General features: G+C 72.4%; 44 protein-coding genes and 1 pseudogene (1 of these 45 running past the window's edge). 27 read left to right on the top strand and 18 right to left on the bottom strand.

What is annotated here, in order from left to right:
• The 5 genes from CLV28_RS15990 to CLV28_RS06075 form a co-directional block, all read right to left on the bottom strand.
• Positions 1-119: FAD-binding protein (locus tag CLV28_RS15990; RefSeq protein WP_157802531.1), on the bottom strand; the 119-nt coding region annotated here is incomplete at its 3' end.
• Positions 120-192: 73 nt separating this feature from the next.
• Positions 193-2,142 (bottom strand): protein kinase family protein, encoded by a 1,950-nt coding sequence (locus CLV28_RS06090; protein WP_100422273.1) that lies wholly within the window; start codon positions 2,140-2,142, stop codon positions 193-195.
• A gap of 98 nt (positions 2,143-2,240) precedes the next feature.
• Entirely contained in the window at positions 2,241-4,070 is a 1,830-nt protein-coding gene (gene murJ / locus CLV28_RS06085) for a murein biosynthesis integral membrane protein MurJ (RefSeq protein WP_157802530.1), read from the bottom strand.
• Positions 4,067-6,292: a DUF6049 family protein gene (locus CLV28_RS15460; RefSeq protein ID WP_157802529.1), complete on the bottom strand. Its 2,226-nt coding sequence runs from the start codon at positions 6,290-6,292 to the stop codon at positions 4,067-4,069. Before CLV28_RS15460 ends, murJ begins: the two co-directional genes overlap by 4 nt.
• Entirely contained in the window at positions 6,289-6,939 is a 651-nt protein-coding gene (locus CLV28_RS06075; RefSeq protein ID WP_100422272.1) for an NUDIX hydrolase, read from the bottom strand. Before CLV28_RS06075 ends, CLV28_RS15460 begins: the two co-directional genes overlap by 4 nt.
• 138 nt (positions 6,940-7,077) lie before the next feature.
• Here CLV28_RS06075 and CLV28_RS06070 point away from each other — a divergent pair, with 138 nt between their 5' ends.
• The gene (locus CLV28_RS06070) at positions 7,078-8,580 is read left to right on the top strand and encodes a CCA tRNA nucleotidyltransferase (RefSeq protein ID WP_100422271.1); all 1,503 of its coding nucleotides are present in this window, start codon (positions 7,078-7,080) and stop codon (positions 8,578-8,580) included.
• A gap of 287 nt (positions 8,581-8,867) precedes the next feature.
• Here CLV28_RS06070 and CLV28_RS06065 read toward each other — a convergent pair whose 3' ends face one another.
• Positions 8,868-10,433, bottom strand: coding sequence for an MDR family MFS transporter (locus CLV28_RS06065; protein WP_100422270.1), 1,566 nt, complete (start codon positions 10,431-10,433; stop codon positions 8,868-8,870).
• A gap of 469 nt (positions 10,434-10,902) precedes the next feature.
• Between CLV28_RS06065 and CLV28_RS06055 the strand changes: the two genes are divergently transcribed.
• Both CLV28_RS06055 and CLV28_RS15985 read left to right on the top strand, forming a co-directional pair.
• Positions 10,903-12,651, top strand: a complete 1,749-nt coding sequence (locus CLV28_RS06055) for an FAD-dependent oxidoreductase (protein ID WP_100422268.1) — start codon at positions 10,903-10,905, stop codon at positions 12,649-12,651.
• Positions 12,652-12,746: 95 nt separating this feature from the next.
• Positions 12,747-13,031 (top strand): metal-sensitive transcriptional regulator, encoded by a 285-nt coding sequence (locus CLV28_RS15985; protein ID WP_275405099.1) that lies wholly within the window; start codon positions 12,747-12,749, stop codon positions 13,029-13,031.
• A 7-nt stretch (positions 13,032-13,038) separates the two neighbouring features.
• On the opposite strand, the gene CLV28_RS06045 is transcribed toward CLV28_RS15985, so the two are convergent.
• The 3 genes from CLV28_RS06045 to CLV28_RS06035 all read right to left on the bottom strand — a co-directional run bounded on the left by CLV28_RS06045 (position 13,039) and on the right by CLV28_RS06035 (position 16,403).
• On the bottom strand, positions 13,039-14,331 hold the full coding sequence (locus tag CLV28_RS06045) for an MFS transporter (protein ID WP_100422267.1): 1,293 nt from the start codon (positions 14,329-14,331) through the stop codon (positions 13,039-13,041).
• Positions 14,332-14,661: 330 nt separating this feature from the next.
• Positions 14,662-15,753 (bottom strand): inositol-3-phosphate synthase, encoded by a 1,092-nt coding sequence (locus CLV28_RS06040; RefSeq protein WP_100422266.1) that lies wholly within the window; start codon positions 15,751-15,753, stop codon positions 14,662-14,664.
• Positions 15,750-16,403, bottom strand: a complete 654-nt coding sequence (locus tag CLV28_RS06035) for a PadR family transcriptional regulator (RefSeq protein WP_100422265.1) — start codon at positions 16,401-16,403, stop codon at positions 15,750-15,752. The genes CLV28_RS06040 and CLV28_RS06035 overlap by 4 nt, the downstream gene beginning before the upstream one ends.
• A gap of 331 nt (positions 16,404-16,734) precedes the next feature.
• Between CLV28_RS06035 and CLV28_RS06030 the strand changes: the two genes are divergently transcribed.
• From CLV28_RS06030 to rplI, 5 genes are all read left to right on the top strand, one after another.
• The gene (locus CLV28_RS06030) at positions 16,735-19,218 is read left to right on the top strand and encodes a transglycosylase domain-containing protein (protein ID WP_157802528.1); all 2,484 of its coding nucleotides are present in this window, start codon (positions 16,735-16,737) and stop codon (positions 19,216-19,218) included.
• Positions 19,219-19,438: 220 nt separating this feature from the next.
• Positions 19,439-19,729: a 30S ribosomal protein S6 gene (gene rpsF / locus CLV28_RS06025; RefSeq protein ID WP_100422263.1), complete on the top strand. Its 291-nt coding sequence runs from the start codon at positions 19,439-19,441 to the stop codon at positions 19,727-19,729.
• Between the two features lie 111 nt (positions 19,730-19,840).
• A complete protein-coding gene (locus CLV28_RS06020; RefSeq protein WP_100422262.1) occupies positions 19,841-20,386 on the top strand; it encodes a single-stranded DNA-binding protein in 546 nt (181 codons plus the stop codon).
• Positions 20,387-20,466: 80 nt separating this feature from the next.
• A complete protein-coding gene (gene rpsR, locus CLV28_RS06015; RefSeq protein ID WP_100422261.1) occupies positions 20,467-20,703 on the top strand; it encodes a 30S ribosomal protein S18 in 237 nt (78 codons plus the stop codon).
• Positions 20,704-20,725: 22 nt separating this feature from the next.
• Positions 20,726-21,175, top strand: a complete 450-nt coding sequence (gene rplI, locus CLV28_RS06010; protein ID WP_100422260.1) for a 50S ribosomal protein L9 — start codon at positions 20,726-20,728, stop codon at positions 21,173-21,175.
• 135 nt (positions 21,176-21,310) lie between these two features.
• Here the strand turns inward: rplI and CLV28_RS06005 are convergent, their stop codons facing one another.
• Positions 21,311-22,636 carry an MATE family efflux transporter gene (locus CLV28_RS06005; protein WP_100422259.1) on the bottom strand — a complete coding sequence of 442 codons (1,326 nt, stop codon included), beginning with the start codon at positions 22,634-22,636 and terminating at the stop codon, positions 21,311-21,313.
• 356 nt (positions 22,637-22,992) lie between these two features.
• Between CLV28_RS06005 and CLV28_RS06000 the strand changes: the two genes are divergently transcribed.
• Positions 22,993-25,647 (top strand): replicative DNA helicase, encoded by a 2,655-nt coding sequence (locus CLV28_RS06000; RefSeq protein WP_100422258.1) that lies wholly within the window; start codon positions 22,993-22,995, stop codon positions 25,645-25,647.
• 126 nt (positions 25,648-25,773) lie between these two features.
• On the opposite strand, the gene CLV28_RS16360 is transcribed toward CLV28_RS06000, so the two are convergent.
• From CLV28_RS16360 to CLV28_RS05985, 3 genes are all read right to left on the bottom strand, one after another.
• The gene (locus tag CLV28_RS16360) at positions 25,774-26,382 is read right to left on the bottom strand and encodes an IS3 family transposase (protein WP_100422257.1); all 609 of its coding nucleotides are present in this window, start codon (positions 26,380-26,382) and stop codon (positions 25,774-25,776) included.
• 301 nt (positions 26,383-26,683) lie between these two features.
• Positions 26,684-26,995, bottom strand: coding sequence for a transposase (locus tag CLV28_RS16355; protein WP_100422256.1), 312 nt, complete (start codon positions 26,993-26,995; stop codon positions 26,684-26,686).
• Between the two features lie 261 nt (positions 26,996-27,256).
• Positions 27,257-28,378 (bottom strand): DNA sulfur modification protein DndB, encoded by a 1,122-nt coding sequence (locus CLV28_RS05985; protein WP_157802527.1) that lies wholly within the window; start codon positions 28,376-28,378, stop codon positions 27,257-27,259.
• 706 nt (positions 28,379-29,084) lie between these two features.
• Between CLV28_RS05985 and CLV28_RS05980 the strand changes: the two are divergent.
• Positions 29,085-29,481, top strand: a pseudogene (locus CLV28_RS05980) (integrase core domain-containing protein); the annotation flags it as partial.
• Positions 29,482-29,582: 101 nt separating this feature from the next.
• Here CLV28_RS05980 and CLV28_RS05975 read toward each other — a convergent pair.
• Positions 29,583-29,990 (bottom strand): hypothetical protein, encoded by a 408-nt coding sequence (locus tag CLV28_RS05975; RefSeq protein WP_157802526.1) that lies wholly within the window; start codon positions 29,988-29,990, stop codon positions 29,583-29,585.
• 117 nt (positions 29,991-30,107) lie between these two features.
• On the opposite strand from CLV28_RS05975, the gene CLV28_RS05970 reads away from it, so the two are divergent.
• Both CLV28_RS05970 and CLV28_RS05965 read left to right on the top strand, forming a co-directional pair.
• Entirely contained in the window at positions 30,108-31,160 is a 1,053-nt protein-coding gene (locus tag CLV28_RS05970; protein WP_100422253.1) for a S66 family peptidase, read from the top strand.
• Between the two features lie 33 nt (positions 31,161-31,193).
• Positions 31,194-32,795: an MFS transporter gene (locus CLV28_RS05965; protein ID WP_203968317.1), complete on the top strand. Its 1,602-nt coding sequence runs from the start codon at positions 31,194-31,196 to the stop codon at positions 32,793-32,795.
• Here the strand turns inward: CLV28_RS05965 and CLV28_RS05960 are convergent, their stop codons facing one another.
• The 3 genes from CLV28_RS05960 to CLV28_RS05950 are packed head-to-tail and all read right to left on the bottom strand — an operon-like array spanning position 32,796 to position 35,763.
• Complete coding sequence (locus CLV28_RS05960; protein WP_100422251.1) at positions 32,796-33,782, bottom strand: sugar kinase; 987 nt, start codon at positions 33,780-33,782, stop codon at positions 32,796-32,798.
• Entirely contained in the window at positions 33,779-34,636 is an 858-nt protein-coding gene (locus tag CLV28_RS05955; protein WP_100422250.1) for a fumarylacetoacetate hydrolase family protein, read from the bottom strand. Before CLV28_RS05955 ends, CLV28_RS05960 begins: the two co-directional genes overlap by 4 nt.
• Positions 34,633-35,763, bottom strand: a complete 1,131-nt coding sequence (locus CLV28_RS05950) for a LacI family DNA-binding transcriptional regulator (protein WP_100422249.1) — start codon at positions 35,761-35,763, stop codon at positions 34,633-34,635. The genes CLV28_RS05955 and CLV28_RS05950 overlap by 4 nt, the downstream gene beginning before the upstream one ends.
• Positions 35,764-35,999: 236 nt before the next feature.
• Between CLV28_RS05950 and CLV28_RS05945 the strand changes: the two genes are divergently transcribed.
• The 15 genes from CLV28_RS05945 (at position 36,000) to CLV28_RS05870 (ending at position 53,448) form a co-directional block, all read left to right on the top strand.
• Positions 36,000-37,307, top strand: coding sequence for an extracellular solute-binding protein (locus CLV28_RS05945; RefSeq protein WP_100422248.1), 1,308 nt, complete (start codon positions 36,000-36,002; stop codon positions 37,305-37,307).
• Between the two features lie 71 nt (positions 37,308-37,378).
• Positions 37,379-38,320: a carbohydrate ABC transporter permease gene (locus tag CLV28_RS05940; RefSeq protein WP_100422247.1), complete on the top strand. Its 942-nt coding sequence runs from the start codon at positions 37,379-37,381 to the stop codon at positions 38,318-38,320.
• Positions 38,320-39,258: a carbohydrate ABC transporter permease gene (locus CLV28_RS05935; protein ID WP_100422246.1), complete on the top strand. Its 939-nt coding sequence runs from the start codon at positions 38,320-38,322 to the stop codon at positions 39,256-39,258. The genes CLV28_RS05940 and CLV28_RS05935 overlap by 1 nt, the downstream gene beginning before the upstream one ends.
• Before the next feature lie 31 nt (positions 39,259-39,289).
• Complete coding sequence (locus CLV28_RS05930; protein WP_100422245.1) at positions 39,290-40,054, top strand: SDR family NAD(P)-dependent oxidoreductase; 765 nt, start codon at positions 39,290-39,292, stop codon at positions 40,052-40,054.
• Positions 40,051-41,814 carry a heparinase II/III domain-containing protein gene (locus CLV28_RS16195; RefSeq protein ID WP_100422244.1) on the top strand — a complete coding sequence of 588 codons (1,764 nt, stop codon included), beginning with the start codon at positions 40,051-40,053 and terminating at the stop codon, positions 41,812-41,814. Before CLV28_RS05930 ends, CLV28_RS16195 begins: the two co-directional genes overlap by 4 nt.
• A complete protein-coding gene (locus tag CLV28_RS05920) occupies positions 41,811-43,793 on the top strand; it encodes a DUF4962 domain-containing protein (protein WP_100422243.1) in 1,983 nt (660 codons plus the stop codon). Before CLV28_RS16195 ends, CLV28_RS05920 begins: the two co-directional genes overlap by 4 nt.
• Before the next feature lie 8 nt (positions 43,794-43,801).
• The gene (locus CLV28_RS05915) at positions 43,802-44,431 is read left to right on the top strand and encodes a DUF624 domain-containing protein (protein WP_100422242.1); all 630 of its coding nucleotides are present in this window, start codon (positions 43,802-43,804) and stop codon (positions 44,429-44,431) included.
• A complete protein-coding gene (locus CLV28_RS05910) occupies positions 44,404-45,612 on the top strand; it encodes an MFS transporter (protein ID WP_100422241.1) in 1,209 nt (402 codons plus the stop codon). The genes CLV28_RS05915 and CLV28_RS05910 overlap by 28 nt, the downstream gene beginning before the upstream one ends.
• Positions 45,613-45,715: 103 nt before the next feature.
• Positions 45,716-46,399, top strand: coding sequence for a GNAT family protein (locus CLV28_RS05905; protein WP_100422240.1), 684 nt, complete (start codon positions 45,716-45,718; stop codon positions 46,397-46,399).
• 216 nt (positions 46,400-46,615) lie between these two features.
• The gene (locus CLV28_RS05900) at positions 46,616-47,236 is read left to right on the top strand and encodes a TetR/AcrR family transcriptional regulator (protein WP_170062622.1); all 621 of its coding nucleotides are present in this window, start codon (positions 46,616-46,618) and stop codon (positions 47,234-47,236) included.
• Between the two features lie 9 nt (positions 47,237-47,245).
• Entirely contained in the window at positions 47,246-47,719 is a 474-nt protein-coding gene (locus tag CLV28_RS05895; RefSeq protein ID WP_239073286.1) for a GyrI-like domain-containing protein, read from the top strand.
• 165 nt (positions 47,720-47,884) lie between these two features.
• Positions 47,885-48,586, top strand: a complete 702-nt coding sequence (locus CLV28_RS05890; protein ID WP_157802525.1) for a YbhB/YbcL family Raf kinase inhibitor-like protein — start codon at positions 47,885-47,887, stop codon at positions 48,584-48,586.
• Between the two features lie 224 nt (positions 48,587-48,810).
• A complete protein-coding gene (locus CLV28_RS05880; protein ID WP_203968206.1) occupies positions 48,811-51,234 on the top strand; it encodes a purple acid phosphatase family protein in 2,424 nt (807 codons plus the stop codon).
• A gap of 163 nt (positions 51,235-51,397) precedes the next feature.
• Entirely contained in the window at positions 51,398-52,759 is a 1,362-nt protein-coding gene (locus CLV28_RS05875) for a DUF916 domain-containing protein (protein ID WP_203968207.1), read from the top strand.
• The gene (locus tag CLV28_RS05870; protein ID WP_100422236.1) at positions 52,756-53,448 is read left to right on the top strand and encodes a hypothetical protein; all 693 of its coding nucleotides are present in this window, start codon (positions 52,756-52,758) and stop codon (positions 53,446-53,448) included. Before CLV28_RS05875 ends, CLV28_RS05870 begins: the two co-directional genes overlap by 4 nt.
• Positions 53,449-53,571: 123 nt before the next feature.
• Here CLV28_RS05870 and CLV28_RS05865 read toward each other — a convergent pair whose 3' ends face one another.
• Positions 53,572-53,847, bottom strand: the 3' portion of a protein-coding gene (locus CLV28_RS05865) for a hypothetical protein (RefSeq protein ID WP_100422235.1). Its footprint extends 207 nt past the window's final position; only the last 276 of its 483 coding nucleotides appear in the window; its start codon lies off the right edge, out of view — the gene reads right to left on this strand; the stop codon is at positions 53,572-53,574.

The following is a 53,847-nucleotide window of genomic DNA, read 5'->3' as shown; positions in this document are numbered from 1 at the left end:
GACCCGGCCAGGACCACGGGCTCGAGGCCTGCGCGCGCGGCGTAGACCGCGGCGGTGTACCCGGACGGGCCGGACCCGATGATGACCAGATCGTGGATCTTGTCGGACTGCTGGCTCACGCGTGCTCCTCGGTCGTCAGTGTGTGCAGTGGAGGAACACGCTCGCGGGACGAGGTGTTCCCGGGTGCCGTGCTCAGGAGATCAGGATCTCGTTGAGCTCGACGCGATTGCTGCCGTCCGCCGTCACCGGCAGCTCGGAGAACCACAGGACGAAGCTCGTGCCCTCGGTCGCCTCGAACGTCAGCTCGGTCTCGTCCGCGAGCGGGGCCGAGGCGAGCACCGTGCCGTCGGTCGGCTTGTCCGCCGACGTGGCCCGCACCTCGACCGTGCCGCCCGTGTTGTTGGTGTCGAGGATGATCGTCGTGACGGGGGCCTTCTGCTCGAGCTCGATCGCGTAGCCGACGCCGTCCTTGAGGCCGCCGAACTCGGGCGTCGCGTAGGTGCGCGTGTACCAGAAGGTCTCGGGCTGGCCGTCGATCGCCAGGTCGACGGCCTCGGGGTGTTCGCCCTCGGTGTCACCGTTGGACTGACCGATCGGGTCGAGCTGCTCGCCGGACGCGATCTCGGGGCGCACCTCGGGCGTGGGCGTGGGTGTGGGGGCGGCTGAGGCCGTCGTCTCGGGTGCGGGAGCCGCGTCGTCCGCGGGTTGCTCGGCCTGGGCCTGGCCCGCGTCCGACTTGAGCGCGGGCTCGAACCCCGAGAACGCGTTGGCGAGAGCCCAGACGAGGCCGACCAGGACGATCAGCCCGACGATCGCGAGGGTGATCCAGGTGGGGTCGATCGTGTTCTTCCGGGCGCCCGAGGAGGACCCGCCGCCGGCGGCCGCGGCGGCGGCCACGGGAGCGCCTCCCGATCCGCTCACGGCGGCGGGACGCGGCGCGGTCGCCGACGTCCGCACCGGGGCGCCGGGGACCGGCGTGCCCGCGCTCCAGGCGGGGGCGGGTGACGCGGCGGGCGGCACGGCGCTCGTGCGGACGGGCGCCGTCGCTCCCGTGGCTGCGGGCGTGCCACCCGGGGCGAACGTCGGCGGCAGCGACGCGGGGGCGGGGGGCACGGGCGGCTGGGGTGCGGTCGGCCAGCCGTCGGCCGGCGCGGCCCCAGCGTCATGTCCGGGGGCGCCGTGCCCGGGGGCGCCGTGTCCGGGGGTGCCCGGTGCGGCAGCGCCGGCCCCCGCTGCCGCAGCGGCACCGCCGAGCGCGACGGACCCGGCGCGGTGGATGCGCCCCGTCGTCGGTCGTGCGCCCGCGCCGCCGCGGATCGACTGACGCACGGGGGCCTTGACGGGCTCCTCGACGGTGGGCGGCACGGCAGCCTCGACGGTCGACCACGGCTCGAGCGACGCGACGACGTCGCCCGGGGTGCGGGGACCGTCGGACGAGTCGGTCGCGAGCGTCGTCCGGCACAGGGAGGCGAGGTCGGCCGGGGTGTCGGACGGCGGGTCGGCCGGGATGCCGTCGGTACGCACCGCGGGCAGGGGGCGGGGTGCCGACGGGTCGATCCACGGCACGTCGAGGCTCGACCCGCCCCAGCGCGTCGTCAGCAGGTAGTACAGGAGCGCGACGAGTGCGACGGCGTCGCGGCGCGAGGTCGCGTCGGCGCTGCCGCCGTCGGTGCCTGCGACGCCCGCGTCGAGGCCGAGGCCGGTGACGAGCACCTGGGTGCCGTCGATGCGGACCGCCTCAGGTCGCAGCGCGAGGTGGTGGACGCCGCGACGTCGCGCGACGTCGAGCGCGGTGGCGACCTCGCCCACGATCGAGCGGGCCTGGTCGGGCGTGACGTGGGAGGCGTCGACGAGCTGGGTGAGCGACAGACCGCGGGAGCGCTCGCTCACGACGTACGACACACCGTCCTGCGCGCCGACGTCCAGGACCCGGGTGAGCCGGTGGTCGGAGACCAGGGCGGCGCGCCGCGCGGCGTCGAGCGCGGCGGGTGCCGCGTGCCCGCGCACGACGTTGACCTGCACGGGACGGTCGAGGACGACGTCGTGCGCGGCCCACGACTCGACCCCGACGAGGTCGGTGGGGACGGGTTCGGCGAGCCGGTAGCGTGCGACGAGCGTCGTTCCGGGACCGAGCGTGCTCACTGAACCTCCGGTGCTCACTGTGCCGCCCGGGGTCGATGGCCGCCGGCGGCGACGTCATGGGCGGTATTCACCCCGCACATCCTACGCGGAACGGCTGATCAGCCCCGACGCAGCCGGGCCGTGAGCGGGCCGACCAGATCGGCGAGCTCCTGGACCCGCATGAGCCGCAGCAGACCCACGTACACGGCGAGCATCAGCAGGCCCGTGCAGGCGGTCACGAGCAGCGCGAGACCCCACGACAGGCCGTGCAGGTCGCCGAACAGCTGCCGTACGCCCCAGCCCGCGACCGCGGCCACGCCGGCCGCCACGACGAGCCGGACGTGCAGACGCACGATGCGCGCGGTGTCGAGGCCGTCGAGGCGCCGGCGCAGCCCGAAGGCGCGCAGCACCACGACCAGGGCGTTCGAGAGCGACATGGCGGCGGCGAGCCCCACGACCCACCAGCGCGGGTCGAGCACGAGCGTCGCCGCCCAGGCCGCCCCGATGAGCAGGACGGTGCCGAGCGCCTGGATCCAGAACACGCTCCGCCCGTCCTCGAACGCGTAGAAGACCCACTTCATGAGGACCATCCCGCCGAGCGGCACCAGGCCGAGGGACATGGCCACGAGGACCTGGCTGACGGCGACCGCGGCGTCCGCCCCCACGGTCGGGACGAGGAGCTTGGTCAGGGGGAGCGCGAGGACGACCATGACCGCGGTCGCGAACACCGTGAACACGCCCACGGTGCGCACGCCGCGCGACAGGAGCGTGCGCACGCGCGCGACGTCACCCGCCCCGGCGGCCGCGCTCATGCCCGTGAACAGCGCCGTCGCGACCGAGACGGTGACGAGCGAGTGCGGGAGCAGGTAGATCATCAGGGCCTGGGTGTACGCGGCGGGCCCGGCGACGTCGGACTCGCCGAGCGCCCGGGCGGCGTCCGGCGCCGACGCGGCGAACCGGGAGACCACGAGCGTCCCGAGCTGCTCGAGCAGGACCGCGCCGAACGTCCACATCGCGACCGCGCCCGCGGTGCGCAGCCCGATCCCGTGCAGGCCGAGCCGGACCCGCCAGCGGAACCCGCCGCGGTACAGCGGCCAGAACAGGATGACGGCCTGCCCGACGATCCCCAGCGTCGCTGTGCCCGCGAGCAGGGCGATCTTGGGGCCGTCCCACGACGACATGTCGTCGACGTGACCGGTCGCCGCCGGGCCGTACACCGCGATGAAGATCGAGAACCCGACGATCGAGACGATGTTGTTGACGATCGGCGACCACATGTACGGGCCGAACTGCCCGCGCGCGTTGAGCACCTGCCCGAGCAGCGCGTAGAGCCCGTAGAAGAAGAGCTGGGGGATGCACCAGAACGCGAACGCGACCGCGAGCGACTGCTGCGCGGGCGTGAACTTGCCGCCCGAGTAGATCGTGACGACGAAGCTCGCCGCCGCGGTGAGCACGAGCGTCATCACGAGCATGATGAGCGCCGCGAGGGTGAGCAGCTTGCCGATGCGCTCCTCGGGGTTGCGCTCGCGGTACGAGCGCACGATCTGCGGCACGAGGACGGCGTTGAGCATGCCGCCCGCGAGGATCGCGAACATGAAGTTCGGGATGCGGTTGGCGATGTCGAACGCGTCGGCCGCGAGACCGGTCGTGCCGATCGCGCCGACGAGCAGCACGTTGCGCACGAGGCCCAGGCCGCGCGAGACCGCGGTGCCCGCGGCCATGATCATCGAGCTGCGGCCGAGGCTCTGCGCCTTGCGGGCCGGGGGAGCGCCGTCGCCCACAGGGCCGTCGCCGTCCGGCACCTCGTCGACGGCCGGTGGCACCGTGCCGTCGCCCGCGAGGTTCGCGGCGTCGCGCTGGTCGGGCCCGCTGGTGTCGGACGGCGCGGGGCGGGCCTGGCGCGCGGCGCGGGCCCGGCGGTCGCGGCCGGTGGGACGGGCGTGCCTCATCGGGTGCTCCCGTGGTCGTCCGGCATGCTGGTGGGGCGGGTTGCCCCGGCCGTGCTCTGCTGGCCCGTCGTCTGCCCGGCCGTGCTCTGCTGGCCCGTCGTCTGCCCGGCCGTGCTCTGCTGGCCCGTCGTTTGCCCGGCCGTGGACTGCTCCGCCGTCGGCTGCCCGGCCGTGGGGTCCGGGATCTCGACCTCGTCGGCGGCGGCACGCCGGGCCGAGCGTCCTCGACGCACGGTGCGCCAGATGCCGCCGACGAGCAGGAGGCCGAGCAGCACGGCCCCGACCGCGGTCCCGACGCCCTCCCACTCGGCGCGCACGCGCACCTCGAACGAGCTCGGTGCGGTGACCTCGGTGCCGTCCTGACCGAGCACCTGGACGTCGACGACCACGTTGCCGCTGCCGACCGCGTCGACCGTCACGGGGACCGCGAGGTCGGAGTTCGCGGGCACGACGACCGAGGGGTTCTCCTCGATCTGCAGGCGCGGGTCGTCCGGGGTCAGCACCAGCCGGACGCTCGCTTCCTGAGGCAGGTTGTTGCGCAGCCGCACGGTCACGTCGCCCGAGTCGGCGATGAGGTTGAACGTGCTGCCGGGGACGACCTGGACGCCGTCGGCGAGGCTCTCGATCGCGGTGCGTGCGGCGTCGACCGCGAGGAGCCGCTCGCCGAGGGACGAGCGGAACGCGACGGCGGAGGGCGCGACCAGCTGCGGGTCGACGACCGTGGTCAGGGCCTCGGGGTCGGGGACGATCGACGAGATGGACGCGAGCTGGTCGCGGCTCGCGGCGAGCTCGGTCACGACGGCCGGTGCGAGCTCGTCGGTGTCGACCTCGCGCTCGGCGAGGGGCGTGCGCGCGTCGGTCGACGGGCGCGTGTCGAGCAGCTGCGAGATCGGTACCGTGCTGCTCCAGCCCGACTGCTCGAGCGCCTCGACCCGTGCGGCGAGCGTCGCCGGGTCGGGGTCCCACGTGCGGGAGAAGGCGACCACGAGGGTGCGGCCGCGGGAGGGTGCCTGGGCGGCGACGGCTGCCGTCTCGGCAACGAGGCGCCGTTCCAGCAGGGCTTCCTCGGACTCGTCCCCCGGGGGTCCCGCGAGCAGGTCCGTCAGGGTGGTGTCGGCGACGACCATGCGCGCGGTCGACCCGTCGCTCGTCTCGACCTCGGTGATCCCGGTCGGGGTCGTCGCTCCCGTGGGAGCCAGCGCGTCGCCGGTCGCGACGACGAGCGGCGAACCGGACGCGACGGCCGTCGACACGGTTGCGAGGTCGGGAGGACCGACGGGCCAGGCGAGGTCCTGGCGGACGTCGGCGAGCGCGCCGGACACGGGCAGGCGCGGGACGAGAGCACCGGCGTGGGCGTAGGCGGCGACGTCGGGGTCGAACGCGGGCAGGGCGAACACGTCCCGGCCCTCGGTCGCGCCCAGGAGGGCCTCGGCCCACGACGACCCGCTCTCGCCGAGCGCCGAGGCGGCGTCGACGACCTCGGGGTCGACGGCCCACGCGACGTCGGGCAGCGTGGTGGTCGCTGCGAGGACGTCGGCCAGCCGGCCGTCGTCCGACACCGCGGACTGGAGGTCGGACGCCGCGGTGAGGGGGTCGGTGTCGACGGGGGGACCGGTGACCGCGGCGACGAGCGAGACGCCGACGGGCTCGACCTGCGACCCGGTGCCCGGGTCCCACGTGACGAAGGTGCGGAGCGCGGCGACCGGGCCGTCGTCGTCGGACACGACGACCGCGAGGCCCTGGGTGCCCCACGCGGTCCACGCGCCGAGACCCATCTGCGCGCGGTTGACCTCGAAGGTCACGGTCGCGGACTCGCCCGCGGCCACGTCGGGGACGTCCTGGACGGCGACCTCGCGGCCGGTCGGGCCGTCCGGGTCGTCGTCGTCCCATGCGGCGACCCAGTCGCGCGTGTGGGTCGCCGAGTCGCGGTCGATCCCGAGGCGGGCCACGGCGTCGTCGAGGGGTGCGTCACCGGCGTGCACGACGACGGTGACCCGGAGCTCGGGGGAGTCGAAGCTCAGCGGGCCGGCGCTCATCGAGGTGAGCGACACGCGGGCGGCGCCGTCGGTGCGCTCCGTGGACGCGGGTCCGGTGGGCGCGGTTCCGGCGGACGCGGACGCCACGGCGGCCGGGGCCGGCCAGCCGAGCAGCCCGAGCGTCAGGGCGAGGGCGAGCAGCAGCGCGGCGCGCGGCGTGCGCGCGCCCGTGAGGTGCGAGGTCATGAGGGGTCGGTCGGGTTCCGGTGGTCGGCGGGTTCGTGCCCGGACCGGCGGACGACGGTCCGCGTCACCGTACCCTGCACCAGGCGGACGCCGCGACGACCGTGCAGCACGTCGTCCGCGGCGGCCGCGAGCCGACGCTCGTTGGGGTAGGCGAGGCGGTGCGGGAGCTCCGACATCGGGATCCACTCGACGTCCTCGGCCTCGTGGTCCGGGTCTCCCTCGACGCTGAGCGTGCCGCCCGTGGCGTGCAGCAGGAAGTGGTGCACGACCTTGTGGACGCGGCGGTCGTCGCCCGCGAACCAGTAGTCGATCGTGCCGAGCCGGCGGTCGACGACGCCCTCGATGCCGGTCTCCTCGGCGATCTCGCGCACGGCCGCCTCCTCGGCGGTCTCGGAGCCCTCGAGGTGCCCCTTGGGCAGGCACCATTCGAGGCGCCCGCCGCGGTTGCGGCGCGCGATCACCGCGACCCGGGGTTCGTCGGCGTCGTGGTCGACGACGATGCCTCCGGCCGAGACCTCCTCGACCACGGGCCGGTGCACGGGGGCGGGGGCGGGTGGCCGGACGTCCTCGGGGTCCCGGTGCAGCGCGTGCCCGCCCGGAGGCGCGGGAACCCCGCGGGGGTCCGGGGAGCGCGCGGGCGTGGACATGTCGTCACTGTACCCAGCGGAGCCCCGCACGGCCGCGTGCGCCCCGCGGGCGGACGACGGTCCGGACCTCGGTCCGCACGGGCAGGAGCGGCCGCCCGGCCGCTCGTCCGGGGGCGGACGACGGTAGGCTGGGCGGTCGTGTCGACCCCCGCATCCCGCCCCAGCACCCCGGCCGAGCTCGAGCTCCAGCGTCGGGCCCTCGGCGCGCTCGCCGAGCTCGCCCCGACCGCCGTCGAGCTGGGGACGACGTTCCGGGCCGCGGGGCACGAGCTCGCGCTCGTCGGTGGTCCGGTGCGTGACGCGTTCCTCGGCCGCGCGAGCGAGGACCTCGACTTCACGACGTCCGCGTCGCCCGACGAGACCCTCGCGCTGCTCGCGGCCTGGGGCGACGCGCACTGGGACATCGGCAAGGAGTTCGGCACGATCGGCGCGAAGCGGTACGCGCGGGGGAGGGCCGGCGACCCGGCGTCGGGCGAGGTCGTCGTCGAGGTCACGACGTACCGCACCGACGAGTACGACCCGGCGTCGCGCAAGCCGCTCGTGGCGTTCGGCGACACGCTCGAGGGCGACCTGTCGCGTCGCGACTTCACGGTCAACGCGATGGCGGTCCGCGTGCCCGAGATGACGTTCGTCGACCCGCACGGCGGTCTCGCCGACCTCGCGGAGGGCGTGCTGCGGACCCCGATCGCGCCCGAGCGCTCGTTCGACGACGACCCGCTGCGCATGATGCGTGCCGCGCGCTTCGCGGCGCAGCTCGGGTTTCACGTGGAACCGGGCACGCTCGCGGCGGTCGTCGCGATGGCGTCGCGCATCGAGATCGTCTCGGCCGAGCGCGTGCAGGTCGAATTGTCCAAGCTGCTGTGCGCCGCCGAGCCGCGCAAGGGGCTCGAGGTGCTCGTCGACACGGGACTGGCCGACCACGTGCTGCCCGAGCTGCCCGCGCTCCAGCTCGAGATCGACGAGCACCACCGGCACAAGGACGTGTACGACCACTCGCTGATCGTGCTCGACCAGGCGATCGCGCAGGAGACCGGCCCGGACGGCGTGGTGCCCGGCCCCGACCTCGTGCTGCGCCTCGCGTCGCTGCTGCACGACATCGGCAAGCCCGCGACGCGCCGGTTCGAGGACGGCGGGGGCGTGAGCTTCCACCACCACGAGATGGTCGGTGCCAAGCTCGTCGCCAAGCGGCTGCGCGCGCTCAAGTACGAGAAGGCCGTGGTCAAGGACGTCGCGCGCCTCGTCGAGCTGCACCTGCGGTTCCACGGGTACGGCGAGGGCTCGTGGACGGACTCGGCGGTGCGCCGCTACGTGACCGACGCCGGGCCCCTGCTCGAGCGGCTGCACCGGCTCACGCGTGCCGACTGCACGACGCGCAACCGGCGCAAGGCCGCGCGCCTCTCGGCCGCGTACGACGACCTCGAGGCGCGCATCGCGGCGCTCGCCGAGCAGGAGGAGCTCGCGGCGATCCGCCCCGACCTCGACGGCGAGCAGATCATGCAGATCCTCGGGATCTCGCCCAGCCGCGAGGTGGGCGCCGCCTACAAGCACCTGCTCGAGCTGCGCATGGAGCGCGGCCCGCTCGGCGAGGAGACCGCCCGCGCCGAGCTGCTCGCCTGGTGGGCGGCGCGGCAGGACGGCTGAGCGGCTGAGCGACGGTCCTCTGAGCGGCTGAGCGGCTGAGCGGCTGAGCGGCTGAGCGGCTGAGCGGCTGAGCGGCTGAGCGGCTGAGCGGCTGAGCGGCTGAGCTGCTGAGCGGCAGGGCGCCAGGACGGCTGAGCGGCTGGGCGGCTGGGCGACAGGGCCGCTGAGCGGCAGTTCTGGCACGGGCCGGGTGGACCCGGCCGCCGAACGGGTCGACGCGGTCGACGTGCGCGACCCGGCGGGACCCCGCCGAAGCAGGTCCCGCCGGGCCAGGTACGTCGACGTCGTCAGTCGGTCGGCGCGGCGGCCTTGGCAGCCTCGTGCGCCGGGGGTGCCGGCTGTGCGACGGCGTCGGCCACGACCTCGGGGTGGGCGGACTGGATACCAGCGGACTCGGGACCAGCGGACTTGCCGGAAGCGTCGGCGGGCTCCGGGGCGGGACGACGCAGGAGCACCGAGAGCCCGATCGCGACCACCGAGATCGCCGCGCCCCACGTGAAGGCCGCGCCGACGCCGTCCGCCACCTCGACGGCGCCCGGTGCGTCCCCGCCCGCGAGCGAGCGCGTGGTCAGGACCGCGACGAACAGCGCGGTGCCCGCGGCGCCCGCGAGCTGCTGCACGGTCGCGATGGTCGCCGAGCCGTGCGCGTACAGGTGCGGCGGGAGCGCGCCGAGGGCCGCGGTGAACAGCGGCGTGAATACGAACGCGAGGCCCAAGCTGAGCACGAGGTGCGCGGCGAGCACGAACCACGGCGAGGTCGTGGCCCCGACCGTGGCGAGCGCACCCATCGCGGTCGCGACCGCGGCCGTGCCGGGAACCACGAGCGGGCGCGGGCCCACGCGGTCGTACAACGACCCGACGGTCGGGCCGAGCAGACCCATGAGGAGGCCGCCGGGCAGCACGAGCAGGCCGGTGTGCAGCGCGTCGAGGCCGAGCACGTCCTGCAGGTACAGCGGCAGCAGGATGATGGTGCCGAACAGCGCGACCATGCTCACGACCATGATCGAGAGCGCGACCGTGAACCCGCCCGAGGTGAACACGCGCAGGTCGAGCAGCGCGGTGTCGGTGCGCTGCAGGCGCAGCTGGCGCAGCACGAACAGGCCCAGGACGACCGCCCCGACGACCACGGGCACGGCGACCGGGACGAGCGGCTGCTCGCGCGCGGCCTCGCCCATGCTCGAGAGCCCGTACACGAGACCGCCGAACGCGACGGCGGAGAGAAGCAGCGAGATCGGGTCGAGACGGGCCGTTGTACGTTCCGCGGTGTCCTTGACGTACACGGCGCCGACGGCGAGCGTCGCGAGGGCGATCGGCAGCACGAGGCCGAAGATCCAGCGCCAGCTCAGCGAGTCGAGCACGATCCCGGCGAAGGTCGGGCCGAGGGCGGGCGCCGCCGACATGACGATCGCGACGTTCCCCATGACCTTGCCCCGCATCGCGGGCGGGACGAGCGTCATGATCGTCGTCATCATCAGGGGCATCATGACCGCGGTGCCCGTGGCCTGGACCACGCGGGCGCCGAGGAGCAGCGCGAACGTGGGCGCGACCGCGGCGAGCGCGGTGCCGGCGCTGAACAGGGCCATCGCCAGGACGAACGACCGCCGGGTGCCGAGGCGCCCGATGAGGAACCCGGTCGCCGGGATCACGACGGCCATGGTGAGCATGAAGGCCGTCGTGAGCCACTGCCCGGTCGAGGCCGGGATGTCGAACTCGTCGAGCAGCGCCGGCAGGGCGACGCCCATCGTCGTCTCGTTGAGGATCACGACGCAGGACGCCGCGAGCAGCAGACCGATCACGACGACGTCCTGACGCGCGAGGCGCTCGGGCGGTGGGCTGGTGGCAGGGGCGGTCATGGGGCTCCTCGGTCGCGGCGCGCCCGGCGGGCGGGCGGGGTCGTCTCATGGTCGGTCATGCACGTCCGTCAGGACGAGCTCATTGGTGGACCGCGCTACCGGTGGCAACTCATCGGTCGCCGGGACGATTCCCCGCCCGTGAGATCAGCGCCCGAAGAGTCGGGCGAGGAACCCGCTCGGGGCCGCGCCGCCCGCGGCGCCGTCACCGCTCGGAGCGTTGCCCTTCGCACTGTTGCCTCTCACATCGTTGCCCTTCGCACCGTTGCCCGTCGCTCCGTCATGGCCCGGGCACCGGTCCGCCTTCGCGACCCCGCGCATGACGTCGTCCACGTGCTGGCCGCACCCGGCCCACGTCGTCCTGCCGCACTGCCTGCACGTCACCGCTGCGCACATCGAGGTCCTCCTCAGGTCGTGGTTGGACCGCCACCATACCCCCGGGGGTATGGTGGACCTGAACCCAGGAGGTCACATGAAGATCGTCATCGTCGGAGGAGTCGCCGCCGGGATGTCCGCCGCGACCCGGCTGCGTCGCGGGAGCGAGGACGCGCAGATCGTCGTGCTCGAGGCGGGGGACCACGTCTCGTACGCCAACTGCGGGCTGCCCTACCACGCAGGGGGCGTCATCGAGGATCGTGAGGCGTTGCTGCTGCAGACGCCCGAGAGCCTCGCGGCGCGGTTCCGCCTCGACGTGCGGGTGGGTCACCGGGTCGTCGACGTCGACCCGGACGCTCGCACCGTCACCGTCGAGACCGCGGACGGCACCGTGGTCGAGTCCTACGACGAGCTCGTGCTGAGCCCCGGCGCCCGGCCCGTGGTGCCGCCCGTGCCCGGCGTCGAGCGTGCGCTCGTGCTCCGCGACGTCGCGGACGTGGACCGGCTCGTCCGCGAGATCGACCGTGCGACCGCGGACGACGCCGGTGACGCGCCGGCGGACGGCCCGACCGCGGTCGTGATCGGCGCAGGGTTCGTCGGCCTCGAGGTCGCGGAGAACCTCGTGCGCCGAGGCCTGCGCGTGACCCTCGTCGAGCTCGCCGACCAGGTGCTCGCCCCGCTCGACCCCGAGATGGCGGTCCGCGTGCACGACGAGCTCGTCGCGCACGGGGTCGACGTGCGCACCTCGACGCAGGTCGCCGAGGTGCTGCCCGCGTCGGTGCGGCTCGCCGACCCCGAGAGTCGTGACCTCGGCACGGTCCCGGCCGACGTGGTCGTGGCCGCGATCGGCGTCCGGCCCGACACCACGCTCGCCGAGCGGGCGGGCGCTGCGCTCGGCCCGCGCGGCGGCGTGCTCGTCGACGACGACCTGCGCACGAGCGTCGCGCACGTGTGGGCCGTCGGAGACGTCGCGACCAAGCGTGACGCCCTGGCACCCGGGACCATCCCGGCCGCGGACGACGCAGCCGGCCTCGCGTCGTCCGCGACCCTGATACCGCTCGCCAACCTCGCGAACCGGCACGGGCGGCACGTCGCGGACGTGATCCTCGGGCGCCGCACCGGGCACCGCCCCGCGATCGGGACGGCGGTCGTCGGGGTCTTCGGGCTCACGGCCGCGACCACGGGACGCAGCGAGAAGCGGCTGCGCGCCGAGGGCCGCGCGCACCGGGTGATCCACACGCACCCCGCGCAGCACGCCGGCTACTACCCGGGTGCGACGCCGATGGCGCTCAAGCTGCTCGTCGACCCGGCCACCGACGCGATCCTCGGCGCGCAGGCCGTGGGCCGCGACGGCGTCGACAAGCGCATCGACGTGATCGCCACGGCCGTCGCGGGCGGGCTCACGGCGTCGGACCTCATGGACCTCGAGCTCGCCTACGCACCCGCGTACGGGTCGGCCAAGGACCCGGTCAACATGCTCGGCTACGTCGCGGACAACCTGCGCGCGGGCGAGACGCGCAGCGTGCAGTGGCACGAGCTCGACGCCGCGGTGGCCGCCGGAGCGGTCGTGGTCGACGTGCGCACGCCGGACGAGCACGCCCGGGGGACCGTCGAGGTCGGCGGGGTGCCGTCGCTCGCGCTGCCGCTCGACGAGCTGCGCGCACGGCACCACGAGATCGCGGGCCGCCGCGTCGTCGTGCACTGCCAGGTCGGCCAGCGCGGCCACACGGCCGCCCGCCTGCTCACGGGCCTCGGCCACGACGTCGTCAACCTCGACGGCGGGAACCTGACCTGGCGCGACGGCGTGCGGGCGCAGGCCGTCCGGTCCGTCACGACGGTGGCATGATCGTGCGCATGACGAGCGACGACGCCACGGGAACGGCCCAGACGGTGCCGGCCGCGACGACCCCGGCCCCGGAGGCGGCTGCCGGGGACGCACCGGTGCCGGGGACGCACACCGGCCCCAGCACCGAGGCGCGCACCGCGGTGCTCAAGCGGCTGCGCCGCGCGCAAGGTCAGCTCGGCGGCGTGATCGCCATGATCGAGGACGGCCGCAGCTGCCGCGACGTCGTGACCCAGCTCGCCGCCGTCTCCAAGGCGCTCGACCGTGCCGGGTTCAAGATCGTCGCCACGTCGCTCCAGGAGTGCATGACCAGCCCCGACGGGCGCAGCGCCGACGACCTCTCGGCCGAGGAGCTCGAGAAGCTGTTCCTCGCGCTCGCCTGAGGCCCCGTCAGCCCGGGACCGGCGCCGCGGTGCGCGCCCCGCGCGTGCCCATGACCAGGGCCGTGAGCGCGTACCCCGCGGCCAGGGCGAAGAACACGGCCGACGAGTAGCCCGTGTCGGGCAGCACGACCGCACCGAGCGCTGCCGCCCCCACGAACGCCGCGTTGTAGAGCACGTCGTACAGCGAGAACGCGCGCCCCCGGAAGTGGTCGTCGGCGTCGCGCTGCACGATCGTGTCCGCCGCGATCTTCGCGCCCTGCACCGCCAGGCCGAGCAGCACCGCGCCGACCAGCATCGTCGCCCACGTGAGCGTGACCGCCAGGAGCGTCTGGCTCGCGGCCCCCAGGCACAGCATCACGACGATCCAGCGTTGCGGTCCGATCGACGGGCTCAGCGTCGGCGTCAGCACGATGGCGAGCCCGAAGCCCAACGCCGACGCCCCCAGGATCGCGCCGAACGTCGCCAGGCCCGCCTGCGTGTCGTCCGGGTCGGCGAGCAGGTTGCGCGCGATCAGGATGCTCGCGACGAACGTCATGCCGTAGATGAACCGGTGCACCCCCATGACGAGGAGCGCCTGACCAGGGGTCCGCCGCCGCCACAGGTACCGGGCGCCGTCCGCCATCTCGCGGACCACGCGCACCAGCTCCGCCCCCACCTGACCGCGGGGGAGCGGCTGCTCGGGTCCCAGCTCGTCCCGGCCGATGCGCGTCGCGAGCAGCGCCGCTACCGCGACCAGGCCGCCGGCCAGTGCGAGCGAGATCGAGTCCTTGACGTTCCCCGCAGGCATCACCAGGCCGACGACGAACCCGACCCCGCCGCCCAGCGCCGCCGCGGCCGTCCCCAGCGTCGGGGTCAACGAGTTCGCGGTCAGCAGCAGCGGCCCGTCGACCACGCGCGGCAACGACGCCGACAACGCCGCCAGCAAGAACCGGTTGACCGACAGGTTCACCAGCGCCAGCACGTACACCCACGGGCCCACGCCCTCGACCAGCATGATCGCGGCGATCCCGAGCGTCAGGACCACCCGCACCAGGTTGCCGACGACCAGCACCTGCCGGCGCCGCCACCGGTCCAGCAGCACGCCGGCGAACGGGCCCACGACCGTGAACGGCAGCAGCAGCACCGCGAACGCCACAGCGACCGCGCCGGCCGTGCTCTGCGACTCGGGCGAGAAGAAGAACAGCGTCGCCAGGCCCACCTGGAACGCGCCGTCACCCGCCTGCGACACCAGCCGCACCGCGAACAGACGCCGGAACCCGGGCAGGCCGACGAGCGACCTCAGCTCCCTGACGACGCCCACCCCGGTCACCCTACTGGCGGACGGCGCCGGGCACGGCCGACGCGCAGACGCAGGAAAGCCCCGCCGGACGACGTCCGACGGGGCTCCCGAGGCAGGTGGCGCAGCGTCACCGCAACGACGGAGGATCAGCGCCTACCTTGCTGGTCGCGCTGATCCTGCGCTTGCTCCGCTGCGCTCCGGATCAGCGCTCGACCTCACGGTCGCGCTGATCCTGCGCTTGCTCCGCTGCGCTTCGGATCAGCGCTCGACCTCACGGTCGCGCTGATCCTGCGTTCCGCTCCGGGCGGGTGCCTCGCTGCGCTCGACCCCCACCCTTCGCGTCACTCCGGATCAGCGCTCCGCGTCACCGGCGATGAAGGCCTCCAGCTGCGCACGCCCCTTCGTGTCCTCCATCTGCACCGGCGGCGACTTCATGAAGTACGTCGAGGCCGACAGGATCGGGCCGCCGACCCCACGGTCCTTGGCGATCTTCGCGGCGCGCACGGCGTCGATGATGATGCCGGCCGAGTTGGGGGAGTCCCACACCTCGAGCTTGTACTCCAGGTTCAGGGGCACCTCGCCGAACGCACGACCCTCGAGGCGCACGTACGCCCACTTGCGGTCGTCGAGCCAGGCGACGTAGTCCGACGGGCCGATGTGGACGTCGCGGCCGTCCTTGATCCCGGCGAGCGGGCCCGTCAGGTTCGACGTCACGGCCTGCGTCTTCGAGATCTTCTTCGACTCGAGGCGCTCGCGCTCGAGCATGTTCTTGAAGTCCATGTTGCCGCCGACGTTCAGCTGGTACGTGCGGTCCAGCACGACGCCGCGGTCCTCGAACAGCTTCGCCATGACGCGGTGCGTGATGGTCGCGCCGACCTGCGACTTGATGTCGTCGCCGACGATCGGCACGCCGGCCGCCTCGAACTTCGCGGCCCACTCCGGGTCGGACGCGATGAAGACCGGGAGGGCGTTGACGAACGCGACGCCCGCGTCGATCGCGCACTGCGCGTAGTACTTCGCAGCGACCTCGGAGCCGACCGGCAGGTAGCAGACGAGGACGTCGACCTGGGCCTCCTTGAGCGCGGCGACGACGTCGACCGGCTCGGCGTCCGACTCCTCGATGGTCTGGCGGTAGTACTTGCCCAGGCCGTCGTTCGTCACGCCGCGCTGGACGGTCACGCCCGTGGGCGGCACGTCCGCGATCTTGATGGTGTTGTTCTCGGACGCGTTGATGGCCTCCGAGAGGTCGAAGCCGACCTTCTTGGCGTCGACGTCGAACGCGGCGACGAACTCGAGGTCCGAGACGTGGTAGTCACCGAACTGCACGTGCATGAGGCCGGGGACCGTGCTGGTCGGCTCGGCGTCCCGGTAGTAGTGCACGCCCTGGACCAGTGACGATGCGCAGTTACCGACGCCAACGATGGCGACGCGGATGGAGGTCATCCTCGCTCCTTGATGTTCGTGCCGGGACGCTCCGCGCCATCGGCTGAGGTGTTCATTTCATGGTGTGTCCCCGAGACCGCGGTGCGGTGCTCGGGTGGGCGACGTCGGTCACGTTCCGTGGAGATCAGCCCGTCGAGCCACCGGACCTCGCGCTCGACCTGGTCCAGGCCGTGGCGCTGGAGCTCCAGCGTGTACTCGTCGAGCCGCTCGCGGGCGCGTGCGGCGGACTCCCGAACCGCCTCGAGTCGCTCGGTGAGCCGGGTGCGCCGGCCCTCGAGGATCCGCAGGCGGGTGTCGGCGTCGGTCTGCGCGAAGAACGCGAACCGGACGTCGAAGTTCTCGTCCTCCCAGGCGGCCGGGCCCGACGACGCGAGCACGGTCTGGAGGCTCTTCTTGCCCTCGGCGGTCAGCTCGTACACGATGCGCGAGCGCCTCCCGGCGAGCGCGTGCGGCGGGCTGCCGGCCTCGTGCCCGACGATCAGGCCGCGCACGACCATCGCCTTGAGCGCGGGGTAGAGCGACCCGTACGAGAGCGCCCGGAACGACCCGAGCAGGAGGTTGAGCCGCTTGCGCAGCTCGTAGCCGTGCAGCGGCGACTCGCTGAGCAGGCCGAGGATCGCGGTCTCGAGCACGCCGGAACCCCTGCGCACGACCCACCTCCTCGACCGCCCACGACTCGCCGTCCACCCGGCGGGCACACCGAGGTCGTTCCCGATGTATCGGAACGATACATCGTGGAGCGTTCCCACGCTCCGGGTCAAATCGTGTCCTCAGGCAATCACCAGGGCGGACGGCGCGTCGTCCGCAGTTGTGAAGGTCCGGGGGACGAGTGGCGGCAGTGGAGCGAAAACCTGTCCCGAGACGTAGCCCGGGGTCCACACGCCGAGGCTGACCGTCTACTGTTTCGGGTGGTCACCCCTCGGACCGCACCTCCTGCGTGCCCGGGGTGACGGACCGGTCGGCCCACAGGAAGGCGCTCTCGTGGCGAGCTCAACGAACATCGACGTGGTGGAACCCCGCCGCCGTCGTCGGTTCTTCGACTACCCGCGCTCGCGGGTCAAGGGCTTCCGCCGCTGGTTGCCGTCCTGGCGCGTCCTGCTCGGCACGTTCCTCGCCGGCTGCGCGCTCGTCGCGGGCGTCGTCATCGCCGCCTACAACACGACCGCGGTGCCCGACTCGGCCCAGGCGTACACCAAGCAGGAGGCCAGCACGGTGTACTTCGCCGACGGCACCGAGATGGGCCGGATCGGCACGACGGACCGCACGATCGTGCCCTACGGCGAGCTCCCGGCATTCGTCGGCGACGCCGTCGTCGCGTCCGAGGACGCGACGTTCTGGACCAACTCGGGCGTCGACCCGAAGGGCCTCGCGCGCGCGGTCTACGAGAACGGCAAGCGGATCATCTCCGGCTCGGGCGGCAACGCCAAGGGTGGCTCGACGATCACCCAGCAGTACGCCGAGCGGTACTACATGAACAACGAGGGCAGCGACACCAAGTCCCTCACCGGCAAGTTCCGCGAGGCGATCCTGGCGATCAAGATCACCAAGTCGCAGGAGAAGAAGGACATCCTCGGGAACTACCTCAACACCATCTACTTCGGCCGCGGGGCCTACGGCATCGAGGCCGCGTCGCAGGCGTACTTCGCCAAGCCCGCCAAGGAGCTCACGCAGCCCGAGGCCGCGCTGCTCGTCGCCCTGATCCCCTCCCCGAACTCGTGGCAGCCCAAGGAGGGCGAAGACAACTCCTACGCGACCGCGCTGTGGAACCGCGTCATGGACCGCATGGTCAGCGAGGGCTACCTCTCGGAGGCCGACCGCAAGGCCGCGACCCTGCCCGAGACCATCCCGTTCGAGCCGGCGAACACCTACGGTGGCACCGACGGCTACCTCATGCAGCTCGTCGAGAAGGAGCTCACCGCGACCGGACGGTTCGGCGAGGACGGCTCGGAGCTGCAGATCGGCGGCTACGACATCCACACCACGATCGACCCGGCGATGCAGAAGCAGGCGGTCAAGACCGCGCAGTCGCTGCCCGAGGACGCCGACCCGAACGTGCGCGTCTCGCTCGTGTCGATCGACCCGAAGACTGGCGAGCTCAAGTCGCTCTACGGCGGCGCCGACGCGGTCAAGGACGCGTTCAACAACTCGACCCAGGCCAAGGCGCAGGGCGGCTCGACGTTCAAGCCGTTCACCCTCATCGCGGCGCTCGAGAGCGGCAAGACGTTGACCGACCGGTACGACGGCAACGACGACCTGCTCATCCCCGGCTGGGACAAGGACCCGACCAAGAAGGTCACCAACTTCGCGGGCGAGAACCTCGGCATGATCGACCTCGTGCAGGCGACCACGCAGTCGGTCAACACCGTCTACGCGGCGCTCAACGTCGAGATCGGCCCCGAGAAGACCGCGGACGTCGGGCACCGGCTCGGGATCAAGGACGACATCGGGTCGAACGCCGGCAACGTGCTCGGCACCGACCACGTGAGCGCCGTCGAGCTCGCCAACGCGTACGCCACGATCGACAACGGCGGCGTCTACAACAAGTGGCACATCGTCTCGAGCGTCGACAAGAACGACACGCTGTTCTACAAGACGTCGCAGAAGCCCGAGCGCGTCGTCGAGGCCGAGGTCATCAATGCCGCGACGTACGCGATGACCCACGTCATCAGCGACCCGCACGGCTCGGGCGCCACGGCGCAGGCGCTCAACCGCCCCGTCGCGGGCAAGACCGGTTCGTCCAACGAGAACCGGTCGGCCTGGTTCGCGGCGTTCGTGCCGCAGCTCACGACCGTCGTCGGCATCTCGCAGTCCAAGGAGGACGGCAAGACCGAGGCGTCGCTGACACCGTTCGGCGAGTGGAAGCAGCGCGGCCTGTCGATGACGGGTGGCTCGTGGCCCGCGACCGCGTGGACGGACTACATGCAGGCCGTCCTCAAGGGTCAGCCCGTCGAGGACTTCCCCGACTACACGATGCCCCGCGCGACCTGGACGCCGACGCCGACCGCGACGGCCACGCAGGAGCCGACCCAGGAGGCGCCCGAGGAGCCGGAGGAGCCCGAGTTCGTGCAGGTCCCGGGCAACCTCGCGAACATGCCCAAGGACGCGGCGATCCAGATCCTGCAGCAGGCAGGGCTGGTGCCCAGCGTGACCGAGGAGTACTCCGACACGGTCAATCAGGGCGTCGTGATCCGCGTCCAGTCGACGGCCTCCAAGGTCCCTGCAGGGTCGACCGTCGGTCTCGTCGTCTCCAAGGGGCCGGACCCCGCCGAGCAGGCTCCGGACCCGGACGACGGCGGGAACGGGAACGGCAATGGGAACGGCGACGGCAACGGCGACGGTGGCGGGAACGGCGACGGCAACGGCGACGGTGGCGGGAACGGCGACGGCGGCGACGGCGGCGACGGCGGCGGACAGACGCCCCCGCCCACCCAGAGCCCGCAGCCCACGGCCGGCCAGAACGGCTGACCCGCACCGCTGACACGACCCGTCGGACGCCGTAGCCGGCCTCGCCCGGTGAGGCCGGCTGCGGCGTCCGCCACGTTTTTGGGAGGAACCCGCGTGCGCGGGTACTCTTGGAAGTCGCTGTGCTCGCACCCGCCCTCCTGGCGGTCGCGGCCGGCACACGCAGAACCCTCCTGTCACGGAAGTCCCGTGACCGCAGAGTCCGCAGGAGGTGGGTTGAAACATGCGTAAGTACGAGATGATGGTGATCCTCGACCCCACGGTCGAAGAGCGCACCGTCGCCCCGTCCCTCGACAAGTACCTCTCGGTCATCACGACCGAGGGCGGCACCGTCGACAAGGTCGACATCTGGGGCCGTCGTCGTCTGGCGTTCGAGATCCAGAAGAAGTCCGAGGGCATCTACGCCGTCGTCGACTTCACCTCGACCTCGGACACCGCCAAGGAGCTCGACCGCCAGCTCGGCCTCAACGAGGTCGTCCTGCGCACCAAGATCCTCCGCACCGACGCCCGCTGAGACGCCGCGTCCACACCCCCGCACGCCAGTCGTAGCGCGTGTCCCCGCCCCGTGGTTGGGTGGGGGCCGGTAACGACGAACCCCTGCACGGGACAGACCTAAGGAGCTGGCATGGCTGGAGACACCATCATCACGGTGGTCGGAAACCTCACCGCGGACCCGGAGCTTCGCTTCACCCCGTCGGGAGCAGCCGTCGCGAGCTTCACGGTCGCGTCCACGCCGCGGCAGTTCGACCGTCAGACGAACGAGTGGAAGGACGGCGAGACGCTGTTCATGCGCTGCTCGATCTGGCGCGACGCCGCGGAGAACGTGGCGGAGTCCCTGACTAAGGGCACGGCGGTCATCGTCCAGGGCCGGCTCGTCCAGCGGTCCTACGAGACGCGCGAGGGTGAGAAGCGCACGGTCGTCGAGATGCAGGTCGACGAGATCGGCCCGTCGCTGCGACGCGCCACGGCCAAGGTCACGCGAGCCCAGCGCTCGGGTGGCGGCGGCGGTGGCTTCGGAGGCAACTCCGGTGGCGGCGGCAACGGCGGCGGTGGCTTCGGCGGAGGCGGCGGATACAGCCAGTCCGGCGGCGGACAGAGCAGCAACGACCCCTGGGCCACGGCGGGTCCCGCCTCCTCGGGTGGCGGGTTCTCCGACGAGCCCCCGTTCTGACCGTCGCTCACCCCAGACACACCTTGACCGGTGACCGCGCACGCGCGGTGCACCGGTGACGAACACGAAGGAGCAACACCATGGCAAAGCCTGTGGTGCGCAAGCCCAAGAAGAAGGCCAACCCGCTGAAGACGGCGAAGATCGAGTCGGTGGACTACAAGGACACCGCTCTGCTTCGCAAGTTCATCTCCGACCGCGGGAAGATCCGTGCGCGTCGCGTGACCGGCGTCTCCGTGCAGGAGCAGCGCCAGATCGCCCGTGCCGTCAAGAACGCCCGCGAGATGGCACTCCTGCCGTACTCGTCGTCGGCACGCTGACCAGGATCAGGAAGGAAGAATCATGGCCAAGCTGATCCTCACGCACGAGGTCACCGGTCTCGGTGAGCCCGGCGACGTCGTCGACGTCAAGGACGGGTACGCCCGTAACTACCTCGTCCCGCGCAACCTCGCGACCCCGTGGTCGAAGGGTGCCGAGTCGCAGGTCTCCGCGATCCGAAAGGCGCGCAAGGCCCGCGAGATCGCGTCGCTCGACGACGCGAAGGCCGCGCGTGACTCGCTCCAGGCGAAGGCCGTCGTCGTGACGGCCAAGGCCGGCGAGTCGGGTCGCCTGTTCGGCGCCGTCACCACCGGTGACATCGCCGACGCGGTCGCCGCTGCCGGCACCGTCACGGTCGACAAGCGCAAGATCGAGATCGGTCAGCCGATCAAGTCGACCGGCTCGTACACCGTGTCGGTCCGCCTGCACCCCGAGGTCTCGGCGAACATCGCCGTGAACGTCGTCGCCGGCTGACTCCAGCACCTCGGGGCTCACGCCCTGACGCCCGCGGCCCCGGTCGCGGACGGCTGACACCAAGGCCCGGTCCCACCCCGCTCCGGCGGGAGGGGCCGGGCCTTCGTGCGTCCCGGCCCCGGTGCGCTCCGCAGGTCAGGCGCCGAGCACCATCCAGCGGTCGCCGCGGGCGCGCAGCCCGGTCGTGAGCGCACGCGCGGCCATGAACACCCCGGCGAACGCGAGCCAGAGCCATGCGAGGCCCCACGGCCCGTCGGGCGCCCAGCGCAGCACCGCGAGGGCGAACGGGGCGTAGACCACGACGGTGAGCATCCCGGCCCACGCGAGGTAGCGCCCGTCGCCCGCGCCGATGAGCACGCCGTCGAGCACGAACACCCACCCAGCCATGGGCATGAGCAGCCCGCACACGAGCATCCCGGCGGCGACGGCGGCGCGGACCTCGGGGTCGGAGGTGAACAGCAGCGCGAACCACCACCCGCCGGCCGCGATGACGACGCCGATCACGGCACCCGCGCCGACGCCCCAGCGCAGCGTGCGACGCAGCACGCGGTGCGTGGTCGCGGTGTCGCCCGCGCCGAGCCCCTGGCCGACGAGCGCCTGGGCGGCGATCGCGAGCGCGTCGAGGGCGAACGCGGCGAGCCCCCACACGGAGTTCACGACCTGGTAGCCCGCGAGGGACACCGCGCCGAGTCCGGTCGCGACGAACACGGTGAGCAGGATCGCGAGCCGCAGCGAGAGGGTCCGCACGAACAGCGGCAGGCCGGCGCGGACGTTGGCCCAGATGCCGCCCGCGGCGGGGCGCACCGAGCCGCCCCGGGCGCGGGCCCCGCGGACCACGACGGTCACGAGCACGGCGGCCATGAGCAGCTGCGAGACGGCGGTCCCGATCGCGGAGCCCGCGATGCCGAGGCCCGCGCCGTAGACGAGCACGACGTTGAGCACCGAGTTGAGCACCGCCCCCGACGCCGCGACGTACAGGGGCGTGCGGGTGTCGCGCATGCCGCGCAGCACGCCGGTCGCGGCGAGCACGAGCAGCATGCCGGGCAGGCCCAGCACGGACCAGCGCAGGTAGGTGATCGCGTGGTCGGCGACGGCGTCCGCCCCTCCCATGACGTGGACCGCCCAGGGGGCAGTTATCCACAGAACTGTGGACAACGCGAGGCCGAGGCCGAGCGCGAGCCACATGCCGTCGACGCCCGACTGCAGCGCGGCACGCTCCTGGCCTGCGCCGATGCGTCGCGCGACGGCCGCGGTGGTCGCGTAGGCGAGGAACACGCACAGGCCGACGACGGTCAGCAGCAGGGTCGACGCGAGCGACAGGCCCGCGAGCTCCTCGGTGCCGAGGTGGCCCACGACCGCGCTGTCGACCAGCACGAACACGGGCTCGGCGACGAGTGCCCCGAGCGCGGGGAGGGCGAGCGCGAGGATCTCGCGGTCGATCGCCCGCGAGCTGCGGGGCATGCCCCCCGAGGTGTCGGACGACGCGTGGTCGGGCGGTCCCGGGCGTGTCGTCGGCGTGTCGCCCGAAGAAGTTTCGTCCACACGAGCAAGGCTAGTGTTCGTGCCGCTCAGCGCGGCGCGTGCGACGGAACCCACAAAGTTTTCCACATGCCTGTCCACGACATGTGCACAGCAATCCGGGGGTTATCCACACCCCGTCAACAGGCTCGTGCACAGGGTCGTTTGCGGTGCTCCGGGCACGCACCTATCGTCGCGGAGTTGTGTCTCCACGGGGCGTCGATGGTCGGTGGTCGGACTGTTGGTGGCTCCCGGTAGAACAGAAGTTCCACGGGTGCGTGCGCGGGAATTGAGGGCGGATGTCGATCGAGGAGCTCGAGGCCGGGTTCGGTGAGTCGCGCAGCGGCGGCGGCGGGTTCGACCGCACCCCGCCGCAGGACGTCGCGGCGGAGCAGAGCGTGCTCGGCGGCATGCTGCTGTCCAAGGACGCGATCGCGGACGTCGTCGAGCAGATCCGCGGCACCGACTTCTACCGGCCCGCGCACGAGGCGATCTACGACGCGATCATCGACCTCTACGGTCGCGGAGAGCCCGCCGACGCGATCACCGTGGTCGCCGAGCTCCAGAACCGCGGCGAGCTCGGCCGCATCGGCGGAGCCCCCTACGTCCACGACCTCATCGCGATGGTCCCGACCGCCGCGAACGCCGGCTACTACGGGCGCATCGTGCGCGAGCGCGCCGTGCTGCGGCGCCTCGTCGAGGCCGGCACGCGCATCGTGCAGCTCGGCTACGCGGCCGACGGCGGCGACGTCGACGCGATCGTCAACGACGCGCAGGCCGAGGTCTACGCCGTCACCGAGCGCCGCACGACCGAGGACTACGCACCCCTCGCCGACATCATCGGCGGCACCGTCGACGAGATCGAGGCCGCCGGGCACCGCGGCGAGGGCATGGTCGGCGTGCCGACCGGGTTCGCCGACCTCGACCGCCTCACCAACGGGCTGCACCCCGGGCAGATGATCGTGGTCGCGGCGCGCCCGGCCATCGGCAAGTCGACCCTGGGAATCGACATCGTGCGGTCGGCCGCGATCAAGCACAACATGACGTCCGTCGTCTTCTCGCTCGAGATGAGCCGCAACGAGATCACGATGCGACTGCTCGCCGCTGAGGCGCGCATCCACCTGCAGAAGATGCGCAACGGCTCGATGGGCGAGGACGACTGGCAGAAGCTCGCCTCCACGATGGGCAAGATCTCCGAGGCGCCGCTGTTCATCGACGACTCGCCGAACATGTCGCTCATGGAGATCCGCGCCAAGTGCCGGCGGCTCAAGCAGAAGCACGACCTCAAGCTCGTGGTGATCGACTACCTCCAGCTCATGACGTCGGGCAAGCGCGTCGAGTCCCGCCAGCAGGAGGTCTCGGAGTTCTCGCGTGCGCTCAAGCTGCTCGCGAAGGAGCTCGAGGTGCCGCTCATCGCGATCTCGCAGCTGAACCGTGGCGCGGAGCAACGGCAGGACAAGAAGCCTGCGATGAGCGACCTCCGCGAGTCGGGATGCCTCACCGCGGACACCAAGATTCTGCGGGCGGACACGGGCGCGGAGACGACCATGGGCGAGCTGCACGCCCTGGGCGCGACCGACGTCCCCGTCTGGGCGCTGAACGACCGGCTCCAGTACGTGCGCCGGCACATGACGCACGTGTTCCCGACCGGCGTGAAGGAGGTGTTCCGCCTCAGGCTCGCGTCCGGGAAGCAGATCACCGCCACCGCCAACCACCCCTTCCTCACGTACGGGGGATGGAGGCCACTGGGCACGCTCGAGGTCGGTACCCGCCTCGGCGTGCCACGGCACGTCCCCGGCCCCGAGCAGAACGCGCGATGGGACGACCGCAAGGTGGTCATGCTCGCGCACCTCCTGGGCGACGGTTCGTTCGTCAAGCGTCAACCGTTGCGTTACGCGTCGGTCGACGAGCTCAACCTCCAAGCAGTGACGGAGGCGGCGTCAGCGTTCGGAGTGATCCCGGCCCGGGACGAGTTCGCGGCCGCCCGTTGCACCACGCTGCGGCTCAGGGCCCCCTATCGACTGACGCACGGGAAGCGGAACCCGATCGCGGAATGGCTCGACGACCTGGGTCTCTTCGGCGCACGGAGCTACGAAAAGTTCATCCCGTCGAGCGTCTTCCACCTGCCGAAGGAGCAGATCGCACTCTTCATCCGTCACATCTGGGCGACTGACGGCTCGGTGACCGTCCGTGCTGATGGGAAGTCCGGCCGGATCTACTACGCATCGACGTCTCGCAACCTCGTCGACGGACTGTCCCGACTGCTCCTGCGCTTTGGAATCTCGACGAGACTTCGCACTGCGACCGCGAAGGGGACCTACCGCCCTGGATACACCCTGGATGTCTCTGGCGCGGATGACCAGCGGCGCTTCCTCCAGGAGATCGGCGTGCACGGTGAACGAGGGGCGGCCGCGGAGCGGCTGCTCGAGATCGTCCGTGCCGTGAAGTCGAACCCGAACGTCGACACCGTTCCACGACAGGTCTGGGACGACGTCCGTGAGCTTCTCGAAGAGCAGGGAATGAGCCACCGGGAGTTCGCCAGGCAGTTGGGTACGCAGTTCAGCGGGAGTGCGATGTGGAAGCGCTCGCCGTCGCCGGCACGACTTGGACGGGTGGCAGCGATCCTCGAGAGCGAGGAGCTCGAGATCCTCGCGGTGAACGATCTGTTGTGGGACGAGGTGGTCGCGATCGAGCCGCTCGGCGAGCAGGAGGTCTTCGACGCGACGGTGCTCGACACCCACAACTTCATCGCGAACGGGATCGCCGTCCACAACAGCATCGAGCAGGACGCGGACATGGTGATCCTGCTCCACCGTGAGGACGCCTACGAGAAGGAGTCGCCTCGCGCGGGCGAGGCAGACCTGATCGTCGCGAAGCACCGTAACGGCCCGACCGACGTCATCACGGTGGCGTTCCAGGGGCACTACGCGCGGTTCGTCGACATGCAGGCGTAGTTGACCTCCTGTCGACGTCCAGCTGTCCCGCGTCAAACTGCTGGCAGATTCTGGGTCTCGGGAAAGTTGGGGCTGAGGGGGTCGGCGTGGCCGAGGTGTACTGAATCGGCCCGAGTTTCGTTCCGTTCAGCTTCTTTGTCCGACAGACGCTGTTTGGGCGGCTGCGAGGTTAGCGTAGTACTCGGCTTCAACTTCTTCGGGAGTGCGCATGCCGAGCTCGCCGTGGAGTCGCTGGTGGTTCCACCACCAGACGTACTCGAGGGTGGCGAGTTCGACCTGCTCGACGGTCTTCCACGGGCCTCTCTGGCGGATCAGTTCGGTCTTGTACAGGTTGTTGATCGCCTCCGCGAGAGCATTGTCGCAACTGTCACCGACGGTTCCCGTCGAGGGTTTCGCGCCGAGTTCGACGACACGATCGGTGTAGACCATCGCCTGATAGTTCGAGCCGTGATCGGCGTGATGGATCGGGCCGTCGAGGTCGCCGCCGGCGTCCCAGGCAGCCATGTCGAGCGCCTGCAAGGGCAGGATCTCGGCCTTGAGGGTCGAGGCGACGTTCCAGCCCACGAGTCTGCGCGAGAACACGTCGGTCACGAACGCGACGAAAGCGAAGCCAGACCACGTTGCGACATAGGTGATGTCGGCCACCCACAACTGCCGGGGTCCTGGTGCGTGGAAGTTGCGCTTGACCAGGTCCTTCGGCATCGCCGCCTTCGGGTCCGACTTCGTCGTGAACACGCGCTTGGACTCTTCACCCCTCGCACGCCCGCGAGCCGCATGAGCCGCTCGGTCTGATCGCGCCCGATGTCCCAGCCGTGGCGGCGCATCAGCGCATGCATCTTGCGCCGCTCCGCATGCAGGCGCGCGACCTCGGGAACGAGCAGGTCGTCACGCAGAGCGCGCGCCGAGGGCGTGCGCGTCTTCGCGGCGCGATAGCCGCGTGAGGTGAGGAATCCCTGGACTGCCGGGCGCAAGACTTGGCAGATGGGCTCGACCCCGAACTGATCCTTGTGCTCATCGATGAAGCGGATCATCTCGGTCAGGGGCGGTCGAGCTCCTTGGCGAAAAACACGCTCGTAGCCTTGAGGATCTCGTTGGCCTTGCGCAGTTCGGCGTTCTCGCGCTTCAGGCGCTTGATCTCCGCCGCAGCCTCGCTGGCATTCGCGACCTTGCCACCCGCGTTGGCCTCCATCTGACGCTGCCACAGGCGAAGCGTCTCGGGGCTCATCCCCAGCAGCCCCGCCACGTGTCGCGTCGCGCTCGTCAGGTTCGGGTGATCTGGCAGCGCTTCAGCGAGCATCCGCAGGGCGCGCTCACGCATCTCCGGCGTGTAACGAGCCGTGGATTCCATCCTTGTCGATCAGACGGAACGAAACCCAGGCCAATTCACTCGCTGGCCTCGCGGCACATACGGCGATGTCGCTCATGTGGGAGGCAAACGGCGGCGGGAACGCCTGACAGAGCCGCTAGAGATGCTCGAGAATCGGTCAGTCTAGAGGTGAGGCCCTAGTGCTGATCCGACCCGCCATGTCGCGGTGGGCCATCCGTCGGTCACTACCGCTTCAGAAGTGCGTGTGGCCCCGCCCGATGGCGGGGCCACACGCACTTGGGGCTAGCGGAGGCGGATGGCGTTTGCCAGGGCCTTGGTGGCGGCGAAGACTTCCTGGTTGCGGGCGGACGGGGTTCCGGTCCCGCTGACGAAGCCGACGTCTTCTGCGGTGAAGAGCTTGGACGTCGGTGCAAAGTCGATCTTGCTCAACGGGCTGACGTAGCGACTGGGGTCGGTTTCTCCGTCAACCTTCATGGCTTCATGCAGAGCACCTGCGATGACGCGGAGCGTGGTGGTGGAGAAGAGAATCGTGCGGCGCCGTGCCGCCTTCATGATCTCCGCCTTCTCCTTCGGATCCTCGAGCTCGGCGAGCTCGTTCTTGACGTTGGTGAACTCGGGAAACGCTGCGTCGATGGTGTCGAAGAGCGTGGTCCCGATGGTGACGAGCTCATCTTCGGTCTTGGTCTTGGGGGAGCGGCCCCGGGGCAGGACCATGCCGAGGTCGAAGCGCTTGAGTCCGTCGAAGACTCCGGCAAGCGAGAAGATCTTCGCGTCGGTGGTCGTGATGCGTGCCTTGCGGGTCTCCACGACATCCTTGAGCAACGGGTGGGTCTCCGCGAGGGACTGAGCCGCGCGAGCGTAGGGGTCGCGGCTGTCGAAGGTGATGTTGAGCGCCTTGGACACGACCTTGGGGGTGGCGTTCATGTCGCTGAACATCTGCCGGCGCTTCATGAAGTCGTCCTCGACGTACAGCACAACGGCGCTGAAGTCGTCTCCGACGTCCTCGTTCTGGCGCACTGCTTCGGCGATGGCGCTGCGACGGTGCTGGCCGTCGAGGCAGCGCAGGCGGGCGTTCGTCGGCAGGACCAGGGTCCCGATGTTGCTGCCCGGTCCAGCGGGGATGAAGTCCGTGTCCTCGACGGTGTCGATCGCGTAGGTCATGGCGCCAAGCAAGTACTCGGCCGGGTTCTCGATGATGTAGTTGACGATGTCCGTGTAGTGCCGCTTATCCAAGTCGCGCTGGACACGTTCAGTGCCGTCGCTGATCTCTGCTTCGGCAGCGAAGTTTCGCAACAGCTCGTGGTTCGTGACCAGGAGCAAATACATCTGACGGTCGCCCTGCTGACCCTTGAGGGCATACAGGTGGATGCCCGGTCGGGCAGGTGTGCTCAGTTCGGTAGTCATCGTGCTCGTCCTCCATGGGGTTGTTGGGGTCTTGCGGTTGGTGGAGTACCTCGGAGGACTCCTCACGTGGGGGTGCCAGGCGGCTCCAGACGCTATGGACACGTCTGTCGCAGCCACCTGGCGCCCCCACGGAGGCTGGTTTTGGAAGCCAGCCCCGAGGTGAACGCGGGGCCCAGCGGCCGCCGTTGACTCCGGATGGGTTGGAATCCATCGATCTACGCCCGACGACCACTGGAGCCAGGCGACGGTTGTGGAGGCCGTCGCCCGTTCCGCAGCTACAGTCATACCTGCCGAGAGCTACCCTAACATAGGGGGCCTCATAGGTCAAGTCTGAACGAAAGTGCACCCTTACGGGGCTCGGCGACTGCCGCGGCTCCGGATGGTATGGACCCATCCCTCAATGCCAAGCAACTCGCTGAACCGGGTGGCGAGTTCGGACCTCGTCACCTTCTCCGCAGGGTTCATCGATTCGGGCCGGGCCCTGGTCGATGAACTGATCATGCACCATCCAGATCGACACCGCAAGGGATGCTTCGAACTTCACCCGCTCGGTGCTGTTAATTATTCACGTCTGGCGAGCGGGTTAGCTAGCAGCCATGCTAATGCGATTCTGGAACTGGTCGTCTGTCCGGACAAACTTTCACCTTTCGCCTGGACAAATCTTCTAAACTTGTCCGATCCTGAGCGAACAGGGGTGTTCCCAAGCTCGCGCACAATCGTCGGCTGGCGAGTCGCGGCGCACATGCGCACCACCATGGTGCTCGACGCTATCGAGATGACCCGCGGGTCCCGCGGCACCCGCCTGGCCGGACTACGGTGCCACTCGGCCGCCGGAGCTCAGTTCACGAGCACTCGCTACGGCGAGCGGCTCGCGGAGATCGGCGCGACGCCATCGATCGGGACCGTCGGGGACTCTTACGACAACGCGCTGGTCCAGACCGTGAACGGCTACAACAAGGCCGAACTCATCCGCTGACCCGCCGTGGAAGACCGTCGAGGACGTCGAGCTCGCCACCCTCGGGTGGGCCCACTGGCACAACGCCGAGCGCTTGCACGGCTACCTCGGAGGCGTCCCGCCGGTCGACTTCGCCGAAATAAAGTGACCAGAGCCTCCATCAGACCCAGGGCGGTTCACGCTGGCGAAGCGCACCTTCGTTCTGCCCAGCTTCGTAGTCCGCCAGATCTTCCATGCGACCCTCAGCGGCTACCCGGTGAGTCCGTCGTCGAAGAAGAGCCAGCGCACCGGCAGATCCGCGCAGGTCGCCTCGCCCGTGTCGACGGCCACCCTCCACAGCACCTCCGTCTCGCCCCGCACTCCGTTCGCGACGTGTGCGACGTAGTCGTCGTCGCCGTCCTCGATGCCGTAGCTGATCGAGCCCACGATCTCGACGCCCGGCGGAGCGCCCGCCTCGAGGGCAGTCATCGCCTCCTCCCGCACCTGGTCCTCGACGTCAGCCGTCCAGAGGAACGAGAGGCCGAAAGCCGTGCCCAGCGCGAGCGGGGCGATGGCGAGGATCATCCATGTTCGCGCGAGGCGACGGCTCCGTCGCAGCTCCTCCTGGTGCATGGTCTCGCCCGCGAGCACCCGCTCGTCACCCACCGCCCTCGTCATGCCCATGACCGTAGGGCCCCTGGCGGGCTCCACGCGGAGGACGCTTCGTGGGCAGCGGAACGCCCGCGCGCCGCGCCGTTGCCTCCGCACCACCCGCCCGGGTGGCAGCATGCCCCCATGGTCCGTCTCCCCGCCCCGCTGCGACCCGGCGACACGATCGCGGTCACGGCTCCGTCGTCCGGCATCCCTGCCTCGTTGTGGCCGCGGCTCGAGTTCGCGGTCGGGTGGCTGCGGGAGCGCGGGTTCCGGGTCGAGCTGGGGGCGTGCCTCGACGGGTCGTCGCACGTGAGCGCCCCGGCGCGCGAGCGCGCGGACGAGCTCATGGCGATGCTGCTGGACCCGCGGGTGCGGGCGGTCGTGCCTCCGTGGGGCGGTGAGACCGCGATCGACCTGGTGGGTCTGCTGGATCTCGACGCGTTGCGTGACGCCGAGCCGACGTGGGTCGTCGGCTTCTCGGACGTCTCGACCCTGTTGACGCCGCTGACGGTGGTCGCGGGCTGGGCGACGCTGCACGCCGCGAACCTCATGGACACCCCGTACGCGCAGGCGCCGGGGCTCGCGCACTGGCTCGACGTCGCGTCGGGGGCGGCGTGGCCGGACGGCGTCCTCCGGCAGTGGTCGCCGGGCGTGCACCGGGCGGGGCCGCCGGACCGTTGGGAGGACGACCCGACGGTCACGTCGCGCACCTGGGACGGGGCGGGGGAGTGGCGCGTGCTCGCGGGCGCGGGTCCGCTCGACGTGGCGGGCCGGCTGGTCGGGGGCTGCCTGGAGACGCTCGGTCCGCTCGGCGGGAGCCGGTTCGCGGACACGTCGGCGCTGCGCGGGCCCGCGGGCGACGAGCCGCTCCTGGTGTACGTCGAGGCGGCCGAGCAGGACGCGTACAGCACGTGCCGCGCGCTGCACGGGCTGCGTCTCGCGGGGTTCTTCGACGGCGCCGCGGCGGTCATGGTCGGCAGGACGTCGGCCCCGGGCTCGCCGACCCTCACGCAGGACGACGCCGTCCTGGACGCCCTCGCCCCGCTGGGCGTGCCGGTGGTGGCGGACGTCGACTGCGGGCACGTGGCCCCGCACCTGACCCTGGTCAACGGCGCGTGGGGTCGGCTGCGGCACGACGGCTCACGGCTCGTGCTCGACCAGCACCTGGACCGGTTGCCCGCGTCATTCGCCTGACGCGGGCAGGAGCGGTAGCCTCAGAAACTCAGCATGCTGAGCATTCTGGAGGTCCCCGTGGCGGAACGCCGCAGATGGTTCGCACTCGTGACGGTGTCGGTCGCCGTCTCGCTCATCATCGTCGACTCGACGATCGTCAACGTCGCGATCCCGTCGATCGTCGACGACCTCGGCATCGACTCGACCCAGGTCCAGTGGGTGCAGGAGTCGTACACCCTGGTCTTCGCGTCGCTGCTGCTCGTGCTCGGCGTCCTCGCCGACCGCTGGGGCCGCCGTCGCGTCATGATGATCGGCGTCGCGGTCTTCGCGGCGTCGTCCCTGCTCGCCGCGCTCGCCCCCACGGGGAGCCTGCTCATCGTCGCGCGCCTCGTGCAGGGTCTCGGCGGCGCGATGATCCTGCCGACCACCCTGTCGATCATCAACGCGACGTTCCGCGGCCGGGAGCGGGGCATCGCGTTCGCGGTCTGGGGCTCCACGATCGGCGGCATGGCGGCCCTCGGGCCCCTGCTCGGCGGCTGGCTCACGACCGACTACTCGTGGCGCTGGGCGTTCGGCATCAACATCCCGATCGCGGTCGTGATCCTCGTCGCCGCCGCGCTCGTGGTCGACGAGTCCCGGGCCGACGACGACCGCGGCACCGACCTCGTCGCGGCACTCCTGTCGGTCATGACGTTCGGCGGCATCGTGTTCGGCCTCATCGAGGGCCGGTCCCTCGGCTGGTGGACGACGCTCGAGGAGTCCGCGACCTGGTGGCCGCTGGGCGTCTCCCCGGTCCCGTTCGCGCTCGCGATCGGCGTGCTCGGCGCCGTGCTGTTCGTGACCCGCAGCCGACGGCGCGCGGCGGCCGACCTCCCCACGCTCGTCCCGCTCGAGCTCTTCACGATCGCGTCGTTCCGCAACGGCAACGTCGCGGCGCTCGTGGTCTCGCTCGGCGAGTTCGGGATCCTGCTGTCGCTGCCGATCTGGCTGCAGAACGTGCTCGGCTACGACGCCCTCGCGACCGGGTGGATCCTCGTGGCGCTCGCGGGCGGCTCGTTCCTCGCGAGCGGCGCGGCCCAGCCGCTCACGCAGCGGTTCGGTGCCGTCGCGGTCGTGCGGGCCGGGATCACGGCCGAGATCGTGGGCGTCGTGGGCCTCGGCCTCGTCGCGAGCCCCACCTCGACGTGGCAGACCGTGGTCCCTTTCCTCGCGGTCTACGGGTTCGGCGTCGGCCTCGCGACGGCCCAGCTCACGGGCGTGGTGCTCGCCGACGTCCCGGTCGAGGCGTCCGGTGCGGCCTCGGGCACGCAGAGCACCGCGCGCCAGGTGGGCTCGGCGCTCGGCATCGCGATCCTCGGGACCGTGCTGTTCACCTCCACCGCGGCGACCCTCGACGCGCGCCTCGAGGCGGACGGCGTCCCCGCGGACCAGCGCTCGACCGTCGTCTCGGCCGTGGTCGACAGCTCGGGCGGCGCGATCGCCGGCCTCGCGCAGGACGAGCGCACCGCCGCCGCGGCCGACGACGCGCGCGACGCCCTCACGCAGGGCACGCGCTACTCCGCGTGGGCCGCGGGCGCGTTCCTGCTGCTCGGCCTCGGCGCGACCCTCACGCTCGGGCGTCGCACGGACGACGAGCGGGCGGGCAGCACCACCTGACTACCGCGTGACCGGCTCGGCGCTCGTCAGCAGCGCGAGGTCGCGGCGCCGAGGGAGCGACTCCCAGTCGCCGTCGCCCGTGCACGCGTACGCGCCCACGGCGGTCGCGGTCGCGAGCGCGGCGTCCTGGCACTCGCCGCGCAGGTGCTCCGCGAGGTACCCGGCGACGAACGCGTCGCCCGCCCCGACGGTGTCGCGCACGTCGACGGGGACGGCGGGGCGCGACGAGGTCCCCTCCGGGCCCACGCACACCGCGCCGTCCGCCCCGCGCTTGACCACGACGGTCCGGGCGCCCAGGGCGCGCACGCGCTCGGCCGAGGTGACGGCGTCCGTCGAGGGGCCGACGAGGATCGCGGCCTCGTCCTCTCCCGCGAAGACGACGTCGCAGCGGGGCACGACCTCGGCGTACAGCGCGCGGGCCTGCGCACGGGTCCACAGCGCCGAGCGGTAGTTGAGGTCGAACGAGAGCGGGACGCCGAGCTGCACGGCACGCTCCACGAGGTCGAGCACGAGACGCCGCGCCGAGGTTGACAGGGCCGGGGTGATCCCCGTCAGGTGCACGAGGGACGCGCCGCGCAGCGCCGCGTCGGGCACGTCGCCGGGCGCGAGGCGCGAGCCGGCGCTGCCGGCGCGGTAGTACCAGACGTGCGTCGCGACCGTCGACCGGCGCTCCTTGAGCATGAGCCCCGTCGGGGCGTCCGCGTCGTGCACGCAGACCGCGCGCACGCCCTCGCCGCGCAGCGTCCGCTCGACGAGGTCGCCCGCGGAGTCGTCACCCACCCGCCCGACCCAGGTGACCGCGGTCCCGAGCCGGTGCAGGCCGATCGCGACGTTGCTCTCCGCGCCTCCGATGCCGAGCGACATCCGGGTGCTGTGCTGGAGCGGCTCGGGCCGCGTGCTGCCGACGAGCAGCATGGTCTCGCCGACCGTGAGCACGTGCGCGGCGCCGGCGTCGCCCGCCACCTCGCGGTCCTGCGGGCCGCTCATCGCGGCGCGACGACGCGCTGGCGCTGCGTGCCGAGGCCCTCGACGCCGAGCGTCATCACGGACCCGGGCTGCAGCCAGGCGGGCTCGGCCATGCCGTTCGCGACGCCCGGCGGCGTGCCGGTGCTCAGGACGTCGCCGGGCTCGAGCACCATGTACCGACTCAGGTGGACCAGGATCTCGAACGGGTCGAGCACCATGGTCGCGGTGCTGCCGGTCTGGCGGCGCGTGCCGTCGACGTCGAGCCACAGGCCGAGCGCGAGCACGTCGGGCACCTCGTCGGGCGTGACGAGCCACGGCCCGCACGGGCTGAACGTCTCGGCGGACTTGCCCTTGAGGATCTGCCCGCCGTGGTCGTCCTGGAACGCGCGCTCGCTCACGTCGTTGTGCACCATGAAGCCCGCCACGTGCTCGCGCGCCTCCGCGGTCGAGCCGAGGTAGCTCGTGCGGCGTCCGACGACGAGCGCGAGCTCGACCTCCCAGTCGAGTCGCGAGAAGCCGCGGGGGGCGCGCACGTCGTCGTCCGGGCCGACGATCGTGTTGGGCGCCTTCGAGAAGACGAGCGGCATCGCGGGGACCTCCGCGCCGATCTCGGCCGCGTGGTCGCGGTAGTTGAGCCCGACGCACAGGATCTGGTGCGGGCGCGCGACCGGGGCCCCGCGGCGGCGTCCGTCGAGCGGCCGGGCGAGGCCCGCGGCGGTGCGCTCGGCGACGAGCGGCTCGAGCCAGGAGAACCCGCGGGGGATCGTGGACTCGTCGACGTCGGGCAGCACGTCGGACACGTCGACGTAGGCGTCCTCGCCGACGACGACGCAGGGGCGCTCGGCCCCCGCCGGGCCGAGGCGGGCGATCCTCACCGCACCGCACCGTCCGTCGTGCTCACGTCGGACGCCCGCAGGTCCGACGCCCGCACCTCGGCGGTCCGCCGCTCGGGGACGCCGCCGACGGGCGGGGGAGCGCTCGACTCGCGCACGACGAGCTCGGGCCGCAGGAGCACCGAGCGGCCGGGCTCGCGGTCGCCGTCGTCGAGCACCTCGCCGAGCGCGAGCGCGGCCATGCGGGCGATGGGCTGGCGGATGGTCGTCAACGGCGGGTCGTAGAGGTCGGCCAGGATGATGTCGTCGAACCCGACCACCGACACGTCCGAGCCGACCCGCAGGCCCTGGTCGCGCAGCCCGCGGCAGAACCCGAGCGCCGTCATGTCGTTGATCGCGACGACGCCGGTCGGAGGCTCCTCGGTGCCGGAGAAGAGGGCGTGCGCCGCGCGTCGTCCGACCTCGGCGGCCTCGACGTCCCCGAACGGGGTGTCCTCGAAGCCCGTCCACAGTGGCATCGCGGTGGGGTCGAGATCGACGGCCTCGAGCGCGGTGCAGAACCCACGGAACCGGCCCGTGCGGTTGACCGAAGCGAGCGAGCCCGAGACGAACGTGAGGCGCTCGTGCCCGAGCGACGTCAGGTGGGAGCCGGCGAGGAACCCGCCGACGTGGTTGTCGATGCTCACGCTCACGACGCTGTCGGGGTCGCCGGGCTGCGCAGGCCGGTCGAACGTGACGAGTCGCAGGCCGCGCGCGACGACGTCGGCGAGGTGGTCGAGCGTCGGCAGCGACGAGCACAGCACGATGCCGCGCACGCCGTCCTCCCAGAGCTCCTCGACGTAGCGGCGCTCGCGCTCCGGGTCGCGCTCGCTGTTGCACAGCAGCACGCTGCACCCGACGGCGAGCGCGGCGACCTCGAGCTCGCGGGCGAACGCGCCCCAGAACGGGTTGCCCACGGACGGGACGATGAGCCCGACGGTCTGGGTGCGGCCGGTGCGCAGCTGGCGCGCGGCCCGGTTGGGGCGGTACCCGAGCTCGGCGATCGCGGCCTCGATGCGCTCGCGGGTGGCCGGCACCATGCGCTCCGTCCTCCCGTTGAGGAGGTTGGAGACGGTGCTGGGGGAGACGTTCGCGGCCTTGGCGACCTGCTGGATAGTCACGCGGCCCACGGGCCCTCCATCGCTTTCGGGGTCGACGACACCGGCACTGGTGCATCGATTTACTCAGATTAGCGCTCCCTGTGGGCGGGAGCAAGACCAGTCGGCAAGCGGATTCCGTGACACCGCTGCCACCGGACCTGTTGACGCCCGTTGACGGTCGTGCGTACCTTGGTGCATCGTTACACCGCACAGACCTCCCGGAGCGGACGGCATCGTCGCCGTCAGCACGACACGAAGGATCAACGATGATCATGAAGAGTCTCACGCGTCGCAGGGTCGCGGTCACCGCCGCCCTCTCGACGCTCGCGCTCGGCCTCGCGGCCTGCAGCTCGGGGTCGAGCGACGACGCCTCGGCCCCCCTGGAAGGCGAGGTGTCGGGCGACATCACGCTCCTGACGCCGATCTTCGAGGGGACCGCCGGCCAGAAGCTGCTCGAGGACGAGCTCCTGCCGAAGTTCTACGAGGAGTACCCCGACGTCACGGTCTCCGTCGACTACACGACGTACGGCAACCTCAACGAGAAGCTCACGACCGCAGCCGTCTCGGGCGCCGTGCCCGACGTCATGATGATGGGCGTCGGCTGGATCGAAGGATTCGCCGAGCGCGGGCTCCTGGCCGACCTCAGCGACCTCGGCCTCACCGAGGACGAGCTGCTCAAGTCCTACACCCCGGCCATCGTCGACGCCGGTACCTGGGACGGCGGCGTCTACGCGGTGCCGATCATGCTCGACACCCGGTTCGGGGTCGCCCGCATGGACCTGCTCAAGGAGGCCGGCTACGACGCGCCCCCGCAGACCTGGGACGAGCTCGTGGAGATGGCCCAGGCGCTCACCGTCCGTGACGACAAGGGCACGCTCGAGCGCACCGGCTTCGACATCATGTCGCTCGACTCGCGCCAGGCGTTCGAGACCATGCTCTTCTCGGCCGACGGCGACCTCTTCGACGACGACGACACGGCCCCTGCGTTCAACGGTCCTGAGGGCACCTCGGCGCTGCAGCTCATGACCGACCTCGTCAACGAGTACAAGGTCGAGGACATCGGCTTCTCGTCGACCGACGAGGCCGTCAACCCCTTGCTCAACGGCCGCGCCGCGATGGGCATCGCCCACAACAACCTGTGGACCCAGGGCCTCGAGGCCGACCCCGAGATGCTCGACAACCTCGAGCCCTTCATCATCCAGGGCGACGGCCAGGGCATGTTCTTCGGCGGCACGCTCGCGACCCGGTCCGCGACCTCCAAGAACCCCGAGGCCGCGCAGGCCCTGCTCGAGTTCCTCGCGAGCCCCGACGCGGCGCTCGCCGCCAACGAGCAGCGCGGCAACGTCCCCGCGCTGACCGAGCTGCTCGACAGCGACTACGTCCAGGGCAACCGGTTCGTGCAGTTCGCGATGGAGAACCTCGACGTCGCCAAGCGCGAGGGCGGCCCCGCCGAGTGGCTCGAGGTCCGTGGCGACTTCGCCCCCGCGGTCGAGTCGGCCCTGCTCGGCCAGAAGGAGCCGCAGGACGCGCTCGACGACCTCGCCGGCCTCGTGCAGACGGCGATCGACCGCTAGCGCACCCACCGGTCGGAGCGTCGGGCCCGCCGCACGCGGGCCCGACGTTCCCGGAAAGAGGTAGGAACCCCATGTCACGCACCGAGACCCCGGCCGGACCGACGCAGGTCCTCCCGGCTCCCGTCCGGCCGCCCAAGCGCACCCACTCGCCCGCCGAGCGCAAGCTGCGCCGTTCGGGCTGGCTGATGGTGCTCCCCGCGCTCCTGCACATCGGGCTGTGGACGGCGATCCCCGTGGTCGCCACCTTCGCCCTCGGCTTCACCGACTACAACGTCTTCTCGCCGCCGCGGTGGATCGGCCTCGACAACTACGTCGAGATCGTGCAGGACCCGGTGTTCCGCAAGGCCACGTGGAACACCATCCAGTACACCTTCTGGACCGTGCCGGTCTCGATGTTCATCGCGCTCGTGATCGCGGTCGCGCTGAACCAGGGCCTGCGGCTGCAGAAGTGGTACCGCACCGCGTTCTTCCTGCCGCAGGTCACCGCGACCGTCGCCATCGCGATGGTCTGGCTGTGGATCTTCAACCCCCAGCAGGGCCTGCTCAACGCGTTCCTCGGGGTGTTCGGGATCCCCGGTCAGGCGTGGCTCGCCGACCCGGACTGGGCGCTGTGGTCCGTGATCCTCGTGGGTGCGTGGCAGGGCATCGGCATCAAGATGCTGATCTACATCGCGGCGCTCCAGAACGTCGACGAGAGCCTCTACGAGGCGGCGTCGGTCGACGGCGCCTCGACCGTCCGCAAGTTCTTCGCGATCACGGTCCCGATGCTCAAGCCGGCCACGTTCTTCGTCCTCGTGATCTCGATCATCAACGCGTTCCAGGTGTTCGACCAGATCTACGTCCTCACCGACGGCGGTCCCGCGAACGCGACCACGATGATGACCTACGAGGTCTACCGCTCGGCCTTCGAGGAGTTCCGCATGGGCATGGCCTCCGCGCAGTCCGTCGTGCTCTTCTTCTTCCTGCTGTTCATGACGCTCGTCGGACGACGCGCCACCCGAGAGGACAGCTGATGGCTCTCCTGACCCCAGCGATCACGCCCGCCGACGACGTGAGGCCCGCGGGGCCGCCGCCCCGCAAGCACCGCCCCGTGGCACGCACCCGCAACAAGGTGCTGCTGCACGTCGCGCTCATGCTCGGCGCGGTGACCATGATCATCCCGTTCGTCTGGATGATCTTCACGTCCGTGAAGTCGCCCGCGGAGCTCGCGCAGTACCCGCCGACGTTCTTCCCGCAGGAGTGGCACTGGTCGAACTACGCGGACGCGCTCGACGCCGCACCGTTCGGCCTGTACTTCCGCAACAGCTTCATCATCGCGACCGGGCACACCCTGATCACGCTCGTGGTCGGCTCGATGGCGGGCTACGCGCTCGCCCGGATCCGGTTCCGGGGACGCGAGATCGTGTTCCTCACGCTCGTCGCGATGCTCATGATCCCGACCTACACCAAGATCGTCCCGCAGTTCCTGATCGTGAAGTTCATGCCGCTGTTCGGCGGCAACGACATCCTCGGCCAGGGCGGCACGGGATGGCTCAACACGTGGTGGGCGCTGATCATCCCCGGCGGCCTGAGCGCGACCTCGATCTTCCTGTTCCGTCAGTTCTACCTCTCGCTCCCCAAGGAGCTCGAGGAGGCGGCCCGGCTCGACGGTCTCGGCGAGTTCCGCATCTTCCTGCAGATCTACACGCCGCTTATCAAGCCGGCGATCGCGACGGTCGGCCTGCTGACCTTCCAGGAGAGCTGGAACAACTTCCTGTGGCCGCTCCTGGTGACCACGACCGAGAACCTCCGCGTGATCCAGGTCGGGCTCGCGGTGTTCCAGCAGCTCGACAACACCTCCTGGCACTACCTCATGGCCGGAACGACGCTCGCGACCGTGCCCATGGTGGTGCTGTTCGTCGCGGCGCAGAAGTACTTCATCCAGGGATTCACGAGCTCGGGCATCAAGTAGCACCCGCTCGCCCCTCAACGAAAGAGGAACCATGCAGCAGGATCTCAACGGACGCCGCGCACTCGTCACGGGCGGTGGGCACGGCATCGGCGCCGGCATCGCGATCGCCCTCGCCGAGGCGGGCGCCGACGTGGCCGTCCACTACGCGCACAGCGTCGACGCGGCCGAGTCCGTCGTCGACAAGATCCGCGGCCTCGGACGCCGCGCGGTCGCCGTCCAGGGCGACCTGACCGAGGCCTCGGCCGCGACCCGCGTGGTCGACCTGGCGGTCGCCGAGCTCGGTGGCCTCGACGTCGTCGTCAACAACGCCGGCCACCTGGTCGGCCGTGCGACGATCGCCGAGATGTCGGACGAGCACTGGGCCAAGGTCTGGGGCGTCAACGTCTCGAGCGCGTTCTACGTCACGCGTGCGGCGATCCCGCACCTGGTCGCGAGCCCCGCGGGCCGCGTCGTCACGATGGCGTCGCTCGCCGCCGAGAACGGCGGCGGCGCGGGCTCGGTCGCGTACGCCGCGGCCAAGGCGGGCGTCGTCGGGTTCACGCGCGGGCTCGCCAAGGAGCTCGCGGGCGACGGCGTGACCGTGAACGCGCTCGCGCCGGGGTTCATCGGCGACACCCCGTTCCACGACACCTTCACGCCGCGCGAGGCGCAGGCCGGCATCGTCGCGGGCATCCCGCTCGGGCGGGCCGGGACCGTGGACGACGTCGCCGCGGTCACGACCTTCCTCGCGTCGGACGCCGCGGGGTACCTCACGGGGCAGGTCATGGACGTCAACGGCGGGCTGAACTTCCGATGACCGACGTCCCCACCGCGCTCGGCGGGTGGTGGCACGACTACGTCTGCCCGACCCACGGCACCGAGCTCGTCGGACCCGACGGCGGCGCGCACCGGTGCGCCCGGGGCTGCGCCGTCGTGGGGCCGCGGTACGACGCGGCGCGCGTGGTGCTCGAGCACCAGGCGTGCGCCCGGCAGGTGCGGCTGCTCGCCCGGCGGGCGGCCGCGACCGGCTCGACCGCGGACCGCGAGCACGCGCTCAAGCTCCTCGCCGACTACGCCGCGGTCTACGCGCAGGCCGTCGGCCCGGGCTGGAACGACGCCGCCGAGCCGTGGATGCTCCGCGGCCGGCTGTTCGCGCAGGCGCTGACCGAGGCGCAGTGGGCCGTGCAGATCGCCGACGCCGTGCTCGTCCTGGGCCGCGAGAACGTCGATGGCGTCACGTCGATGCTCGCCGACCTCCTGACCACCCTCGACGAGGCCTACACGATCCTCGTGCACGACCGCGACGACGAGCGCAACAACTACACCGCGTGGCTCGGCGCCGCGGGCGCGCTCGTCGCGCAGGCCCTCGGCGCGTCCCCCGGGGTCGTCCAGACCTGGTGGTCGCGCGTGCTGCGGCACGTCGGCCTCGCGGTCGGCGACGACGGGTGGGAGTGGGAGGGTTCGACGTACTATCACCTGTTCGTCCTGCGGGCGTACCTGCTCGCGCTGCGCGGTGCCGACCCGTCGGCCCTGCCCGCCGAGCCCGCCCGCCGGATCGCGGCGATGGTGCGCGTGCTGGCCGAGGTCGCGGCCCCGGACGGCCGCCTGCCCGCGCTGCACGACGGACCGTACGACCGGGCGCCCATGCACCGGGAGGTCCTCGAGATCGCGGCGCTCGCCCGCGGGTTCGTGACGGACCCGGGCCTCGACGCGGTCGAGCGCTTCGCGCGCGAGCGCCTCGGCGCCGACGACGACGGTCTCGAGCGGCTGCTCGACGGCTGGTTCCCCGGCGGGCCGGTGGCCTCGCCCGCCCCGGCCCGGGGCAGCGTGCTCTTCGAGGAGGTCGGGTACGCCGTCCTGCGCGACGAGGACGACACGTTCCAGGCGGTGCTCGACGCGGGGCCGCACGGCGGCTCGCACGGGCACCTCGACAAGCTCGCGGTGTACCTCTACGGGGCGGCCGCGTGGCAGCCCGCGCCCGGCGTCCCGCCGTACGCGAGCCCGCTGCGGCACGGGTACTACGCGCGCACGCTCGCGCACCCCACGGTGCGCGTGGACGGGCTCGACCAGGTCGAGACCACGGGCCGCGTCGAGCGCTGGGACGCGCGCGCGGGGCACGTGACCGCGAGCGCCGAGGTGCGCCCGGGGGTGCGGCTGCGGCGGACGCTGCGGCTGGCTCCGGGGTGCCTGCTCGACGTGGTCGCGGTGGACTGCGACGAGGAGCGGGACGTGACGCTGGGGCTGCGTCCGGCGGTCGACCTGGCGGTGCGGGTGGTGGGCGAGGGTGCCGAGACCACCTGGACGGCCGCGGACGGCGCGACGCTGCACGGGTTCCACGGGGCGTCGGTCGCGGCGGCGATGGTCGCGGCGCCGGGCCGTGGTCCGTCGCACGACCCGGCGGCGGCGCGGACCGTGGTCGACTGGGCGGCCCGCGGGTCGCGCGTCGTCCTGGCGTCGCTGTACCACCACGGTCCGCGCCCGCCGCGGGCCGTGCAGATCTCCGTCGCGCCCGAGGGCGGCGCGACGTTCCGGCTGACGACCCCTGACGGGGTCACCACGATCGAGGTGGCACCATGACCGACCCCCTGCTCATCGCCGACCGCGAGGACACGCTGCGTGCCGAGGTGCACGACGTGCGCGCGCCGCAGTTCCGGCGTCTGCTCGACGAGTGCGAGCGGTACCGCACGATCGCGCTGCCCGAGGAGCACCCGCTCGCGTCGATCACGTACATCGGTGCGGCGTCGGCGAACCTGGCGCTGGCGCACCGGCTGACGGGGCAGCAGCACTACCTGGACGAGCTGCGCCGCTGGGTCGCGACCGCGGTGTCGTTCCCGCACTGGGGCCGGGCGAACATGCCCGACCACGACCTCGACGCGGGCTGGTTGCTGCACGGTCTGGGGCTGGCGTACTCGTGGGCGGGCGACGCGCTCGAGGCGGACGAGCGGGCGGCGCTGCGCGACAAGCTCGTGCTGCAGGGCACGCGGCTGTACGAGTTCGCGGTCGAGTCCGAGGGCGGCTGGTGGTCGTCGTCGTACTGGCAGAACCACAACTGGATCTGCTACGCGGGGCTCGCGACGGCGGGCTACGCGGTGCAGGCGGAGCACCCGGCGGCGCGGGGCTGGACGGAGCGGGCCAAGGGGAACTTCCGCACGGTCCTCGAGATGCTGCCCGAGGACGGGTCGAACAACGAGGGCGTCGTGTACTGGCGGTACGGGGTGCCGTGGCTCGTGTCGTACCTCGACGTGCTCAAGGCGCAGGAGGGGATCGACTGGTTCGCGACGAGCGACTACCTGCGGGAGACGTTCTGGTACCGGCTGTACCAGGCGGCGCCCGACATGGAACGGATCGTCGACCACGGGGACTGCCACGACCGGCGCAGCGGCCACCCGGTCGCGATGTACTACAAGCTCGCGTCGGAGTACCGGATCCCGCAGTGCCAGTGGTTGGCCGACAAGGTCGCGGGGGAGTTCTTCTGGCGCGAGGCGTACGAGAGCGGCGTGCGGCCGGGCGTGCGGGCCGAGGCGTACCAGGAGCTGCTGTGGTTCGACCCGACGGCCCCGTCGCAGGGCCCGCAGGAGCTCCCGACGAGCCGGTACTTCGCTGACCTCGGGCTGGTCGTGGGGCGCACGTCCTGGGAGGCGGACGCGGTCATGGTGTCGTTCAAGGCGTCGCCGGGCGGTGGGCACAAGGCCTGGGAGACGTCGCACCGGATCGCGCGCGAGACGGGGTGGACGACCCTGAACGCGGGGCACCATCACCCGGACGCGGGCACGTTCGTGCTGCTCGGGCACGGCGCGTACCTGGCGCTCGACGAGGGGTACTCGTCGCGCAAGCGGACCGAGCACCACAACGCGGTGCTGGTCGACGGGCACGGGTTCGTCAACGAGGACCGCTACCACGTGTTCGAGAACCTGGCGCACGAGTACGAGGCGCACGTGGTGACCACGACCCTCGCGGACGGCTGGGTGCACGCGGTCAGCGAGACGTCCGCGATGTACGACCGCGACCTGGGCGTCACGCGGGCGCGCCGGCACGTGGTGCTGACCCCGGGCGGGTCGCTCGTCGTGCTCGACGACCTGCGAGCGACCTCGCCGCGCGCGTGGACGTGGCTGCTGCAGACCGAGAACCCGGCGCGGCCGGACGGGGCGGGCCGGTGGCTCGCGGAGGCCGGCAGCGGGTCGATGCGCGTGACCGCGCTCGACGACGTGGACGACGTCCTGGTGCACCCGACCCCGGTGCACGCCAACCCGACGTCGTCGACGCCGAGCCTCGCGATCGAGAAGGTCCAGCACACGATCCGGCGCACGAGCGCCCCGACGAGCACCACGCGCTTCCTGACGGTGCTCGAGCCGCGGGCGTGGGACGACCTCGATCCGGCGGAGATCACGACGCACGAGACCGACGGCGGGGTCGTCGTGCGCATCACGCGCGGCGGCACGACCGAGGAGGTCGAGCTGAGCCTCGAGCCCGTCGAGGACGACGTCGACGGTCGCACGACGGGACCGGGCTTCGCCGGTCGCGTCGTGACGGCCGCCGTCTCGGGCGCGCGGGCGTGAGGTCGGCCGTGGCGGCGAGGCCGCGCGAGCGCCGGGGCGGGGGCTGGGAGGGCACGGCCCTGCGGGTCCTGGGCTACCCCGCGAACCTGGCGCTCGCCGGGGTCGTCGCGTTCCTGGTCGCGGTACCCCTCGTGACGGCGTTCCCCGCCGCGGTCGCCCTCGCCCGTGCGCTCGCCCGGTGGCAGGACGACGGGGACGACGCGGTCGCGACGAACGTCGTGCGCGAGCTGCGCGCGACGTGGCGGCGCACGTGGCGCACGGGCGTACTCGTCGGCGTCGCGCTGGTCCTGCTGACCGTGGACGTGCTGTTCCTCGTGGCGCAGCTCTCGACGCCGTCGGCCGGTGCGGCCGTGGTGCTCGGCGGCGCGACCGTGCCCGTCGTGTGCGTCGTCGCGCTCGTCCTGCTGCTGGTGCCCGTCGCCGTGGCGGGCGACCCGGACGGCGACGTCCGCACGTGGTTGCGCGGCGCCGCCGGGCTCGCGGCACGCCGGCCGCTGCGCGTCGTCGGGACGCTCGCGCTCGGCGGGCTCGTCGCCGCGACGTGCGTCGCCCTGCCGACCCTCGCACCGTTCTTCCTGATGTCCCTGCCGCTCGACCTCGCGCTGCGCGCGTGGCCGAGGGCGAGCACCGCCGGGTGACGGCGCGCGGCAGGCCGCCGGGGCGTGGCGCGCTGTGGGTGCTGTACGCCGACACGCTCACGATGGCGGTCGGGTTCTACATGCTCGTGCCCCTGCTCGCCTACCACTTTCTGCAGGACCTCGGGCTCACCGTGGCGGTCGTCGGGGCGCTCGCAGCCCTGCGGTCGGCCGCGCAGAACGGCGTCATGCCGTTGTCCGGGTGGGTCGCCGACAGGATCGGCTACCGGCGGGCCATCGCGGGCGGCGTGCTCGTGCGCGCCGCCGGGTTCGCGGTGCTCGGCTCGGGCGTGAGCGTCCCGTGGCTCGTGCTCGGCTCCGTGCTCGCCGGGCTCGGCGGCGCACTGTTCCACCCGGCGAGCTACGCCGCGTACACGGCGCTCGCGGCCGGGCACGACTCGGTGCGCGTGTACTCGACCCGTGAGCTGTTCTCGAACCTCGGGTTCGTGGTCGGGCCCATGGTCGGCGGCCTGCTCGCCGGCGTCGACTTCCGGTGGGTCGCGTTCGGCTCGGCCGCGCTGTTCGTCGGGGCGTTCGTCGTCACGGTCGTCGGGCTGCCGGGCGACCTCGCCCCGCCGGGCGTCGAGCGGGCGCGGCTCGGGGCCGCGCTGCGCGACCGCACGTTCGTCCGGTTCTGCGCCCGGGCCGCGATGCTGTGGTTCCTCGTGTCCCAGCTGTACCTCGTGGTGCCCGTGCGGGCGGCCGCGGTGCTGCCCGGATCGGTCGGCGTCGGCCTCGTGTACACGGCCGCCGCGGTGTTCATGGTCGTCGTGATGCTGCCGCTGACGGGGTTCGCGTCGCGCCACCTCGAGCCGCACCGGATCCTCGCGCTCGGCGGGCTCGCGCTCGGGGCGGGCGTCGCGACGATGGGCCTGTGGGACTCGGTCGCGGGGCTGCTCGTCGGCGTCCTGGTCTTCACGGTCGGGCAGATGCTCTCGCAGCCCGTCATGAACGCGGTCGTCTCCGACCTCGCCGACGGCGGGGCCGTGGCCTCCTACTTCGGGGCCCTCGGCCTCGCGCAGGCGCTCGGCGGGATCGTGGGCAGCACCGTCGGCGGCCTGCTGTACACCGCCGCCGCGTCGCCCGGCCCGGCGGGCACGTGGCCGTGGGTCGTGTTCCTCGTCGCGGGGATCGTGGTCGCGGTCGCGTTCCTGCGGTTCGGGCCGACGGCGCGCGCGGCCTGACGTCCGTGGCCCCGTGGCCCCGTGGCCCCGGGGGCGCGGACGGTGCGCCCACGCGCCACGGGACGTCGCCGGCCCTGCGCGTTGCTCGCGCGATGATGGTGCGGTGGCCACCGCACCGATCGTCCTGCCGTCGACCGACCCCCGCGTCCCGAGCCTCCTCGCCGACGGCTGGGTCGTGGTCGCCGAGTCCTGGGGTGCGCGACTGCGCCTCCGGTCCGACGCCGACCTCGACCCCGCGCGTGCCGCACTCGCCCGTGCCGTGGCCGCGGGCGTCGTCGTCGAGGAGCTCACGGGTGACGACGTGCCCGACGAGGTCGCCGCGCTCGAGGCGCTCACCCACCCCGACTACCCGCAGACCCCTGCGACCCCGCACACCCTCCTGGGCGCGGACGACGTCGCCGCGCTCGTGCGCGACGGCGTGCGGTTCTTCGGCGCCCGCGCGGCCCACGGCGGGGGTTCGGGCGCCCGTCCCGACGGTCCCGGTGCGGAGGATGCCCGGTGGACGTCGTCCGCGCCGAGGCCGGTCCCGGCGCTGACCGCGGTGACCGGCGTCCGACGCGAGGGAGAGCGCGCCGAGACCGAGTTCACGTCGGTGCATCCCGACCACCGGCGCGACGGTCTCGCGACCGCGGTCAAGGCCGCGTCGGTGCTCGCGCTCGCCGCCGAGGGCGTGCGCGTGCTCGGTACGGGCGGTGCGCAGGTCAACGCCGCGAGCGTGCGGATGAACGAACGGCTCGGGTACGTGCTCGAGGAGCGCTGGCTCACGCTCGCGGAGGCCGCGGACTGATCGTGCCGGCGCACGATGCGCGGGTGGGGGACGCCGCCCTGGATGCCCCCCTGCGGCGTCCAGGACCGCGCCGTGCGATTCGCGAGTCTCCCCGGAACTTCGGCCGAGCCTACCGGATTACGCACAGAGGTGGATCGAATATCCGACGGGTGGACGCGGCCGCGGTGCCGGGCGTGCCGCAGGGGACGCGCAGGTGCCGTTGGTAGCGTCACCAGCATGTCGTCGTCGCCGCCGGGGCGGCCCCAGGACCCTGCGATCACCGACGCGCTGCTGCGCGTGGGCGAGCGAGTCATGCGCACCGACGGCTACTCGCGGCTCACCGTGGAGAGTCTGTGCAGCGAGATCGGCACGACGCGTCCGGCGTTCTACCGCCGCTTCCCGAACGTCGCGCACCTCGCGTTCGCCGTCATCTCGTCGCGGTACGGCAACGAGCCCACCCCGGACACGGGGTCGCTCGCCGGCGACGTGCTCGAGCTCCAGCGCGGTGAGGTGCTCATGTTCTCGGACCCGCTGCTGCACCGGAACCTGCCGGGCATCCTCGAGTCGGTGCGCACGGACCTGGACGTCGCGCGCCTGTACGGCGAGGGGTTCATGGGCCCGCGGCGGGTGCGGGTCGTGCGGGTGGTCGACCGGGCCGTCGCGCGCGGAGAGATCGGGCCGCCGCACGACCTGCCGTTCGTGTGCGACGTGCTCGTCGGGCCGATCCTGACCCGCGCCCTGCTGCCCGGGCCCGGCGGGCTCGACGAGGACCTCGCCCGCAGCACCGCCGACGCCGCGCTCGCGCTGCTGCGGGCCGCACAGCCCGTCGGCCGGGCGCCGGAGCGCGGCGGCTCGTAGGCTCGACGCATGACGAACGAGCTGACCGTCGAGGTCATGGACGAGCCCACCCTGCTGCTGGCGGCGCGACGCGCCACGGTCCCGTTCGCGGAGCTTCCCGCGTTCTACGACGCCGCGTACGGCGCGGTCGCGCACGCGCTCGGGGCGCGCGGACTCGGCCCCGCAGGTCCCGCGTACGGCTGGTACGCGAGCATGCCGTCCGACGTGGTCGACGTCGCCGCGGGCTTCGCGGTCGAGGGCGTCGAGCCGGGTGCCCTGGGCGACGGCGTCGAGGTCTTCGAGGTCGCGGGCGGACCGTGCGCGGTCGCGACGTACGTGGGCCCGTACGACGGGCTCGGGGAGGCGTGGGGTCGGCTCGAGGCGTGGCGCTCCGAGCGCGACCAGGCGGTGCGCGGCGACTTCTGGGAGGTCTACGTGACCGAGCCGAGCCCCGACGGCGACCCGGCCGCGAACGTCACGCGCCTGGTGCTGCCGCTCGCCTGAGCCTGCGCGGCGCCGCTGTCCGGGCGAGCGTCACGTTCCGGCCCGCTCGCCTGCCCGGGAGAGGGCCCGAACGTGACGTTCGCGCGTGTGCATGTGCGCGCGCGGCGCCCTGTGGGACGCTTCTGCCACCGCCGCGCAGGGGCGCGGCCCGAAGGGGGAGTCGTCGTGCGCAGTTCGTCGGTCGTGGTCCGGGACGTCGGGGTGCGGGTCGGTCCGCTCGTGCTGGCCGGTGCACTCCTGGCGGGGTGCTCGTCGGACGCCGAAGCGTCCCCCGCGTCGTCCTCGGGGCCCCGCTTCACCGCGCTCGACACCAGCCTGCCGGGGTGGTTCGAGGCCACCCCGGACCTCTCCGCGGAGGTCGTCGCGACGGCGTACGCGGCGTCCGCCCCCACGACCCTGCGCGCCGGGGGCGAGGTCCGGGTGCTCGACCATCGTGGGGCGAGCCCGGACGAGGTGGTCGAGGCCTTCACGTCGGGCGACGGCTCGGAGGTGATGACGGACGCCGCGAAGGCGCAGATGGTCGCGCTCGTCGAGGCGACGAGCGTCCAGCCCTCCGCGTCGGTCGAGGTCACGCCCTGCGAGGACGCGGGGATCGAGCCCGAGCAGCCGCACGAGATCTGGTCGGACGCCGAGGCGGGCACGATGATCGCGCGGTCGTGCGTGTACGTCGTCGTGACCCCGGCCGACCCGGACGCCCCGCAGACCGAGACGCTCGAGGGCGTCGTGCTCACGGTCGAGGTGCCGGACGACGACACCGCGCTGGGCACGGGCGCGACCTCCGGGGTGGCGGTGCTCGACACCGAGGTGCTGCACGCGATCGAGGACTCGGGGCTGTCCTGGTACGAGTACGTCGCCGACCGCCTCTGACCGGCTCGCGCGAGCGTCACGTTCCGGCCCGTTCGCGGCCCAGGGAGAGGGCCAGGACGTGACGCCCGCGCACGAGGAGGGCGCGCACGGGCAGGTGCCCCGCGCAACCGGCACCTGCGCGCCCCCCGCACGCCCCACCCCGTTCACCACGCGTTCGGTCGCCCCGGCGACGATCGCGGCGGCACTGACCGGTGCCCACCGGAGTGAACGGAAGAGAGCACCCCATGAATCACGGAGCGACGCCCCTGCGGCGCCGCCTGGTCCGTCCCACGGCCGCGACGCTGGGCCTCGTGCTCGTCGCGGGTGCGGTGACGTTCGCAGCCACCACGGCCAGCGCCGCGGACCTGCCCGCGTCGTACCTCGGGGCGGGCACGACCTGGCACTACTCGGACGACGACACCGACCCTGCGGCCGGCGCCGCGGACCGCCTCGGGTGGACCGAGGGCGACTTCGACGACACGACCTGGAAGACGGCGGCCGGGCCGTTCGGCGCCAAGCGCGGCCTGCCCACGGGCCTCGGCACCGGGTTCCCGGTGGGCACGCTGCTCACGCAGTACCTGCCCGGCACGACGACCGACGTGCGCACGTTCCACTTCCGGTCGGCGTTCGACGTCCCGGCCGACAACCTCGCCGAGATCAGCGCCCTCACGGGCACCGTGACGTACGACGACGCCGTCCAGGTGTTCGTCAACGGCACCAAGGTCGCAGGCTTCGTCGACGACCTCGTCGAGGCCGCGCCCGAGGCCCAGCGCAACCTCATGTACGCGGGCGACGCGAACGGCGACCCGCTGACCTCGACGTTCACCGTCCCGGCGGACGCGCTCGTCGCCGGCGAGAACACGATCGCGATCGCGCTCTACCAGGACCGCGCGACGAGCAGCGACGTCTACCTCGATGTCAAGGACCTCGCGCCCGTGCACGTCGACACCCCCGTCACGGTCTCGGACGTCGTGCTCGGCATCGGCGCCGACGAGTCGCAGCGCAACGTCTCCTGGTACACCGGCACCGACGTGCCGCAGGTCGCGCAGGTCGCACGCACCGCCGACCTCGTCGACGGGAAGTTCCCCGCCGCGGCCGTCACGGTCGACGCCACCGGCGGCCCGACGACGAGCGGCGAGTTCGACCGCAAGGCCACGTTCACGGGCCTGCAGGAGAACACCGCGTACTCGTACCGCGTCGGCACGCCCGGCTCGTGGTCGCCGACGTCGACGTTCCGCACGCAGGACTTCGACGGCGACCTCGAGTTCCTGTTCTTCGGGGACCCGCAGATCGGTGCGTCGGGCAACACGGCCGCGGACGGCGCGGGGTGGGCAGACACGCTCGACGTCGCGCAGGCCACCTACCCGGACGCCGAGATGCTGTTCTCCGCGGGCGACCAGGTCAACAGCGCGGGCTCCGAGAGCCAGTACGACGCGTTCCTCGCGCCGTCGCAGCTGCGCGAGATCCCGTTCGTCCCGACCAACGGCAACCACGACGTCGGCTCCAAGGCGTACGAGCAGCACTTCAACGTGCCGAACGACGACCCGACGGCCGGTGCCGGCACCGCGACGTCCTCGGGCGGCGACTACTGGTTCATCTACAAGGACGTGCTGTTCGTCAACATCAACTCCAACTCGCGCGACGACGCCGCGCACAACGCGTTCATGGAGAAGGTCGTCGCCGAGCACGGTGACGAGGCGCGCTGGAAGGTCCTCGCGTTCCACCACTCGATCTACTCGGTCGCCGCGCACACCGACGACTCCGACATCAAGGCCCGCCGCGCGTCGATGCCCGCGACGATCTCGGACCTCGGGTTCGACGTCGTGCTCATGGGCCACGACCACAGCTACACGCGCAGCTACCTGATCAAGGACGGCGAGGTCGCGGACGCGGCCGAGGTGCCCGGCCAGGCCGACGTCACGGCCGACGAGGGCGAGGTCCTGTACGTGACCGCGAACTCGGCGAGCGGCTCCAAGTACTACGCGGTCAAGGCGCCCGACGCGCCGTTCGCGTCGGTCATCAACCAGGAGAACGTGCGCAACTACTCGGCGGTCGAGATCACGGACGACGCGATCTCGATCACCACGCTGCGCAGCGAGGCCAAGGACGGCGAGCGTCCCGTCAACTCGGTCGTCGACGAGATCACGCTGCACCGCGCCGACGACGCCACCCCGGTCGCCGACGACGAGCAGCGCCTCCAGGTGACCGTGCCCGAGGGCAGCACCGACCCGGGCGAGCTCGTGTGGAACGTCGACGGGTCGAACGACCTCGTCGACCTCGGCACCGCCACGGCGCAGGGCGACCACTGGGCCGCGACCGGCTCGATCAACCCGATCCGCGTGACCGACACGCGCACCGCCGGCCCGGTGTGGTCCGTCTCGGCGCAGGTCTCCGACTTCGCGTCGGACGGCGGGACGTTCTCCGGTCGGTACCTCGGCTGGGCCCCGACCCTCGTCCAGGCGGGTGGCGGCGCGAGCGCCGGCGCCACGGTCGCCTCCGGGTTCGGGGGTGGCGGGCCGGGCCTGTCGACGTCGTCGACGCTCGGCTCCGCGGGCGTCGGCCACGCGCTCGGCACCGCCCTGCTGGGCGCCGACCTCGACCTGCGCATCCCGGTCGACGTCACCGACGGCACCTACCAGGCGACGCTCACGCTCACCGCGCTGAGCTGACCCGCCGGCGGCCGGGGCGGGAGCACCCCCCGGCCGCCGCACATCCCGGCGACGCGGGGCGGCGTCGGGCGGCCCAGCGCCGCCCGGCGCCGACCCGTGCCGCCCGGTCCGACGAAGAGGTTCACCCATGCCCGCCCCGCACCACCGCCCACCATCCGTCCGGATGCCGCACCTCTGGATGCCGCACCTCCGGATGCCGCACCTCCGGATGCCGCACGTCGGGACGGCGCTCGTCAGGACGCCGCGCGCCGCCCTCGTGGCCGCGATCGCGGGCGTCCTGCTCGTGCTCGTCGCCCCGGGCCCCGCGTCCGCCGTCCCTGCCCCTGCGAGTGACCTTGCCGCGACGGAGGTTGACGCGACGGTCGTTGCTGCGACGGACCCTGACGCGACGGACCCTGACGCGACGGCCACCCACGTGACCTGGGGCGTGCGGACGGCGTCCGGCGACCTCGGCGCCGACCGGCAGAACTACACCCACGAGCTCGACCCGGGCGAGAGCGTGACCGACGCGGTCGTCGTGACCAACCACGACGACACCCCTCTCGACCTCGACCTCTACGGCGCCGACGGCTTCACGACCGCCGCGGGCCAGCTCGACGTGGCCGGGCCCGACGTCGACCCCGTCGGCCTCGCGGCCTGGTTCACGGCCGCGACGGACCACGTCACGATCGAGCCGGGCGAGTCCCTCCAGGTGGACTTCGCGCTCACCGTGCCGGACGACGCGCAGCCCGGCGACTACGCGGGCGCGGTCGTCACGTCGCTGGGCAGCACCGACGCCGCGGGCGTGAGCGTCGACCGCCGGCTCGGGGTGCGCATCCACCTGCGCGTCTCGGGCGCGCTGACCCCAGCGCTCGCGGTCGAGGACCTCGCCGTGACGTACGACGGCACGGTCAACCCGTTCGCGCCCGGCGTCGCGACGGTCACCTACACGGTGCGGAACACGGGCAACGCGCGGCTCGCGGCGGGGCAGGACGTGCGCGTCGGCGGACCGTGGGGGCTCGCGAGCGTGCAGGCCGAGGCCGCGGACGTGCCCGAGCTGCTGCCCGGGGAGTCGTGGCCCGTGCGCGTCGAGGTCGCGGGCGCGTGGCCGCTCGTGCGGCTCGGTGCGACGGTGACGCTCGACCCGACCTTGCCGGGGTCCGAGGGCGCTGGCTCCGTGGGCGCTGGGTCTGACGGCGCTGGGTCCGCCGGCGCTGGGTCTGACGGCGCGCGTGTCGCGGACGTCGTCGCGACCGCGTCCGGCTGGGCGGTGCCGTGGACGGTGCTGCTGCTCGTGGGTGGTGCCGTGGGTGCGCTGCTGCTCGCGCGACGTCGGCGCCGGCTCCGGGGCGCCGCCGAGGAGGCTCGCGTGGCCGCCGCGGTCGAGGAGGCGGTCGCCGCGCTGCGCGCCACCGACGCGACCGACGACGCGAACCCTGCCGACGCGAACCCTGCCGACCAGGGCGGTCCTGTCCCGGACGTCACTGTCCCGGACGTCACTGGGTCGAGCGATACCGCCGAGCACGGCGTCGCGGTCAGATCGTGAAGCCCGCGAACCGGTGGGCGACGGCCGGGGGAGCGCTCGTGCTCGGCCTCGCCCTCGCGGGGTGCGGCGCGGGCACGAGTCCCGTCGCGTTTGACCCCGCGCGCCCCGGCACCGTCGAGAGCACCCTCGCGGACCCGGCCCAGCCCGACCCCGGACCGGCCGCGCCCGTCCCCGGGGCGACGCTCGCGCCGTCCGACGTCGACAAACTCGCCGGGGCAGCACCTGCGGGCGGGGTAGCGGCGGGCCTCGAGCTCGTCGTCGCGCTCCCGGCTGCGCCCGACGCGGCGACGTCGGTGCTCGCCGACGCGGTCGACGACTGGGCCGCGGCCCACGACGCGACGACGCGACCCGTCGTCGTCCGCTCGTTCGACGACCTGCAGGCCGTCGCGGACGACGCGACGGACGCGATCGTCGTCGTGCCGGGCGACGCGTTGGTCGACGAGGTCGACGTGGTCTCGGCGCAGAACCTCGGCGTGCCGTTCCTGATGCTCGGCGCGCAGGTGCTCGAGCCGACGGACAACGTCACCGCGGTCGTGTGGTCGGGCGCGAGCTCGCGCGGGTCGGCCGCGGCGGCGGACCAGCCGTCGGACGACGCGTCGGTGACCCCGGCCCGGGCTGCCGAGGCGGTCGAGGTCGGGACGCGCGGCGTCCTGCGGGGCGTGCAGGGCGTCGTGGTCGCGCTCGGCTGACCCACAGCGCCCCCCGAACCCGCGAGCGTCACGTCCTGGCCCGCTCGCGGGCCCGGGAGGGGGCCGGAACGTGACGTTCGCAGGATGCGGTGCGGTGCGGTGCGGTGCAGGGTCGCGTGCGGCTCAGGCGGGAACGAGCACGTGCGCGTCGAACGCGCGCCGCAGGGTCCCGTTGAGCGCGAAGCCGAACAGCAGCCGCCCGCGGAACGTGTGGATCTCGCCCGTCGAGAGGTCGACGAGCACACGCTGCGTGCGCACCGCGAACTCGACCTTGGGCTTGACCTGCGCGGCGGCGACGGCCTCGGGCGTGACCTGGTCGGCGACGACGACCGCGAACGCCCCGATCCCGGACTGCGCGCCCCGCAGCGCTCCCGTGCGCCCGCGCGAGAACTGCGAGAC

The sequence above is a fragment of the Sediminihabitans luteus genome (assembly GCF_002797595.1).
GTDB lineage: Bacteria > Actinomycetota > Actinomycetes > Actinomycetales > Cellulomonadaceae > Paraoerskovia > Paraoerskovia lutea.
Note: the sequence above shows the minus strand (reverse complement) of the source record. Positions and strands in the feature narration are given on the sequence as shown.

Coding starts and splice junctions, on each gene's coding strand:
- CLV28_RS06065 (WP_100422270.1), bottom strand. CDS start 10,433: ATGACCGCCCCTGCCACCAGCCCACCGCCCGAGCGCCTCGCGCGTCAG.
- CLV28_RS16355 (WP_100422256.1), bottom strand. CDS start 26,995: ATGGAATCCACGGCTCGTTACACGCCGGAGATGCGTGAGCGCGCCCTG.
- CLV28_RS05895 (WP_239073286.1), top strand. CDS start 47,246: ATGACGAACGAGCTGACCGTCGAGGTCATGGACGAGCCCACCCTGCTG.
- CLV28_RS05920 (WP_100422243.1), top strand. CDS start 41,811: ATGACCGACCCCCTGCTCATCGCCGACCGCGAGGACACGCTGCGTGCC.
- CLV28_RS05965 (WP_203968317.1), top strand. CDS start 31,194: ATGCTGAGCATTCTGGAGGTCCCCGTGGCGGAACGCCGCAGATGGTTC.
- CLV28_RS06000 (WP_100422258.1), top strand. CDS start 22,993: ATGTCGATCGAGGAGCTCGAGGCCGGGTTCGGTGAGTCGCGCAGCGGC.
- CLV28_RS05900 (WP_170062622.1), top strand. CDS start 46,616: ATGTCGTCGTCGCCGCCGGGGCGGCCCCAGGACCCTGCGATCACCGAC.
- CLV28_RS05985 (WP_157802527.1), bottom strand. CDS start 28,378: ATGACTACCGAACTGAGCACACCTGCCCGACCGGGCATCCACCTGTAT.
- CLV28_RS05880 (WP_203968206.1), top strand. CDS start 48,811: ATGAATCACGGAGCGACGCCCCTGCGGCGCCGCCTGGTCCGTCCCACG.
- CLV28_RS06055 (WP_100422268.1), top strand. CDS start 10,903: ATGAAGATCGTCATCGTCGGAGGAGTCGCCGCCGGGATGTCCGCCGCG.
- CLV28_RS06040 (WP_100422266.1), bottom strand. CDS start 15,753: ATGACCTCCATCCGCGTCGCCATCGTTGGCGTCGGTAACTGCGCATCG.
- CLV28_RS06075 (WP_100422272.1), bottom strand. CDS start 6,939: ATGTCCACGCCCGCGCGCTCCCCGGACCCCCGCGGGGTTCCCGCGCCT.
- CLV28_RS05960 (WP_100422251.1), bottom strand. CDS start 33,782: ATGAGCGGCCCGCAGGACCGCGAGGTGGCGGGCGACGCCGGCGCCGCG.
- CLV28_RS05975 (WP_157802526.1), bottom strand. CDS start 29,990: ATGACGAGGGCGGTGGGTGACGAGCGGGTGCTCGCGGGCGAGACCATG.
- CLV28_RS05875 (WP_203968207.1), top strand. CDS start 51,398: ATGCCGCACCTCTGGATGCCGCACCTCCGGATGCCGCACCTCCGGATG.
- rpsF (WP_100422263.1), top strand. CDS start 19,439: ATGCGTAAGTACGAGATGATGGTGATCCTCGACCCCACGGTCGAAGAG.
- CLV28_RS05970 (WP_100422253.1), top strand. CDS start 30,108: ATGGTCCGTCTCCCCGCCCCGCTGCGACCCGGCGACACGATCGCGGTC.
- rpsR (WP_100422261.1), top strand. CDS start 20,467: ATGGCAAAGCCTGTGGTGCGCAAGCCCAAGAAGAAGGCCAACCCGCTG.
- CLV28_RS05935 (WP_100422246.1), top strand. CDS start 38,320: ATGGCTCTCCTGACCCCAGCGATCACGCCCGCCGACGACGTGAGGCCC.
- rplI (WP_100422260.1), top strand. CDS start 20,726: ATGGCCAAGCTGATCCTCACGCACGAGGTCACCGGTCTCGGTGAGCCC.
- CLV28_RS06020 (WP_100422262.1), top strand. CDS start 19,841: ATGGCTGGAGACACCATCATCACGGTGGTCGGAAACCTCACCGCGGAC.
- CLV28_RS05940 (WP_100422247.1), top strand. CDS start 37,379: ATGTCACGCACCGAGACCCCGGCCGGACCGACGCAGGTCCTCCCGGCT.
- murJ (WP_157802530.1), bottom strand. CDS start 4,070: ATGAGGCACGCCCGTCCCACCGGCCGCGACCGCCGGGCCCGCGCCGCG.
- CLV28_RS15460 (WP_157802529.1), bottom strand. CDS start 6,292: ATGACCTCGCACCTCACGGGCGCGCGCACGCCGCGCGCCGCGCTGCTG.
- CLV28_RS16195 (WP_100422244.1), top strand. CDS start 40,051: ATGACCGACGTCCCCACCGCGCTCGGCGGGTGGTGGCACGACTACGTC.
- CLV28_RS05930 (WP_100422245.1), top strand. CDS start 39,290: ATGCAGCAGGATCTCAACGGACGCCGCGCACTCGTCACGGGCGGTGGG.
- CLV28_RS05945 (WP_100422248.1), top strand. CDS start 36,000: ATGATCATGAAGAGTCTCACGCGTCGCAGGGTCGCGGTCACCGCCGCC.
- CLV28_RS06005 (WP_100422259.1), bottom strand. CDS start 22,636: ATGCCCCGCAGCTCGCGGGCGATCGACCGCGAGATCCTCGCGCTCGCC.